Source organism: uncultured Dysosmobacter sp. (assembly GCF_947631635.1).
In the GTDB taxonomy this organism is placed as follows: Bacteria; Bacillota; Clostridia; order Oscillospirales; family Oscillospiraceae; genus Oscillibacter.
The window spans coordinates 1-42647 of record NZ_CANRMB010000031.1 but is presented as its reverse complement, the minus strand read 5'-3'; the positions used below and the strand labels follow the sequence as shown (position 1 = coordinate 42647).

Annotated in this window: 51 protein-coding genes and 1 other RNA gene; 14 read left to right on the top strand and 38 right to left on the bottom strand. The window is 59.9% G+C overall.

Annotation, left to right across the window (positions count from 1 at the left end; all coding sequences use genetic code 11):
* From Q0Z71_RS14000 to Q0Z71_RS13960, 9 genes are all read left to right on the top strand, one after another.
* Positions 1 to 714, top strand: a 714-nt coding sequence (locus Q0Z71_RS14000) for a type IV secretory system conjugative DNA transfer family protein (RefSeq protein ID WP_298024061.1), incomplete at its 5' end; no start/stop codon positions are given.
* Positions 711 to 1844 carry a hypothetical protein gene (locus Q0Z71_RS13995; RefSeq protein ID WP_298024058.1) on the top strand — a complete coding sequence of 378 codons (1134 nt, stop codon included), beginning with the start codon at positions 711 to 713 and terminating at the stop codon, positions 1842 to 1844. The genes Q0Z71_RS14000 and Q0Z71_RS13995, both read left to right, overlap by 4 nt.
* A gap of 69 nt (positions 1845 to 1913) precedes the next feature.
* On the top strand, positions 1914 to 2315 hold the full coding sequence (locus tag Q0Z71_RS13990) for a hypothetical protein (RefSeq protein WP_298024056.1): 402 nt from the start codon (positions 1914 to 1916) through the stop codon (positions 2313 to 2315).
* Between the two features lie 103 nt (positions 2316 to 2418).
* Entirely contained in the window at positions 2419 to 2769 is a 351-nt protein-coding gene (locus Q0Z71_RS13985) for a hypothetical protein (protein ID WP_298024053.1), read from the top strand.
* A 168-nt stretch (positions 2770 to 2937) separates the two neighbouring features.
* A complete protein-coding gene (locus Q0Z71_RS13980) occupies positions 2938 to 3897 on the top strand; it encodes a Cas9 inhibitor AcrIIA9 family protein (protein ID WP_298024051.1) in 960 nt (319 codons plus the stop codon).
* 16 nt (positions 3898 to 3913) lie between these two features.
* Positions 3914 to 5881, top strand: a complete 1968-nt coding sequence (locus tag Q0Z71_RS13975) for a PcfJ domain-containing protein (protein ID WP_298024048.1) — start codon at positions 3914 to 3916, stop codon at positions 5879 to 5881.
* 69 nt (positions 5882 to 5950) lie between these two features.
* A complete protein-coding gene (locus tag Q0Z71_RS13970; protein ID WP_298024045.1) occupies positions 5951 to 7585 on the top strand; it encodes a recombinase family protein in 1635 nt (544 codons plus the stop codon).
* Positions 7582 to 8160 (top strand): hypothetical protein, encoded by a 579-nt coding sequence (locus Q0Z71_RS13965; RefSeq protein ID WP_298024041.1) that lies wholly within the window; start codon positions 7582 to 7584, stop codon positions 8158 to 8160. Before Q0Z71_RS13970 ends, Q0Z71_RS13965 begins: the two co-directional genes overlap by 4 nt.
* A gap of 339 nt (positions 8161 to 8499) precedes the next feature.
* Positions 8500 to 8946 carry a SufBD protein gene (locus Q0Z71_RS13960; protein ID WP_298024038.1) on the top strand — a complete coding sequence of 149 codons (447 nt, stop codon included), beginning with the start codon at positions 8500 to 8502 and terminating at the stop codon, positions 8944 to 8946.
* Positions 8947 to 9191: 245 nt separating this feature from the next.
* On the opposite strand, the gene Q0Z71_RS13955 is transcribed toward Q0Z71_RS13960, so the two are convergent.
* The 27 genes from Q0Z71_RS13955 to Q0Z71_RS13825 form a co-directional block, all read right to left on the bottom strand.
* The gene (locus Q0Z71_RS13955) at positions 9192 to 9530 is read right to left on the bottom strand and encodes a nucleotide pyrophosphohydrolase (protein WP_363316729.1); all 339 of its coding nucleotides are present in this window, start codon (positions 9528 to 9530) and stop codon (positions 9192 to 9194) included.
* A 15-nt stretch (positions 9531 to 9545) separates the two neighbouring features.
* Positions 9546 to 10592: a 16S rRNA (cytosine(1402)-N(4))-methyltransferase RsmH gene (rsmH, locus tag Q0Z71_RS13950; RefSeq protein WP_363316728.1), complete on the bottom strand. Its 1047-nt coding sequence runs from the start codon at positions 10590 to 10592 to the stop codon at positions 9546 to 9548.
* A 112-nt stretch (positions 10593 to 10704) separates the two neighbouring features.
* Positions 10705 to 11427 (bottom strand): CHAP domain-containing protein, encoded by a 723-nt coding sequence (locus tag Q0Z71_RS13945; RefSeq protein ID WP_298024033.1) that lies wholly within the window; start codon positions 11425 to 11427, stop codon positions 10705 to 10707.
* Positions 11414 to 11632 carry a hypothetical protein gene (locus Q0Z71_RS13940; protein WP_298024030.1) on the bottom strand — a complete coding sequence of 73 codons (219 nt, stop codon included), beginning with the start codon at positions 11630 to 11632 and terminating at the stop codon, positions 11414 to 11416. Before Q0Z71_RS13940 ends, Q0Z71_RS13945 begins: the two co-directional genes overlap by 14 nt.
* 9 nt (positions 11633 to 11641) lie before the next feature.
* Positions 11642 to 11923 (bottom strand): hypothetical protein, encoded by a 282-nt coding sequence (locus Q0Z71_RS13935; protein ID WP_298024028.1) that lies wholly within the window; start codon positions 11921 to 11923, stop codon positions 11642 to 11644.
* Between the two features lie 2 nt (positions 11924 to 11925).
* Positions 11926 to 12207, bottom strand: a complete 282-nt coding sequence (locus Q0Z71_RS13930; RefSeq protein WP_298024024.1) for a branched-chain amino acid ABC transporter permease — start codon at positions 12205 to 12207, stop codon at positions 11926 to 11928.
* A gap of 121 nt (positions 12208 to 12328) precedes the next feature.
* Positions 12329 to 13159 (bottom strand): polysaccharide deacetylase family protein, encoded by an 831-nt coding sequence (locus tag Q0Z71_RS13925; RefSeq protein ID WP_298024021.1) that lies wholly within the window; start codon positions 13157 to 13159, stop codon positions 12329 to 12331.
* An 83-nt stretch (positions 13160 to 13242) separates the two neighbouring features.
* Positions 13243 to 13815, bottom strand: a complete 573-nt coding sequence (locus Q0Z71_RS13920; protein WP_298024019.1) for a hypothetical protein — start codon at positions 13813 to 13815, stop codon at positions 13243 to 13245.
* A gap of 3 nt (positions 13816 to 13818) precedes the next feature.
* The gene (locus Q0Z71_RS13915; RefSeq protein ID WP_298024015.1) at positions 13819 to 14877 is read right to left on the bottom strand and encodes a baseplate J/gp47 family protein; all 1059 of its coding nucleotides are present in this window, start codon (positions 14875 to 14877) and stop codon (positions 13819 to 13821) included.
* Positions 14878 to 14890: 13 nt separating this feature from the next.
* On the bottom strand, positions 14891 to 15244 hold the full coding sequence (locus Q0Z71_RS13910; protein WP_298024012.1) for a hypothetical protein: 354 nt from the start codon (positions 15242 to 15244) through the stop codon (positions 14891 to 14893).
* Between the two features lies 1 nt (position 15245).
* Complete coding sequence (locus Q0Z71_RS13905; protein WP_298024009.1) at positions 15246 to 15656, bottom strand: hypothetical protein; 411 nt, start codon at positions 15654 to 15656, stop codon at positions 15246 to 15248.
* A gap of 1 nt (position 15657) precedes the next feature.
* Complete coding sequence (locus Q0Z71_RS13900) at positions 15658 to 16605, bottom strand: hypothetical protein (RefSeq protein WP_298024006.1); 948 nt, start codon at positions 16603 to 16605, stop codon at positions 15658 to 15660.
* Positions 16602 to 17171, bottom strand: a complete 570-nt coding sequence (gene safA, locus Q0Z71_RS13895; protein WP_298024004.1) for a SafA/ExsA family spore coat assembly protein — start codon at positions 17169 to 17171, stop codon at positions 16602 to 16604. Before safA ends, Q0Z71_RS13900 begins: the two co-directional genes overlap by 4 nt.
* Positions 17172 to 17200: 29 nt before the next feature.
* Entirely contained in the window at positions 17201 to 17758 is a 558-nt protein-coding gene (locus Q0Z71_RS13890; RefSeq protein WP_298024001.1) for a hypothetical protein, read from the bottom strand.
* A gap of 5 nt (positions 17759 to 17763) precedes the next feature.
* On the bottom strand, positions 17764 to 18075 hold the full coding sequence (locus Q0Z71_RS13885) for a hypothetical protein (RefSeq protein WP_298023998.1): 312 nt from the start codon (positions 18073 to 18075) through the stop codon (positions 17764 to 17766).
* Positions 18072 to 18461 carry a hypothetical protein gene (locus Q0Z71_RS13880; RefSeq protein ID WP_298023995.1) on the bottom strand — a complete coding sequence of 130 codons (390 nt, stop codon included), beginning with the start codon at positions 18459 to 18461 and terminating at the stop codon, positions 18072 to 18074. Before Q0Z71_RS13880 ends, Q0Z71_RS13885 begins: the two co-directional genes overlap by 4 nt.
* Before the next feature lie 12 nt (positions 18462 to 18473).
* The gene (locus Q0Z71_RS13875) at positions 18474 to 19535 is read right to left on the bottom strand and encodes a phage tail sheath subtilisin-like domain-containing protein (protein WP_298023992.1); all 1062 of its coding nucleotides are present in this window, start codon (positions 19533 to 19535) and stop codon (positions 18474 to 18476) included.
* On the bottom strand, positions 19532 to 20026 hold the full coding sequence (locus Q0Z71_RS13870) for a hypothetical protein (protein ID WP_298023989.1): 495 nt from the start codon (positions 20024 to 20026) through the stop codon (positions 19532 to 19534). The genes Q0Z71_RS13875 and Q0Z71_RS13870 overlap by 4 nt, the downstream gene beginning before the upstream one ends.
* Positions 20023 to 20340 (bottom strand): hypothetical protein, encoded by a 318-nt coding sequence (locus tag Q0Z71_RS13865; RefSeq protein WP_298023986.1) that lies wholly within the window; start codon positions 20338 to 20340, stop codon positions 20023 to 20025. Before Q0Z71_RS13865 ends, Q0Z71_RS13870 begins: the two co-directional genes overlap by 4 nt.
* On the bottom strand, positions 20337 to 20717 hold the full coding sequence (locus Q0Z71_RS13860) for a hypothetical protein (RefSeq protein ID WP_298023983.1): 381 nt from the start codon (positions 20715 to 20717) through the stop codon (positions 20337 to 20339). Before Q0Z71_RS13860 ends, Q0Z71_RS13865 begins: the two co-directional genes overlap by 4 nt.
* A gap of 34 nt (positions 20718 to 20751) precedes the next feature.
* Positions 20752 to 21786: a phage major capsid protein gene (locus Q0Z71_RS13855; RefSeq protein WP_298023980.1), complete on the bottom strand. Its 1035-nt coding sequence runs from the start codon at positions 21784 to 21786 to the stop codon at positions 20752 to 20754.
* Between the two features lie 12 nt (positions 21787 to 21798).
* The gene (locus Q0Z71_RS13850; protein ID WP_298023977.1) at positions 21799 to 22143 is read right to left on the bottom strand and encodes a hypothetical protein; all 345 of its coding nucleotides are present in this window, start codon (positions 22141 to 22143) and stop codon (positions 21799 to 21801) included.
* A gap of 28 nt (positions 22144 to 22171) precedes the next feature.
* Positions 22172 to 23017 carry a hypothetical protein gene (locus tag Q0Z71_RS13845; protein ID WP_298023974.1) on the bottom strand — a complete coding sequence of 282 codons (846 nt, stop codon included), beginning with the start codon at positions 23015 to 23017 and terminating at the stop codon, positions 22172 to 22174.
* 23 nt (positions 23018 to 23040) lie between these two features.
* Positions 23041 to 24213, bottom strand: a complete 1173-nt coding sequence (locus Q0Z71_RS13840; protein ID WP_298023971.1) for a serine/threonine protein phosphatase — start codon at positions 24211 to 24213, stop codon at positions 23041 to 23043.
* A 240-nt stretch (positions 24214 to 24453) separates the two neighbouring features.
* Positions 24454 to 25722, bottom strand: coding sequence for a PBSX family phage terminase large subunit (locus tag Q0Z71_RS13835; protein WP_298023968.1), 1269 nt, complete (start codon positions 25720 to 25722; stop codon positions 24454 to 24456).
* Positions 25691 to 26155 (bottom strand): hypothetical protein, encoded by a 465-nt coding sequence (locus tag Q0Z71_RS13830; RefSeq protein WP_298023964.1) that lies wholly within the window; start codon positions 26153 to 26155, stop codon positions 25691 to 25693. The genes Q0Z71_RS13835 and Q0Z71_RS13830 overlap by 32 nt, the downstream gene beginning before the upstream one ends.
* Positions 26156 to 26380: 225 nt before the next feature.
* Positions 26381 to 26974: a hypothetical protein gene (locus Q0Z71_RS13825; protein WP_298023961.1), complete on the bottom strand. Its 594-nt coding sequence runs from the start codon at positions 26972 to 26974 to the stop codon at positions 26381 to 26383.
* Positions 26975 to 27159: 185 nt separating this feature from the next.
* Here Q0Z71_RS13825 and Q0Z71_RS13820 point away from each other — a divergent pair, with 185 nt between their 5' ends.
* Positions 27160 to 28236 carry a DUF4118 domain-containing protein gene (locus tag Q0Z71_RS13820; RefSeq protein ID WP_298023958.1) on the top strand — a complete coding sequence of 359 codons (1077 nt, stop codon included), beginning with the start codon at positions 27160 to 27162 and terminating at the stop codon, positions 28234 to 28236.
* Entirely contained in the window at positions 28233 to 28940 is a 708-nt protein-coding gene (locus tag Q0Z71_RS13815; RefSeq protein WP_298023955.1) for a response regulator, read from the top strand. The genes Q0Z71_RS13820 and Q0Z71_RS13815 overlap by 4 nt, the downstream gene beginning before the upstream one ends.
* 373 nt (positions 28941 to 29313) lie before the next feature.
* On the opposite strand, the gene Q0Z71_RS13810 is transcribed toward Q0Z71_RS13815, so the two are convergent.
* Positions 29314 to 30045, bottom strand: coding sequence for a ZIP family metal transporter (locus Q0Z71_RS13810; protein ID WP_298023952.1), 732 nt, complete (start codon positions 30043 to 30045; stop codon positions 29314 to 29316).
* 125 nt (positions 30046 to 30170) lie between these two features.
* On the bottom strand, positions 30171 to 31064 hold the full coding sequence (locus Q0Z71_RS13805; RefSeq protein ID WP_298023949.1) for a LysR family transcriptional regulator: 894 nt from the start codon (positions 31062 to 31064) through the stop codon (positions 30171 to 30173).
* Between the two features lie 183 nt (positions 31065 to 31247).
* Between Q0Z71_RS13805 and Q0Z71_RS13800 the strand changes: the two genes are divergently transcribed.
* Together Q0Z71_RS13800 and Q0Z71_RS13795 are read left to right on the top strand one after the other, a co-directional pair.
* The gene (locus tag Q0Z71_RS13800) at positions 31248 to 32522 is read left to right on the top strand and encodes a glycosyl hydrolase family 18 protein (protein WP_298023946.1); all 1275 of its coding nucleotides are present in this window, start codon (positions 31248 to 31250) and stop codon (positions 32520 to 32522) included.
* A 72-nt stretch (positions 32523 to 32594) separates the two neighbouring features.
* A complete protein-coding gene (locus Q0Z71_RS13795; RefSeq protein WP_298023943.1) occupies positions 32595 to 33323 on the top strand; it encodes a hypothetical protein in 729 nt (242 codons plus the stop codon).
* A gap of 38 nt (positions 33324 to 33361) precedes the next feature.
* Here Q0Z71_RS13795 and Q0Z71_RS13790 read toward each other — a convergent pair whose 3' ends face one another.
* From Q0Z71_RS13790 to Q0Z71_RS13770, 5 genes are all read right to left on the bottom strand, one after another.
* Positions 33362 to 33988, bottom strand: coding sequence for a formate/nitrite transporter family protein (locus Q0Z71_RS13790; protein ID WP_298023940.1), 627 nt, complete (start codon positions 33986 to 33988; stop codon positions 33362 to 33364).
* 73 nt (positions 33989 to 34061) lie between these two features.
* A complete protein-coding gene (locus tag Q0Z71_RS13785) occupies positions 34062 to 35195 on the bottom strand; it encodes an AAA family ATPase (RefSeq protein ID WP_298023937.1) in 1134 nt (377 codons plus the stop codon).
* Between the two features lie 5 nt (positions 35196 to 35200).
* Entirely contained in the window at positions 35201 to 35716 is a 516-nt protein-coding gene (locus Q0Z71_RS13780) for a Gx transporter family protein (RefSeq protein WP_298023934.1), read from the bottom strand.
* 12 nt (positions 35717 to 35728) lie between these two features.
* Complete coding sequence (locus Q0Z71_RS13775; protein WP_298023931.1) at positions 35729 to 36130, bottom strand: NusG domain II-containing protein; 402 nt, start codon at positions 36128 to 36130, stop codon at positions 35729 to 35731.
* Positions 36114 to 37214 carry an FAD:protein FMN transferase gene (locus Q0Z71_RS13770; protein ID WP_298023927.1) on the bottom strand — a complete coding sequence of 367 codons (1101 nt, stop codon included), beginning with the start codon at positions 37212 to 37214 and terminating at the stop codon, positions 36114 to 36116. Before Q0Z71_RS13770 ends, Q0Z71_RS13775 begins: the two co-directional genes overlap by 17 nt.
* A 222-nt stretch (positions 37215 to 37436) precedes the next feature.
* Here Q0Z71_RS13770 and Q0Z71_RS13765 point away from each other — a divergent pair, with 222 nt between their 5' ends.
* A complete protein-coding gene (locus Q0Z71_RS13765) occupies positions 37437 to 38183 on the top strand; it encodes a hypothetical protein (RefSeq protein WP_298023924.1) in 747 nt (248 codons plus the stop codon).
* Between the two features lie 85 nt (positions 38184 to 38268).
* Here Q0Z71_RS13765 and Q0Z71_RS13760 read toward each other — a convergent pair whose 3' ends face one another.
* The 4 genes from Q0Z71_RS13760 to ffs all read right to left on the bottom strand — a co-directional run bounded on the left by Q0Z71_RS13760 (position 38269) and on the right by ffs (position 42395).
* Entirely contained in the window at positions 38269 to 40089 is a 1821-nt protein-coding gene (locus Q0Z71_RS13760) for a DUF4127 family protein (RefSeq protein ID WP_298023921.1), read from the bottom strand.
* 58 nt (positions 40090 to 40147) lie between these two features.
* Positions 40148 to 40510, bottom strand: a complete 363-nt coding sequence (locus Q0Z71_RS13755) for a YbaB/EbfC family nucleoid-associated protein (protein WP_298023918.1) — start codon at positions 40508 to 40510, stop codon at positions 40148 to 40150.
* Between the two features lie 14 nt (positions 40511 to 40524).
* Positions 40525 to 42255 carry a DNA polymerase III subunit gamma/tau gene (gene dnaX, locus Q0Z71_RS13750; protein WP_298023915.1) on the bottom strand — a complete coding sequence of 577 codons (1731 nt, stop codon included), beginning with the start codon at positions 42253 to 42255 and terminating at the stop codon, positions 40525 to 40527.
* Between the two features lie 40 nt (positions 42256 to 42295).
* Positions 42296 to 42395, bottom strand: an RNA gene (ffs, locus tag Q0Z71_RS13745) — signal recognition particle sRNA small type.
* Positions 42396 to 42647 lie beyond the last annotated feature (252 nt).

Sequence of the window (42647 nt, the reverse complement as noted above, 5' to 3'; positions counted from 1 at the left end):
GCCCGGAAAATCGGCATGATCCGTCAGAATGAAAAGGCGGACAGGATGGACGCCAGTATCAAAGGTATTTTGGCCCAACATCTGGATGTGGTGGCGTACCCCGGAATGCGGCGGATGTTCCGTATGAAACAGCAGGTGGACATGGGGAGTTTTCTTCGGGAAAAGACGGCTCTATTCATCTCCATTAGCGATTCCGACCGCAGCCAGGACAGCCTGGTGAACCTCTTTTATACCCAGGCCCTTCAATACCTGATGAACGCCGCGGATAAGCAGTCGGACAGCCGCCTGCCCATCCCGGTGCGCTTTATCCTGGACGACTTTTCCACAAATACACTGATCCCGGACTTTGACAAGATCATTTCGGTCATCCGCTCCCGGGAGATCTACGTCAGCCTGGTGGTACAGAGCCTGTCCCAGTTGGAGGGCCTCTACGGCCACGCCAGGGCTCAGACCATCGTCAACAACTGTGACCATTGCCTGTATTTGGGCGGGGCGGATATTGAGACGGCCGAGTACTTTGCCCGAAAACTGAACCGCTTGACTTCCACAGTGCTGGATCTGCCGTTGGACAGCATGTTTCTGTTCACCCGGGGCGAAAAACCCCGTAAGGTCCAAAAGTACGAATTGGATCAGGATAATACTTATCATCGTTTGATGGACTCTCATACAAGGGAGATGGAACCCGCTGACGTGGAAGTTGGGAGACAAATATGAGCTACAACGAAAGAACGCGCCTGACACTGGATGAGCGCCTGGCACTGGCGGCACAGTCAAAGGCCTCCTCGCCCGAGGCCGCCGCCGCGCTGGTGTGGCGGTTTGCCGGGCTTCCTGCAGCGTATGTCTTCTGTGGATCCTCCGATGTAGAAGCCATGACCGAACTGACCGGAGAGTTTTGGGAGGATTCACGCGTGGATATAGACAGCTACCGTGGTTTCTGCCCGTCCTTTGAACTGGCACTGACAGAGGACAGTGATTCCGGACAGGAGCTTTCCCGGGAAGAAAGTCAGTATCACCCCCTGTGGGGCGTCCGGAGCAGCAATGCCCTGCTCCTTCTTGGGGAAATGCTGCTGGATCAGGCCATGGGCAGGCGACCGCAGAAGGATGTCTATCATTGCCTGCGCATGACGCTGGGACAGTACCTGGATATCCTGACAGGGCCGGATTTTCGGCGGAGCGAGTCTGAGGCAGAATGGTTCCGGTTCTGGCGAAATGATTTTATAAAGGGCTGCGGCGAGGATCAGCCGCTGGCGGAAACGCTGGCCATGATTCTGCGGCGCTACATCGCTGCCTGGAAAGACATCGGACGGCTGGATCACATCCTTTGCTGCCTGGCGGGCCTTGCGCTCCATCAGGAGCAGGCGGGGACGAAATATGAACTGGAACCTCTGCCGGAAAGCGAACGGTTAAAGGATGGCGCCAGCCTGTCGCTTAAGGTTGACCGGACAGAAAGCGCACAGTCAGCCTGGCACTGTCTGATGGCTCTCAGGCGGTACGACATCGACCCAAGCTGGGACGAACTGCCCAAGGCGAACCCAGAGTGTGAAGACCCGCAGGAATACTTCCTGGGACTGGCACGCGAATACGCCCCGAACCTGCCGGACCCCGGCAGTGAAATGGAGGTAAAAACACTGCGCAGCCAGATATTCCTCCCCTATTGGGACTACAGCCCCGGTACCCTCCGGGAACTGGCAGAAAATTTGCCCTTTCCGGAGTTTAAGCCGCTCCTGGAGGAATACCTCCCCGGCGACCGCCTTGCTGCAGCGATGGACATGATTAACATGGCAGTGACAGACCTTTACATGTTGTGGGTGGAACCCTATCTTTGGATGGGAAAAACAGTATAAATTTCCCCTGTATCTGCTTATTTCGTGATATAATCATCCATAACAAGAACAATCAAACGAGGTGATGTTATGAAGGATCTGTATTCCAATTATCTTTCAAAGCCCAGGAGCCTGTCCCTGGAAGAAATGGTGCGGATCCACGCGGAAATGGAGTCGGAAATCGGCACCGACCCGGATGCCCTGGATCTCTATGATGAACTCGTGGAGGCCTCTGTCCGGTATTCCTCTTTCCGTGCCAACTGGCGCCTGTGGGACAGGACCGTTAAGGCAGATAAGGATGCCAGCCGGACATCCTGCCACAACATGGTCATTATCAAATTCAACCAGCTCTCCCGTTACCTGAAGATGCGGGGCTGGAATGCCGCGTGGAGGGACACCCTCGGATATGAGGAGGACGACCCAAATTTCCGTAAGCGTATCGGGGATTTCGCCTGCTATGTCGTATTTATAAACAGCGTGAGCGCCAGATAGAATTTGTCGCCAGCAGCCCGTAACGGAACTTATCCGGCTCGGAAATCTCCCCCCGCCCCTGTCGTTTTATGTCTCCAAAAAATTAGTATCAAAAGGAGAAGCTATGAAAAAAGTATTCATTCTAACGCAAGAAGGCCGCGCTTATTCAACGGAAGGCTTGGAAATTGCGGAAAACTGTATCCGGGAAATGTTCGGAGAAAAAGATGAGTTGGAATTTTTTATGGGCGCCGAATTGAATGATCCGGAAAATCTCGCCAGAATCCTGGAAGAAAACGCGGACTGCGGGTATCTGCTCACCTCCATGGAGAACATCGGGTATTTTCATCCCGGAGACCATTTCTGGTACCTGGCAGAGCTGTTCAGGAAGCATTCGAACGAAAACCCCTGGGAAGTTCTTGTACCGATCATCGAGAAAGGCCTGGAACTTCAGGGGCAGGATACCGCAGAGGGATAGAGACTGTCTGCGGTTTTTTGGTGAAACATAAGACGGATACCATTTGAAGGAATCAGGATTGGGACAACGCCGGCCGTGAGAACGGAACCGGCGTTATTTTTGTGCCCTTAACAATACAACCAGTACCCATGCAGTTTTTTTTGAATCCATGTATGAGGAGGTCTCAAAATGGGATTTTTTGCTGATATCGCCGCAGAAGCCTGCCAAGGAATAGCCCGCACGCAGGCACCGGCGCCTGGCCGTCAGGATGCGCCACGCGCACAGGGGACAACGCCCGTTCCGCAAAGCACGGCCCATATACAGAAGCCTGCACCCGTTCCGCAAAACGTAGTCCACGCACAGGAACCCATACCCGCCCCGCAAAGCGTGCCCCACGCACAGGAGCAAGTGTCTGTCGCGCGGGCACCTGTACCCGAACAGCCTGTGCCGGAGGCGATTCCTCTTTCCGCTGAACCCGCACAGGAGCCCCCGACAACATCCGAACCGCCGACCATTGACCTGACCCCGGCGGCCAATAAGGAGGAAGAAACCGAACGCAGGAAGGCCCACGAGGCTGCTGAAGCCAAACGCAAAGCCGAGTTTGAGGACCGGCAGGCGGAGAAGAAGGCCGCCCGGCAGGCACAGCTTGACAGGCTGGCCGCCATGAGCGATGCCGACATTCTGGCTGCGTCAATGGAGCGTGTCAGCGCCGATACGGAAAAGTTGACCCGGCGCAACATGAAAGATGCAGTGGCCGAACATATCCGGGCCAAATGCCGCGAGAATGCCGCTTTTGCCCGCTGTGTAATGCACCCCTCCAAGACGATGATAAACTGCTTTCAATATATCAATCGCAAGGCCCGCGAGTATGCCGAGCAGGAAATGAAGGATAACGGCGTTGCCCGCACCGGCGTCTACGGCCTTGACGTGCCGGACGGGCTCTGCTACCAGTGGGCCGAGGACTATTTCAACGATCCGGATGTTAAGGAGGATCATGAGAATGATGAAAAGTTTGTACCAAAACCCTATGTGCCGTCTGCCCAGAAGACATCCGCGGGCAAGACAGCCAAAAAGAAACCCGAACAAAAGAAACCTGCCGCCCCCAAAACCGGGAGTGCGGTTTTTGAGCAGATGAGCCTGCCGTTATAAGGAAGGATGCGAAGCGATGCTGAATAAAAAAGCAATCAGGAGATTTATAAGTGAGAACCCTGTCCCGGCCATCCCACCGAACCATGGTCTGCTGCAAGCACAGCAGATTGATTATATCGTCCGCACGGCCGTTAAGATCATCGACCATCACCGGATGCTGGTGCTGTACGTCTACAGCCGTGAGCAGACCGCTGACGGAAATGCTGTACCCACCTGGACAGTATTCCAGACAGGGGATGATTACATCACCTTTAGCCGCCGGTCGGATAGTACAACTCATTGGCGGGCATCCGCATTTGAAAGATTAGGTGACAGTTGGAATTTTGTGAACAGGTGCGCGTTCTATTCGGCCAGTGACCGGCAGCGCATGAACCGATATTTTCACGACGACGGTTCAGGTTTTATGCCGCTGCTCAGGGCGCAGAACCGGATCCTGAATCATCGCCGCCAGAAGCGGGAACGGAAAAGGGATAAGATCATCAGAGCCAGGATGAAACACCTCCCACCCCTGCCCCACGGTCTTGCTGACTGGGCGCTCGGGAACGTTATGCCGGCCTATTTTATTTATAACCATGCGAGAGGCGGCAGCGCCACTGGCACCTGCTCCTCCTGCGGCCAGGAAGCAACTCTCTCGGGTGTAAAACACAATGCCAGGGGTATTTGTCCCCATTGTGGACGGGAACTCACCATGAAACCCAAGGGACGCACAGGGCATCTCTGCGACCGCGAGACTTTTCAGGTCATTCAAGGAACGAAAAGCGGCGAGTTGGTCGTGCGGATCGTTAAGGCCCGCCACTCCTACCGGAAAGAGAATCCGGGAACTGTGATATACGAAAACGCCCGGCAGTTCATCCGCCTTGACCGGGATGGCAGTGTGAAATGCGAAAGCTATTATTATTCCTATCCGGAGACAAAGTGGAGGCGCGGGAACAGGCCCGTTCCCTTTTCCTACCATTACAATTTTGAAGCTGACACATGCGGCCACGTCTACAGCGGGAACCTTCCCAGGGCCCTACGCGGTACGCCCTGGCAGTACTGCCCTGTTCAGACCTACTACGGGCATTTCCATGAGCCTATGGAGATGCTCCCGTTTTTGACTGCTTATGTGAAGCATCCGAGACTGGAGCATCTGATAAAAACAGGGTTTTACAGTCTTGCATCAGATATGGTCTACGGGAGAAGTTACGGTCTGAATCTGGATGAATCCAGGAACCGGACCCACCAAATCCTGAGAGTAGGCGCAGAAGATGTGGGCTTTCTGCGGGAAATTGACATAGCCGCAGCCCCATTGAAAATCTTCCAGGGCTACTGCCAGAAAAGCCTGAAAGACCGTCAGCGTCTTCTGATGTGGCAGCAGGAACGGAAAGTCGACCGGGATATCGAACCGGCTCTGGACTATATGACCCCTCATAAGGTCATGCGCTACCTGGACACCCAATACGGGACACTCCAGCACCGTCTGACCCAATACAAGACCCAGCGTTACCGCAAAATACAGGATCTCGTCACAGAGTACAAGGACTATCTGGATATGTGCAGCAAGTTGGGATATGACTTGAACAGCAATTCCGTTTTATTCCCGAAAGACCTGCAGAAAGCTCACGACAGTGCCGCCCACAAAGTCAAAATAAAAGCAGATGCCCAGCTCCGCCGTGATTTCGTCACTGCGATGAAAGCCATTTCCGGGCATCTGGACTTCGAGGCGGATGGTATGAAGATTGTGTTGCCGTCCAGCCCCGACGAAATCATCGCCGAGGGGCAGGCGTTGCATCACTGCGTTGGCACTTACGTCGAGCGTGTGGCAAAACATGAGTGTATTATCCTGTTCCTACGGCAATCCAGCAACATGGATAAACCGTTTTACACCCTTGAGATCAAAAACCGTAAAGCCGTGCAGGTGCGCGGACTGAAAAACTGTCCGGCCACGCCGGAAGTACAGGCTGTTGTTGACCGTTTTGAATCGCAGGTGCTTATGGCCGCATAGCTTGAAAAATAGCAAAAAATCGTGTAAAATAGCAACCAGAGAGACTATCATCAGGGAGGGGGAAATGCCATGGGAGCGGCCAGGAGATTTGTGCAGAATCCCGGGAACAGCGCGATCTGCTACTACCGGTACAGTTCCGGCGCACAGCGTGACGTCAGCATCGACCAGCAGCGCGAGGCGGCACATGATTATGCCAAGGCACACGGATACCACATCGTCAAGGAGTATGAAGACCACGCCATTTCCGGCACAAGCGATGAGCGTCCGGACTTTCAGCGTATGCTCTACGAGGTGGACAAGCTGCGCCCGGCCTACCTGATCCTGTGGAAGACGGACCGCCTTTCCCGCGACAGGATCGACGCCGTCCTTGCCAAAAAAAGGCTCAGGGAATGCGGCGTCAAAATAACCTACGTCGCGGAAGCCATTCCCGAGGATGATGAGGCCACGCAGATCCTGATGGAAAGCATCTATGAGGCCATGGCTGCATCGTTTATCGTCTCGCACCGGAAAAACGTCATGCGGGGCATGACCTACAACGCGGAGAACGCTCTGTATAACGGGCGGAAGGTTTTTGGCTACACAGGAAAGCCGGGCCAGAAATACCAGGTCAACACCGATACGGCCCCCATCGTGCGCCGCATCTTCAAGGACTACGCAGAGGGTGTACCGATGCAGAAGATATGCAATACCCTGAATGATGCGGGGCTGCGTACTGCCCGAGGAAATGAATTCACCGTTAGCACGCTGCACGGCATCCTGAAAAACCGGTCATATATCGGGGAATACAAATTTGGGAGTGTCATGATCCCGGACGGGATACCGCGTCTGGTCAATGACGATATGTTCCTCGCAGTCCAGGAAAAGCTGCGGGCCAACAGCCGCGGCGGCAAAGGCGCAGTCAGGAAAGTCCGCCCGGATACCACAATAGAGGACTACTGGCTGTCCGGAAAGATTTACTGCGGCCTTTGCGGCGAAGCCATGCAGGGCCTCAGCGGGAAAAACAAGATTGGCAACCCGTACCATTATTATTCGTGCAAAAACCACAGAAGGCATCTTTGCCCCTTGAAGAACCAGCGCAAGGAACTCATGGAGATGATCGTCCTGTATGTGATACAGGAACTGTTCCGGCAGCCTGCATACCGTATCCTGATTTCCGGGATGTGCTATGCTTATCACGTAAGCCAGAATGAAGGCAGTGAAGCCTATGAGGATTCGCTGCAGGCCAGGCTGAAGGAGGTCGATGTAAAGCTTGCCAACCTTATCAAGGCGATTGAAAAAGGAATCTTTGGGGATACGATGTCCGAACAGATGAATATCCTGGAAAACCAGAAAATCATGCTGAAAGATGCGCTCCTGGCGGAACAGAACAGGAAGAAGTATGCCCTGAAGCAGGAAGACATCCTCCGGTATCTGGACAGCTTCGTCGGTGACATCAACAACCCTGACACACGGCGACACCTGTTAGACAGTTTTATCGACAAGATTTATGTTTTCCCCGATAAGCTGGTGATTACGTTCCATTATACCGATGACCGGAGGGAACTGCCGTTTGAGGAAATGAAGCGGCTTTTTGAGAACAGCCGCACCATCGAATCCATGCTCGGCGATTATCAGGGCACCCCGACGGAGGCGGCTGCCAAAATGAGGGAAAGCCTGCTTAACGGTCTGGAAGGAAACGAGGATAACTCGGATTTTTTTCAGTGAGGTGTTCGTATACTAAAGAGGCTAGTAAACTTGCAAATACAGCAAGAGACTACTGGGATCAGCCTGAGGAACTGCGTCATATTTGCAGAGTACTTCAGATCGGAGATGACAAAACCGCATATCGGTTTATTGAGAATAATCAAAACAGCATCCAAGTCATGTACCCATTTCTTGTAATGAGTGCCCCACAATTTGCTATTAAAAAATTCAACGAAGGGTTTCCCATAGAACTTGTAAGTGAACATGGATATAATTGGGAAGTCAATTCATGTGCGCTATATAGATTGATTGAAACAGATAAGACTGCTACAGAAAAAATTGTTTCTTCCAATTTGCCAAGTGTCATTGACAGGTTAAACGCTGTATCCTACATAGACTTTTGTAATGATGGTTATTTGGATTTTTTGCAACTAATTGCAGATTATTATACAGATATATATCAGATAATAATCTCGGGGTTAAATCTCGAAAAAATACTATGCAGTTTTGAAAAAAACGATACACCTTTTGAGCAGAAAAAACAAATGGACATCAAACGTCATCGCTTCTTGGAGTTAATAGCCCAATCTAATTAATTTGAATTGCCCTATTCCACAGTTCCTTTGACTTGTGAGTTTGCATCTTTTTTGTCAACAAAAGACAGCTCAGAAAAGCCCTAAGGCGATGAAAAGGCCTTAGGGCCTTTTCATACGCCGGACGTGCTTTTTCTTCGCTCCCAACCGCGATTCGCTTCGCTGGATTCGCGGTCGGAAAGGACGGGGCTGCGTAAGAAAGTATTTTTTCTCCTTGATACAGAAATCGACAAACTTCGACAGGGGTTTGTCGATTTTCTTTTGCCCTGTACTTTCCTCCAGCGATATGCTATACTTGCCATCAGAAAGTGTCAAATCGGAAGTTGTGGGGGGTGGATGGCGATGAACGAAAATATTGCGGCGAAGCTGACGGCGAAAGATGATCAATATGCTTGCGCTCTTGCCGATAAAATCATATCAGAAAGTCAAGAAACAGATGAATGGTACGAATATTTTGATGACTTTGCCTCGTTGCTTGACCATCCAAAATCATTGGTAAGAAATCGAGTGTTGTATATTCTTGCGGCAAATGCTCAGTGGGATGAGGAAAACCGTTTTGACGCGATCATATCTGATTTTCTCACACATATAACGGATGAAAAACCGATTACAGCCAGACAGTGCGTTAAGGCCCTTGCACAGATAGGTTTGGCAAAGCCGCAGTATATTCCAAGGATATTATCATGCTTGCGGGGTGCTGATCTATCAAAGTACAAGGACAGTATGCGCCCGCTGATTGAAAAGGACATGGACGAAACTGAAAAGATATTGACAACTTCCGGTTTATAACGTAGATGGTCAAGCTCGCTGCGGCACAATGACTTTCAGCGAAAAAGCCCTAAGGCGGTGAAATGGCCTTAGGGCTCTTTTATACGCCGGACGGGCTTCTTCCAGGCTCCGACCATGCTCCACCTTGCCGGATTTGCAGGTGAACAGGCGTTCCTCCAAGATTCAGCAGCGTCCCCAAACAAAACCGGCTTGTCAAAACAAGCCGGTTTTATTTGAGACATCCTTTTGCCGTCCGGCAAATGTTCTCATGTCAACTCCGTATATTTGGCCGCGTTTCCCCATGCCTTTTCCACCGGGTATTTGGCCTCATTTCGGGTAACTTTTTCATTTATGATCTCATCCAGGTCAAAGCCGCATATGTCCGCCATCAAAATGCAGTAGCTCAGCACATCCGCCAGCTCCTCCCGGATTCTTCCCTGCTTCTCTCTGCACTCCAAGTCCGTGCCGCTCCATTGGAACACCTCCAGCAGCTCCGCCGCCTCCAGGCTCAGGGAGAGCGCCAGATCCTTGGGCGTATGGAACTGCCGCCAATTTCTGTCATCCCGAAACTTTACCACCCGGCGGATTGTCTCATCCCGCAGCATATCCTCACACTCCCTTCATGCCCGGATAGCCCACCGCATTTTGGTCGAATGGGCTCTGGGGTTCTGAAAACACTCCTCTGCCGATGGCCGGATCACATCCTCCGAGATCTCACGGTAGATCCCCGCCCGGTAAAACTGACGGAACGCCTTTTTCACCATCCGGTCCTCCCCGGAATGGAAGGTCAGCACTGCCGTCCGGCCGCCGCTCTTCAGCACATCCGGCAGCTTTTCCAGGAATGCATACAGCGCCTCAAACTCACTGTTCACATCGATGCGGAGGGCCTGGAACGTCCTCTGACACGATTTTTTGACCGCTTCCCTCCGCTCCGCAGGCGGTAGGAAGGATAGGGCTGTCTCGACGGCCGAGGCCAGCTGTTTCGTGGTCTCGATGGTGCCGCCGCGCTTGAAAACGCCCATCACCGCTCCGGCGATCCGCTCCGCGTAGGGCTCATCGGAATTTTCCACCAGCAGCGCCGCAAGCTCCTCCTGGTCCAATTCCCGCAGCCGCTGGGCGGCGGTGACGCCGGAGGTCGGGTCCAGCCGCAGGTCCAGCGGTCCGTTGTATTTGAAGGTAAAGCCCCGCTCCGGATTGTCGATCTGCATGGAGGATACCCCCAGGTCCGCCAGCACGAAGTCAAACTTCTCGCCGGGAGCCACCTGGTCCACATCGGCAAAGTTGAGCCTCCGGATGGTCAGGATGTCCGCGCCGTAGCCCTGTGCCTCCAGCCTGGCCCGGGTCTTTTCAGACTCCACGGGGTCCACGTCTGTGGCGTAGAGGTGTCCCTGTCCCTGGAGACATTCCAGCATCTTCCGCGTGTGCCCGCCATAGCCCAGCGTGGCGTCATAGCCGGTCTGTCCCGGCTGGATCTGAAGAAACTCCAGGATCTCATCCACCATGATGGGGATATGCATCCCGGCGGGCGTCTTTCCGCTTCGGATGATCTTGTCCACATCAGCCCGGTATTTCTCCGGGTCCAATTCCTTATATTTCTCCTGGTAGCTCCGTGGGTGCGTGCCTTTATACCGAACGCGCCGCTTGTGCTCCTGCTCCATCGGGATCATCTCCTTTTCTGCTGTTGTATCGTATCATAGATCCTGCAAAAAGGGAATCCGCAGCGGGGCAGATATGCGAAAAGGCAGCTCAAAAGAGCTGCCTTTTCGCAATTGGATCTCCTCACGCCTCCACAGCCGGGTCCAGTCCGGCCGCCGCCAGCCGGCGGTCAAAGCCGCCGCCCCGGTAGACGAACACCAGCGTCCGCACCTGCTCATGGGTCAGGCCGATCACATCGCCGTTGCCGTTGGGGTCGGAGCCGTCGCCCTGGATGATCCCCGCAGCCATAAGCTGGTCGATGATCGGCCGGAACTTCTCCGGTACATCCTTTAGTTTCTCATATGTTTTCACTTTGTCGTCCTCCTCATACTCCGGCCGGTATCCTCCCACTGCCTGCCGCGCGGACCGCACCCGCTGCTGGACCTGGCCGCCGTTGGCGTCGTCCCCCAGGCCGGTGTTGCCCTCGATGGTCACCAGGTCTCCATTGGCCCGCACCTCTTTTACCAGTCCCACATGCTCCGGGCCGCCCTTGCTGTGAAAGCGCAGAAACACCAGATCTCCCGGATGATACCTTTCAGCCACGAACAAGCCGTGCGTTTCGGCATAGTTCAGCAGCGTGCCGCAGCTGGCCGTTTTCCCCCCGCCAAAGAACAGCTCCGGTGCGCCCGCTTGCTGGAACAGCCACCAGATAAACGTCACACACCACGGGTATTTCGCGGCTGCCGTGTCATAGACCGCTCTGCCGTAGTAGGCGGTGTTATACTTCACACAGTTGCTTCCGGCTGGGGATTCCCGGACGCCCAGCTCTCCCCCGGCGATCCGCAGGAGCTGTTCACAGCCCGCCATTGTCCGCCGCCTTGTCCACCGCATCCTGCACCTTCTGACTCTGGGTGCCGAAGTAGAATGCGATAATGACCGCGTAAATGGTCATAAAGTCCTGTGATATCTTCTCAGCATATGCCATATAGGCAAACACTCCCGTGAGCACCAGTGTCACGATGGATTTGACGGACACCAGATTGGCTGCCCGCCTGACGATCAGTTCTCTCATAACTCTCCCCTATAAATCATTGAAATTGTTCTCCCAAGCGCTTCGCGCGGCGTCATAGACGATGCCGCCCCTGGTATTTTCCCTGCCGCTTTTCCGAAAGTAAGCCCCCAGCACATATCCCGTGGCCGCCTGGAGCGCCCCGATCAGCGCGGTCAGATATGGCAGTGCGCCGCTGAAATCCCGCAGGATGGCAATGCCGCACAGCCCGAGAACGATGTATGTAGCGCTCCCATCCACCAGCAGGATCCCCAGGGCAATGATCTTGCTCATGGTCCATTTTCTCTGTTCCATGGTCATCCCGCCGTCTCGCTGTGTGCCTTTTGGTTCAAATGCCGGTCCAGCCTGTCCAGCGCGTCGTGGACCGGTCCGTCACAGCCCTGCTCCGCCAGTCCCTGCAGGCACGCCCGAATGCCGTAGCACAGCAGCGTCTGCTCCTCCTGGATATCGCGGATGATCTTCCCCTGTTTCTTATCCCGTTCCAAAAAACGGTACAGCGTCCACAGCGCTCCGCCAATAACAGTCAGGCTGCCCAGGAGCTTTGCCACGCCATGCACTGTCTCAATGGAAATATACAACGATGGATATCCCTCCTCGCTTTTTCATCATGCTTCCAGTTCCCATATCCCCGTCCCTCCGGCTTTCCCGCATGGGAACTCCGCCGCAGGGTCCTGTCCCCGCGGCGGAGCTTTTCATCAGTCAGCGCGTCTGTGCCGGCAGGTCATACAGGGATGCGAAGGTATACCCCATGTCCTCCCACTTTGTCAGCAGCTCGTCCAGAATGTCCGCATTGGTCTTGGATGTGGAGTGCAGCAGGACGATGGCGCCGTCATGGATGCGCGGCAGCAGCTTGGCGTATGCCTGCTCCGCCGTAGGCTGATTGTCCACGTACCAGTCCACATAGGCCAGGCTCCACAAAATCGTCCGGTAGCCCAGCGCCTGCGCCTGTTTCAGATTTTCCTCGCTGTACTTCCCCTGGGGCGGCCTGTAAAACCTCGGCAGCTCCTTCCCCGTTGTCTCCTGGTAAAGCGCCGCCAGGTCATCCAGTTCCTTTTGGAAGGCCGCCTGTTCCGAGATGGCGGACATATCCGGGTGGTTGAAGGTGTGGTTTCCCACAACATGCCCCTCGTCCGCCATGCGGCGGATAATATCCGGCGCCGTCTCGATCATATTGCCCACCACAAAAAAGGCGGCTGGGGCATTGTGTTTCTTCAGCGCATCCAAAATCTTTTCCGTATATCCGTTCTCATACCCACAGTCAAAAGTCAGATAGATCACCTTTTTCGAGGTGTCCCCCAGATAATAGGCGTCATACCGGGCCAGGTCCGATACGCTGGCATTGCCCACAGGCGCTTCTCCCTCCGTCTGGAAGGAAAGGCCCCAGTTGTCCGTGGACGCGGGGACGGCGGCCTCTCCCACCGTTGTCACAGACTTCTCCCTTTGGTCCAACAAATATAGATTCCCCGCGATGAACAGGACCAGCGCCAGTCCCACGATCATCACCACATACCGGCGGCGGATTTGAAACATATGCAGATACCTCCCATTTCAGCAAAATGCATTGCTCTCATTCTGTGCATCTGCGCGCCGATTATGCGGGACAGCCTGTTCACTCAGTCCTCCGGCGGCACCGCCAGCTGAAAGCTCTCCCAGGTGTGCCCCGCCGCCTTGACAGCAGCCCAGGTAAAGCCTGCCTGCTCGCATTCCGCCCAGGTCAGGTAGCGGAAATAAAATTCCACGCCCAGATGACAGGGCAGAATATCCAAAATGATTTTCTGGATCTGCTCAAACTCCGCCGGGACACCGGCCACCTCCGGGAAGATCACCCGCAGCTTCCCGCCGCCCAGCTCCAACGCCTTGGCCCGGATGCCGCAGCCCCGGATCGTCCGGTTGATCTCTCCCGGTGTCAGGCTGTCTCCATTGATCTGAAGCAGTGCCGCGATGGCCGCCCGCCGCTCCTCCGGTGTCACGGCCGCGGGGCGGCGGGCAAACAGTGTCTCCCGGCGGGAGAGTCCCTCGTCCTCTGCCGTCGCCGTCAACGTCTCCCGCTCCGCGTGCTCAATGCGTCCGTTCACCAGATCCAGCACGGTGCCCAGCGCATAGAGCTCCGCGCTGTTGATGGAGTTCGCACGCAGGTCATAGACGCCCAGCGGCGCCAGCAGGTTTCGCAGATACTGTTCATACATCTGTTACGCCTCCATCTCCGTCACCGTCAGCGTCCCCAGCATAGGGAGCACCGTGTCGTCCGCCGCCAGATCCGCCGTTGGTGCGGAAAAGCGGTAATTTATCACATCCTCCACCGCGTAGATCCGGCTGCCCAGCTCCGCCAGCCGCACCGGCTGTCCTAGCAGCCGCCCGCCGAAGAAATTGATGACCGCCTGCTCCGCCGCCGTCTTGACCGTGGGAAAGTCCGCCCCCTCCCGGACAGTCACCGCCACCGATACATCCACCGTTTTGACCGCCGGCGCTTTTACCTGTACGTCCACGGCGATCTCCCGTTTCTCCTGCAATTCCGCCTGCAGCTCTGCCAGCAGCTCCGCCGTCGGCTGTCCGCTCTCTCCGGCTACGTACACGTCCACCGTGCCGATCCCTCTGGCTCTGCCAACCGCTCTCGCCGCCGCCACACCGGCATGTCCCATGGCCGTCTGTTCATACCATGCCGCGTTGGCGCCATTGGGGAGCCTCTGGTAGCTCTCCAAAATGCGCTGCCGCAGAGTCTCGTCGTCCTCCGCGTCGCTGCCGCCGGTAAAGGCCGCCGGGTTTGTCACACCGGTCACCGCGATGGGACACGCTGTCAAAATCGACACCGCTCCCGGCACGGCATTGCCCTTGCTTCCGCCCTCCAGAGCCTCCGCCGCCGCATCGGCTGACAGCGTCCCGGCCCGCAGAACCGCCGCCTCCCTCGTGCGGAACCGCACCTCCTCCGCCGTCATACACACCGTATCCGCCGGGATCGTGATATCTGCGGAAGGCGCCATGTCCACCAAAAAGCGCAGGACTCCCACAGCCTTTGATGCCGGTGCCCGTTCCAGACCCCGCATGGCCGCGTGGCGGTCCAGATAAATGCCCTGCGCCGTCTGCGGGAAGCTCTGGTCCAGCACCCAGTCCGCCTGGATACCCAATGCCTGGATCTGCGCTGCCGCAGCCCACAGGCGCACCGATAGGTCACAACTCTCCTCCGGCACAAACCCTGCCCGCCGGCCAAACGCCTCCATCAACGCCCCATAGATCTCTTCGATACTCTTCACCCGTTCTCCCCCCTCACAATTGGATGTCCAGCGCCGCCGTCAGCCGCTCCCCCTCATAGAACAGCTCCACCAGCAGCGCCGCCGCACCATCGCCTGTCTCCGTCAGTTCCACGGAATCCACCCGCAGTCCAGGCTCCTCCGCCAGCGCCTCCGCCACATATTGCTTCGCGGCGCTCTGCCGCTGAACAGCCGGTACCTGTCCCAGCTGCCACAGCCTGCTGCCAAGGTCCTCCCAAAAGGGGAAGCTTCCCCGCCGGGCCGTCAGCCTGAACAGCATCCGCTGCAAAAGCGCCTCCCTGCCGGTCACCCGCCGCAGACCGCCGGCGCCGTTGGGGATATAATCCCCATCTCTCAGCTGCAATTCCATCTCACGCCTCCAACTCGCCGCAGGTACAGGGCTTATAGGGCACGCCGTTGATCGTTAAGTCCCCCTCAACGGCGATCCGCGTCCCCTCCAGCACCACGGTCCCATCCTTCTTCAAATAGATCGAGTTCTTCCCCGGTCCATACACCATGACCTCTCCCGGCCGCATCCCCTTCGGCATAGGCCGCTGCTTCATTCCGGCCACGCACTGCTCCTCGCCGCCGGGGCCGCCCTTGACCACCAGCACCGCCCCGCCGCTCTCCGGCAGCCATACATAGCCGCCCGGCCCATAGACCGGCAGCGCCCGCACCTCGCCCCGGGTCATAACGCCCACGCTGTCCCCGGCGATCGTTGTCACGCCCAGATCCGCGTCAGCCGTCGGCACAGCGGGCTTCATCTGTTTGGAAAGCCACATCTCATATCCTCTCCTTTAGTGTCAGCGTTACAGCGGCCCCCTTTTCCGCGGAAAACTCGTTTTCAGCCTCCGCCACCCGGAAGGTCCCCGTCAGTCCCATCCGCTCCATATCCAGCTCCACGATATCCCCCGGACATGCCAGAAAACTCCCCGGCAGGCGCAGCACGATGGACTTCTCGTCCTCCCTGGACCGCTGGATCTGATACGCTCCGGTGTACCGCATGGCCGCCCAGGTGCTCTGTCCCGGGGTATACACCACCCGGCGGCACTGTCCGCCCCGCTTGATCATATCTTGATTTTTCACGTCATAGGACACATTTCTGGTCTTGTCGATGACCAGCACCTCCGTCAGCACGCCGTAGTGGTCCTCCCGCAGAGTGCAGGACAGCACCGGGTCCCCATCTCCGATGAGGAGCTTTCTCCCATTGTTCTGTTCCGGCGCCGCCAGCAGCTTCCCGTCCCGGCTGAACCGGGGCGAGAAGCCGCCGTAGGTCCGGCAAAAGCCCTCCAGCGCCTTCCACTGACTGCTCCCCGCCGCCACCGTGTATACGGAGCTTGCCCGCACATCCGCCAGGGCTCCGCAGGAGATGCCATAGGGCGTCACATGGCGCCGCACGATCTCCGCCAGCGTCGCGTCCTGATACGTCAGCGGCCGGGACTCATTATCCAGCAGCCGGGCTGCGTACCCCCGCCCTGTTATGGTGGCCGTCAGGCCGTCCGCCTCCAAGTCCACCGTGTATTCATCCACGATGCCGCGAAGCATCGTCTCGCCGTTCTCAAAAGCCGCGAATCCCGCCGCCAGATGCAGCGCCTCCGCCATGTCCTTCTCGTACAAAACGGTGATGGAGTAACTGTCACATGGCACCGTCCCCGTATGCGTCACCTTCCAGGAAAGGGGCGCGGGCAGGTCAAATACACGGTGGTCGCTGGTAATGATCCGTCCCGTCATGGAATCTTCACCCCATCTCCCGGATAGATCAGATTGGGGTTTTTGATCTGCGGATTGGCTGCGATCAGCGAAGCCAGCGTCACATCATACCGCTTTGCGATGCCCCATAGGGTATCCCCTTTTTTGACGGTATAAACCGCTGAAGCGGTTTCCCCTCGGCTGGTCCCTGCCTGACCGCCCGTCCAGGCCCCAACGCCGCTGTCCTGCTCTGTCAGTCCGCCGCTGTATCCGCTCCAGTCCTCCCAAAAGATGAAGCTGTACCGCACATAGTCCGGCAGCGGCTTCTCCTCCACCTTCAGCTCCACGAAGTAGACCCGCTCCGCCTGCCACACCGGATGGATCAAAAGTCCCGGTCCGCTCTCCTGAAACACCTCCGCCAGCTCCCGAAACTGCCGGTAGGCGCCCTCTCCCGAGAAAACGCCCTCTCCCCGCAGGACCCGGTAGGTACAGCCCAGGTCCTGCAGCACACACCGCCCAAAGGGCACCTTGTGGGCCGCCACCTGCCGCCGGTACTCCACCGCGTAGATCTCCGGGTTATGGGGCCATGTAAAATTCTTATACCGCATGGGTGTCAGCCTCATATCGGTCTCCCCTCTCAGTACAGGACAAAGCCGCCGTCATAGCGCCTGGCGTCCCGTTGAAATGCTCTGGACAGCTCTCCCGGCCCCAGCGCCCGCTCCGGCGCTGCCCACAGGACCTCCGTCACCGTCCGCTCCCGGACCGCGCTCTCCGGCGGCGCGGCCTGCTCCGCCGGGTCCCCGGTGCCAGCCACTCCGGTCTCCCCGGCCCGGGCAGGCCGCTCTCCAAAATTCTCCGCCATCAAGCCGCCGTCCAAGGTCTCCTCCGAAAAATCCCATGGGTCCAAACGGCTTTCTCCAGCCATTCTCCACTCCTGCGGAGTCGCCTGTCCCATATCCGTTCTCTTCCAAACGCGCTGTTCCAAAGCCGCACCGTCCGGCCTCTTTTGCCAGGGCCAAAGACCGTCCCTGTCTCTCGCCCCGCCTTCGGCCGGCCGCCGCTGCCCCTCCGGGAACAGGGGCTCCCGCTCCCCTGTCTCCGGAGGTCCTTCCGTGGGGTCCTGCGTCCGGCCGCCCATCATCAGCAGGGCCAGCGCCAGCCTCTGCCGCGCCAATTCCTCCTGTATATAGTCCATCTCCGTCACACTCCCCCAAGCGCCTCAAACCGCTGCCGGTCAAAGGCCGGATTCACCGTCTCCCGTGATGCCGCGGCAGCGCCGCCCTCTGCCAGACGCCGCAGCAGCGTCTCCATCTGCCGTCCCGTCAGGTCGGCCAGCACCTCCATCTCGCCGCCGTACACCGGCTCCCCCTGGAAGAAGCAGCAGGCCGCCAGCACCCGGGCATTGCAGAGCAGCGTTCGCTCCAATCCGTCCTCCGCCAGCTCCCGGCTCTCCCGCCAAAGCTCCAGCAGGCGGCCCGCCGTCATGGGCCGCAGCTCGTCGATCTCCCTCATGCCCGGGTCTCGATCCGTTTGGAGGCCACCACGGTGATCTTCTCCGCCACCATGGCGTTCAGCTGTCCCTCCTCATGGATGGTGCTCCACTCACATCCGCTGTAAATGATCTTGCGGTCCGGCTTGCAGATGACCAGGAAGAAATCCCGCAGGTCATAAAAGTTGATACCGTCAGACACCGCGTCGTCCGTGGCATACAGCCGGGTCAGTTCCAGCGTGTATTTCTTCTGTCCCTCGATGGTGGCCACCGGCTCGCTCTCGCCAAAGGCCTCCACGCTCTGGGAGGACTTGCTCGCCCTTGCGGTGTAGCTCTGCACCACCGCCACCTTTCTGCCGTCCAGCTCCAGATAGATATCCGCGCTGGTGGGAAATCCCTTCATTTCCATATGCCGTCCTCCTTATACCGTGATATGGACCGTCAGATAGATCTGGTTCAGTCCATGGGCCACCGCGAAGCCAAACTCCACCAGGCACACCGTGGGATCGTCCGGAGACGCGGTGACGCTCACCTCGCCATAGCTGTCGATGATCTCCGCCGCAGTCTTCTTCTCCAATTCCACGATCACCTGGGACCGGATGGCGCCCCGGCTGCGGACCGTATTCTTGGTCCGCGAGAACTTGCTCCGCAGCGCCGCCCGCACCGCCGGAATGATGTCGTCCACGATCAAAATCGTGGTCAGCTCCCGCCAGGTGGCATCCGCCGCCCCATTGGTCTTGGTCCGGGTGGTAATGCCCCGGACCGGAGAGATGACGCCCGCCACGCTCTCCAAAGGCGTGACTCCGCCGCGCACCAGCAGATCGACGTCGTTGTCGCCGTAGTCCGCGGCAAGGCCGCCAAGCCCCCGCACCTCCGCGCCGTTCAGCGGCACCGCCGGATCTCTGTTGGACGCGATGACGCCTGCCACAGCGGCGGCGGCAAACACGCCGGGCAGCGTCTCTCCCGCACTGTCCAGCACGTCAGGCCCCACCAGCACCATCCGCTCGCTGTTCAGCGCCGCGGCACGCTCCACCAACTGCGCCGCCGTGTCTCCGGCGCCGCCCACCACGGCGATGCGCTCCCTGCGCCCGGCGGAGGCGTCCTCCACAGAGGTCCGCAGTGACTGCTGCACCTCCTGCGCCGCGCTGTCGCACACCACGATCTGTACATCCTGCCCTCGCAGCGTCTCAAACGCCGTCTGGTAATCCGCCGGCCCGCCTGTGTCGGCCACGCGCACCGCCACTACCGTGGCCGCGCCGTTGGCAAACAGCAGCCGCAGGATGGTGCTCATACCAGGAGTCGTATCCTCGCCGAATGCCGCCACACCGGCGGTATATCCGGTGATGGTCACCGCCTCCCCCGCAGTCCCCCGGGCCGCCCTGGCCGCCACGCCGATGGTCTTGCCCGCCTGTCCGGCGGAGACCACCGCCGATGCGTCATAGGCCGAGTAAACGCCCGGCCGTTCATGCCTGCTCTCGCTCAATCCGTCATAACTCCTTTCAAAATAAAGTCCAGGAACATCTGTCCGTCCTCCTGTTCCCGGGCCACGAATACCGCCTGGCACCGGAGGCCGCCCCGCCGCAGAAACATCCCGGTCTCCTTCTCCCAGCAGAGGCCCTCCCAGTTCAGCTCCCCCGGACGGATCCCGCTGGGCAGTCCGCCCAGCAGCACCTCCGCCGCCGTCTCGCAGGCGGCCTCGCAGTCCGCCGCCCGTTCCGCCCGGATATCCACAGTGATGATGCCCTCCAGCTGTTTTCCATACACCTCGCGGACCACTCCCGCCTCCGCGTCGTATACCTCGCCCAGATAGTTGCAAAATCCCAGTGCCTTGCCCTCGGCGGCCCCTACGGCTACCGCTGCCGCCGCGCCGCTGTACCGCTTTGCCCGGTCGGCCGGAAACGCCGCCAGAGCCTGCACACCGGCGCTGTTCAGTGCGGACATGACTGCGTCCCGCACCTGCGTCAATTCCCTCATCCTGCCTCCTTCTCCCGTTCCAAAGCGGCCCACCAGTGCGTCAGTGTTTCACCGATGTAATAGGGCCGGCTGCTCCGCACCCGAAACGGCACGCCATTCCACAGCACGGTGTTCCCCTCGGCCACCTCCGCCTGTCCCAGATACAGCCAAAGCCGCTCATCGATCCAGCCGATGCCGGTCACCGCGCCGGGCACCTGCTCCCGCCGTTCCGTCACCGGCTGCAAAAACGCCCGTACAGGCGCATCGCCCTCCGCTGTCCGGATGACAGCCTCCTGCCCATACAGGGCCAATACCTCCCGGATCCAGTCCGTCATCCCCGCACTCCTCTCAAGCAGAGATCCCCGGGCGACACATAGTCCGCCATCAGCCGTTCCGCCGTCCGCCGCAGCTCCGCAGCGGACTCCGCGCGCTCCGAGCCCTTTTTAGCCGAGACAGAGACCTCCCCGGCGGTGAAGGCGGAGACGGCCCCGCCGCCCCGTCCCGCCGCCAGGTCCGCCGCGGCCGTGAAAGCCGCCGCGCAGCAGAAGGCCGCTCCGCAGTCTGCGGCCGTCACGCCGTCACGCAGCCGGGTGGTCCACGCCCGCTCTGCCGCGGCGCACAGCATGGCCAGCAATTCCTGCTCTGCCTCTCCTGCGCCGGATATTGCCCCTGCCAGCTTTAAAATCGTCTCATCCATGTCCTGCCTCTCCATTTCCGTCTCCCCACAATAGGGAATGCTGTCCGGTTCAGTCCAGCTTCAGGACCTTGGATGCCTCGGGAAACAGCTTTGCAAAGCCGGAGATCGAGGTGATCGCCGCGCGCTCTAGCTGCCGGTCGATCAGCTTATCGTACTCCACAGTGATCTCACTGCCGCAGATCTGTTCCAGCGCATAGTTCTTATCCAGGCCGATCAGCGTCTTGGCGGGCATGGCGGATGTGCGCAGCAGATTGGCCCCCAGCGGCGTGGTCAGGGTGCCGGTGCCCTGGAAGTTCAATCCGGTCAGCGGATTCTGGAATTCGCTCAACTTCAGCAGTGCCAGCATCACGTCGCTGCTCACCAGCATGGTATTCATGGTATAGGGGTCAAACTGGCTCCAAAAATCCAGCAGTGCGCCGTAGGACAGCGTCCCGGCGGTGCCGGAGATGGGCTGCGTGCCCACGGTGAATACCTCCGCCCCATTGTTGTTGCCGTCGCCGTTCTGCAAGACCCCGATGGCGTCTTGCAGATGCATCCGGCCGATGTAGGCGCCGATCTGACGCAGCGTCACGGAAAACAGGTCCAGCCGCTGGAACCGGATGGCCTCATAGGAGGCCACCAGCATCCGGCCCCGCTTGTGCAGGCGCACCAGGTTCTCCTGGGTGCGGATGGCGGTCTGTGGGATCGCCGCGCCCTCCTCCACACGCTTCAGGCTCTTCTGCTCCTCCGTGGGTACGGAGGCGATGGAGCGGTAATCCATGCCGTCAAAATTGGTCACTGTGGCGGTCACAGCGGGCAGGATGCTCTCCTCCTCCAGGCCCTGGCGCACCACACGGGACACGAACTCCGGAAACAGCACGGCGGAATCCGTGGTGTGGAAAAACTTCTCCACCATGTCGCTGCCGGCGCCCTTCACCTTGATGTCAAAGCGTTTCAGCTGGCGCTGGAACGCATCCATGCCCTCCAGGGCCGTGCCCCGGTAATGCTCGCTGGGGTCCAGCTCCTCCAGCGTCTGGGAAAAGCTGCGGCCGCTGCGGCCGTACATGCCCTTTTCCAGCTTGATATTTTCAAAATGATAAGCCATCTTCTCTCCTCCTCACAGTACAAACGTCACGGTCATGCCGCTGGTGTCCACATCCGCCACCAGATAACTGCGGCCAGCGGCATCTGCCCGCACGCCGCCGTCGCCGTCAGCCGCCAGCGCGCACCAGCCCACGGTGGGCGCGGTGCCGGAATACCCGGCGGTCACCATGCCGCCCAGGGCCACGGCGCAGGCGCCGCAGTCTCTGCCCACGGACAGCACCTGTCCGCAAAAGCCGTCACCGGCCGCGCAGGCGCCCACCTCGCCGCTTCCGGTGATCTTCACCATCTCCCCCTCGCTTACCTGTGCGCAGGCGAAGGTAGCCGCCCATTGGCCGATCCCCTCATAAGAATTCTTCATTGTCATCCTCCTTTATATCGTTCGTCTCTCAGACGAGGAATACTGTCTCATCGCTCTTCTCCACCGCCGCGGGACAGCGCAGCTGCGGTGCCGCCGGAAACCGCTTGGCCGCCCGGTCCCCATAGGCCCGCTTCAGCTCCAGCAGCTCCGGTTCCTCCAGCCGTTCCGCCGCCCTGGTGAACACCTGACCATCCAGTCCGTCGTCCGCCAGCATGGCAAGGCGCACCACCTCCCGGCGCAGCTCCTTCAGATACCTGGCCCCCAGCTCCGCCTGCTTCCGCAGCGCCAGAAGCTCTCCGCTCTCCTGTCCAAACCGTTTTTTCAAAACGCCCGCCTCCCTTTGGGCTGGCACCGCCACAAAGGACCACTCATAGGCGTCCAGCGGCTCCCGCAGCTCCACGAAGCACAGCCTGCCGTCGTACATCTGCCCCTTTACATGGGCACATCCGCCGTGCTCCGCGCCGCAGATGGAGCACACGCTCCGCCCCATGCTGCACCCCACGCTGACCTCCTTTTTGATGCCGCCCTCGATCTCCTGGATCAGGTCCGCGTTCTTCTCTGTCCGCAGCAGATACGCCCAGCCCTTCAGCCAGCAGTACGCGTCTCCGGCCGCCGTGATCCTGCCGGGCTCCCGTACCACCTCGGTCCGGTAAATGCGGGCCGTCTGGCCTTTGGCGGACCACTGGTGGTCAAAGATCCCGCTCTTTCCCAGAAACAATTCTCCCAGCCGCTCCAGCGCGCCGCCGTCAAACCGCTCCAGATCCCGGTCCACCTCGTTGTCGCACAGCCGCACGCTGAAGGCATACACCTGCTCCGCCGTCAGCGCCGTCTTGGTAAAGCGGTTGATCTGCGCCAGTTCCTCCTGTATATCCATCCTGTCTCCCCCGTTTCCGTGTTTCATTTCTCCGCAGCTCCGCCGGTCTGCGGACCCTCCCGCAGGTCATTCTCGATCCGCAGCCTTCGCGCCTGCTCCCGGTAGAGCTCCGCCTTCGCCTCTTCCACCTCATCCTGCAGATTGATGTCGTCCCATACCACCTCAAACGTGCAGGGATAGCCGTGCATCCGCAGCCACAGCCGGCAGATCCGCTCCACCACCGGTGTCAGCGCCCTGCGGATGGCCGTGATCTCTGTGGTCAGCATGTCGGCCTGCTGGGTGCTCATCCGCTCCGTGGAATTCCAGCTCAGTCCCAGCATGAACGGCGGGATGCCGGTCTTTGCCACGATCTGTTCCAAAATCTGCCGCACCGGCACCTCGCTGTCCAAAATCGGCGCGTCCCCGCCGATAACGTGGATGCCCACATCTCCCACGGCCACAAAATCCCGCACGCTTCCATTCCTGGTGTCCTGCATAGCCCGGGACCACTCCTCAGCCAGCTGCCTGCTGCGCTCCGCTGCGGAGATCCCCTCTCCGCCGGGGCAGGTCACGGCAAACCGCACATTGCCGCACCGCTCCCAGTTCACGCCCACGGTGTGGTAGATCTTCATCAGAATATCCGCCAAAAACGGCAGCGACCGCAGCAGCGACACACCATAGGGACTGTTCACCTCCGGATTCAGCGGTGTGAACAGCAGCAGGTCCTGACAGGGCAGCGGCTCCATCCGGCCCCTCTCGTCAGGGCCGCAGATGGTGAACGCCAGCGGGTTTTCTCCCTCCCGGACCTCGATATCCTCCACCCGGCCGCACAGCAGCGCGGCAATGTCCCAGCCGCCTCGTGCGGGCACGATCTCGCCGATAGCCCTGCCGCAGGTCAGCAGGGAATCCAGATAGCAGTCCAGAAAGGCGTTGACGCCAAACTGTCCCCGCCCGGACGGCACTGTCCGCAAAAACGCCTGAAGCGCGGCCTCCGCCGCCTTGTCCCCGCAGACCGCCGTCACGCCTCCGGTCAGCCGGATCAGCTTATAGATCGCCGCGTCCACCAGCGGCACGCCCTCCCGGATCGCCTGGTACAGCCGGACCTCCCCATTCCGCAGGGGCACATAATCATGCAGCGATCCAAAGGGATGCTGCGCGCCGCTTCGCAGCTGCACCGCCGCGGGCGCCGCCTCCTCTGCTTTTTTGAACCATCTCAACGTCAAAAACTCCTCTCTTTCATCGCCTTCCGCCGGGCCGCTCCACCGCCACCGCCGCAAATCCTCCGCTCTGTCCCGCCGCCAGATCCATGGCAAAATACCGCAGATCGATTTCCCATGGGGCACGCCCCATGGGAGCCCTTCCCTCTCACTCAAATCGCCAGGCAAAGCCCGGCGATTTCAAGGTTTTGCTCTGCAAAACGCTTGACGCGGCCTCCGCCGCGGCTCGCTGGCGCTCGCTCATGGACGCCGCTCCACCGCCACCGCCGCAAATCCTCCGCTCTGTCCCGCCGCCAGATCCATGGCAAAATACCGCAGGTCGTCCATGGCGTGGTCGTTTTCCTTTCGGGGCGCATCTCTGCCGCCCCGCTCGTCCCAGCAGTAGAGCGCCATCTCCCGCAGGCAGTCCCGGCAGTTGCGGCAGATCACGATCCGTTTCTTTTTCAGCAGGTCCGCCGTCACCCGAATGCCGTCCACCACATCGTTGTCCGCCCGCACAACCGTAAACCCCCGCCGCCGCAGCGCCTCGATGAAGCTCGCGGCCGATGGGTCCACGACGACCCGCTGGACCGGCCGCTCTCCCACCAGGCGTTCCAGGTCCTCCGCATACTCCGCGTCCGTCCTCTGCTGTCCGCCCTTTCGGGAGTCATAGTAATATTCCGCCGTCCGATACCACACGCCGTCCTTCTCCCCCCAGAGCCCAAAGGAGGCTGGATTGGCAGTCCCGTAATCCACGGAGACGCGCCACTGTCCAAACGGTCCCTCCGGCACATCCGCCGTATCCCGCTCCTGGTCGAAAAAGTCGTAGATCAGTCCCTGGGCCGCCGTCCACTCCCCCAGCACGAACCGCCGGTAGAATACGCCGGAATAGGCATTCCGGTATCGTGCCCGGATGCGCGGTGAGAGGCCGGGGTTGTCCGCCATGGTAAAGTGCAGATACAGCGCCCGCCGCTCTTTCGCCTTTAGGATCCACTCCCGGTAAAACCAATGCTGGGGCCCCTCCGGGTTGCAGTTGAACCAGAGCAGGCTCCCCGGCACGCTGCACCGGGCCACCGCCTGCTCCACAAAGGACCGGGGCATCAGCGCCGCCTCGTCCAGCAAGATACCCGCCAGGGTGCTCCCCTGGATCAGCGCCGCGCTGGACTCATCCCGACCGCCAAACAGCAAAAAGCGGTTCTCCCGTCCCCCGAAGCTCACGACCAGCAGGTTTTCCGCCCGCTTCTCCCGGACGGACATCCCCATCCGCCGCAGATAGGGCACCAGCTCCGTCAACAGATTTCTCCGCAATGAGACGATGGTCTTTCCGCACAGGCCGAACTGCCTTCCGTGGAACCGCGCCTGGGCCCACAGGAAAAACGACACCCCCATGGAAAAGGTCTTTCCGCTGCGGACCGCGCCGTCGCAGATGACGGCCTCCCATTCGTCTCTCTGCCACCAGGACAGCACCTTCAGCTGCTTGGGGGAAAACCGTACGATCTCAGCCGTTCTCCCATCCCCCTTCCATCTCACCGGCAGCCTCCGCCAGCGCCTGATACAGCTCCTCCGCCCCATGGCCCTCTCCGCTCTCCAGCAGGCCGCACAGCGTCTCCAACGCCCGCACCCGGTCCACCAGCTTGACCTCCACGCCGCCCTTGTCCGTCACCTTGAACTCAGCCACAGCGGACAGGTCCAGCCCCTCCGGGTCCAGCTCTCCGGCGTGGAGGGCCAGCTTCACCGCGTCGTTGGCCTGTCCAAAGGCCAGCTGTGCCAGACGGCGCACCGCGTCGTCCCGCCGCAGCTGTCCCGCCGCGGCCTCCCGCATCCTGTTCAGCTTCTCCTGGGTGCTCTTTCGGCCCAAAAGTCCAAACCCGTCCCTGCGGCCGATCTCAGCCGCCGCCCGTTCCGGGTCCATCGTCCGCAGATAGGCTCTGCAAAATACGCCGTCGTCCGTTTTCTTTTTCACATCGCCCTTCCTTCCATCAGCATCTCTCACCCATGGCCGCCCACGGCAAAAAGTTGCACATTTCCATGCACGCTTTTAAAAAATTTTTGAAAAAAAGCAAAAAAGAACCGCTGCCACCGCAGCGGTCTCCAAACGGTATCCAATGTTTTCTGTGAAGCCCGGCGCTTTCACCAGTTAAATAAGCACAGAAAGCGCCGCGGTCTCCCGCGGCGCTTCCATTCCCGCTCAGGCTCTCGCACCGCTCATCCGCTGCCGCAGATGGGCCGCCGCGCCCTCGGCGTTGCTCACGTTGAACAGGACCAGCCCCATGGCCTGGTCCGCATCCCCGCCGCCCTGCATATCTGTTTTCGGATGGCAGGCCCTCCAGCGGAGCTGACGGTCGATCTCCCCAAACAGGCAGCTCCCCAGCACCAGGCAGTCATGGGCTGTCTTGCCCTTCACAGTCTTAAAATCATCGATCTCAGGCAGCTCCATATAATAGAGAGACCGGTCCTTCGCCATCAGGATCACCCTTTGATCGGTGATCCAATAATGCTGCTGCAGCACGCTCTGCCGCTCCATGATGGGCGAGATCACCAGCAGCGCCGCCACCAGCAGCACCAGACCCACCACCTTCATGCTCCGCTCCGGGTTGTTGCCGGCGTACATCAGCAAAATCGCGGATGTCACCACCGCAGTCCCGATCCACTTTGCCAGAACGAGCCATTTCGCGTCGTTCTCCAAAAGCGGAAAGCGCTCCGTTTTCCCCTGCCAGAAAACCCGCTCTCCATCCCGCAGGAATGTGCGCAGCACCTGTTCCGCAGATTGTCTTTTGTCCATCTTGACCGACTCCTTTTCCATATTCCGGCGTTTCCCCGCCTGCTTTTTATCATACGTGAGAACCCCGTTCAGCCGCTGACAAAGCCTTCCGCCGGTTTGTTAAGCTTCCGCGAAGTTTTTAGCAGCAATTTAACGAATTGTCTGTTATAATAGAAAAAGCTCGGATCTGGAAAGGAGCTTCTGCTTTGCACGCTAAAAAGTCTGTGATCTCCCAGCTGTTCCCCTTTTCCTGGAGAGACCTTCTGATATCCGCCGGCATTCTGTTCTGCGCCGTGGAGCTTTGTATCCTCCTGCGCATGGCCAACAGCAGCGACGGCTTCGCCTCTCCCGTCTTTGTGCTGGCGGTACTGATGATCTCCCGCCTGACCACGGGATATCTCTTTGGCCTGGGCGCGGCCGTTCTGGGCGTGGTGTGCACCAACTTCATCTTCACCTACCCCTATTGGGCCTTCGACCTGACCATCTCCGGCTATCCCCTGACCTTTCTCACCTTTCTGATGGTCTCCATCATCACCTGCACCCTGACCACCCAGGCCAAGCAGCAGGAGCGGTTGCGGGCGGAAAATGAAAAGGAGAAAATGCGGGCCAACCTACTCCGCTCCGTCTCCCACGACATCCGCACGCCCCTGACCTCCATCGTCGGCTCCACCTCCGCCGTGCTGGATAATCCCTCCCTCTCCGAAGCGGAACAGCGGGAGCTTCTGGAGGCTGTCCGCGGAGATGCCCAATGGCTGATCCGCGTTGTGGAAAACCTGCTGTCCATCACCCGCATCGGTGAAGACCAGGCCCATATCACCAAGGAACCTGAGGCCGCGGAGGAGGTCCTCGGAGAGGCCGTTCGGAAGTTTCGCCGCCGTTTCCCGCAGATTCACGTCTCTGTGACGGTCCCAGAGGAACTGCTGCTGGTCCCCATGGACCCCATCCTGATCGAACAGGTCCTGTCCAATCTGCTGGAAAACGCCGCCGTCCACGGCGAGACCACCACTGAAATTCACCTCTCCGTCTATGAGGAAGGCGGCCTCGCCTGCTTTTCCGTGCGGGACAACGGCCAGGGGATCCCCGAAAAGAAACTGCCCACGCTGTTTGACGGTACCCTGAAGCACACGGATTCCAGTATGGGCGACGGCAAACGCAACATGGGGCTGGGCCTCTCGGTCTGCCTTGCTATCGTCCGGGCCCACAGCGGCACCATGGACGCCAAAAATCTGGAGCGCGGCGCGGAAGTTCTCTTTCGCCTGCCCCTGCACAAGGAGGAGCTATGAATATCCGAGAAAAGATTCTGGTGATCGAAGACGAAAAAACCATCTCCCGCTTTATCTCAACGGTCCTGAACAGCAATGGCTACGAGGCCATGCAGGCCCGCTCCGGCAGCGAGGCGCTGTCCATGATCTCCTCCCACTGCCCGGATCTGATCATTTTGGACCTCGGCCTGCCGGACATGGATGGTTTGGAGATCCTGCGCCAACTGCGGACCTGGTCCAGTCTGCCGGTGGTGGTGGTCTCCGCCCGCTCCCACGAAACGGATAAGGTCACCGCCCTGGACCTGGGTGCCGACGACTATCTGACCAAACCCTTCGGCACCGATGAGCTGCTGGCCCGGGTCCGCACCGCCATCCGCCACACCCGCACCGCCAGCGGCAACGATGAGATCGCCCAACAGGGCACCTATACCGTGGGTGACCTGGTGATCGACTACAACAAGCACCAAGCCCTGGTCCGCGGTGAAAATGTAAAACTGACCCTCAGCGAATTCCGCATCGTGGCCCTTTTGGGCAAATACGCGGGCAAGGTCCTGACCTATGATTTCATCATCAAGGAGCTCTGGGGTCCCCGGGCCAGCGGAGACAATCAGATTCTTCGCGTCAATATGGCGAACATCCGGCGCAAAATTGAAAAAAATCCCGCCGAGCCGGAATACCTTTTTACGGAGGTCGGTGTGGGCTACCGCCTTGCCGAGGGCAAGTGAGCGGCCCATTCGGCTCCGCCCGGCGTCTGTCTGTGCTGCATCTCTTGCAGCACACGCCCCCGTGGTTCGGTCTTTTCCGGCCTGTCCGGCGTCACCTGCACACAGTCCCATCTGCTGCCCGGCCAGAGCCCCTGTGGATCATGAAATATTCCCCTCTCTCCAAACCCCCGCCTTGGATTTCCACGGCGGGGCTTTTCTCTTTGCCGGAGAGACCCGCCAGCAAAAAGTTGCGGGCGGAGCGGCTTGACAGCTTATCCGCCCGGCAGTTATGAAGCAGCCGGCAATAGTTACGGGCGGCAGGGCGCGGGATACGGGTCCAAAAATTCGATGCGCCTTGCGGCGCCGCCGGTATCTGGTTCTTCTAAGGCTTGAGCTACCAACAGGTGATGACCATCCCGACGATCATCCCCAGAACCACCGCCAGTGCCGGCAGCCTGCTCTTCCACAGTTCGGATGCCTCCGGCAGCAGCTCTCCAAACACCACATACAGCATCGCCCCTGAGGCAAACCCCAGCGCCGCGGCCAGCGCCGCGTCTCCCAGCGTCCCCAGGCAGAACCCCAGCGCCGCCCCCAGCACCGTGGGCGCGCCGGTAAGGGCTGCCATTGCGGCCGCCCGAAGTCTCCCCATCCCGCCAGCCGACAAAGGCCCCGCCACCGCCATGCCCTCCGGAATGTTGTGTAGTCCAATCACAAGGGCCAGTATCCAGCCGCTGGTCCCAGCGTCTCCAGCGGCAAAGGACGCCCCGATCACCATTCCCTCCGGTACATTGTGCAGGGCGATTGCCGCCGCCATCACCAGACCCGCCAAAAACAGCCCGCTGTATGTCCCGCCCCGTGCCCGCTCCAGCAGGATGTTCAAAAGCGCCGTCATGCCGTGCCCTGCCAGGACCCAGAGCGCCGCGGCGGCAAACCCGCCCGCTCCAATGGCCTCCGCCAGCAGGTCAAAGCACACCACGGACACCATCACTCCCGCCGCGAAGCTCAGCAGCAGGCTCACCGCCCGGCTTGATTCTCTGTGAAACAGACAGGCCAGCCCGCCTCCAGCGCCGGTCCCTCCCATTCCCGCCGCCGCGGTGACCATCAGGACCCTTCCCAACGTCTCCATAGAGCTCCCTCCCAAAAACCGCGAGCAGGAGGCCGGTCTCACCGGTCTCCTGCTCGATTTTCCTCATAATTTCTTCTGTCACTGCGATTCAAAACCCGCAGTATCCTATGCTCTCCGCCGCTTATTCAGAACAATCCCGCCGCGTTTTTCAGGTCCTTCACGTATTCCCGCACATACCGCATAAAATTCCGCGTCACCGGAGAGGCGGTCTTCACCTGGGGCACGCCCATGCCTAAAATCCGCTCCTGTGGCGGGTCTATCGGCAGCGCCACAGCGCGGTGGCTGTAATTTTGCAGCAGAAGCTCCGACAGAATGGACACCCCCAGCCCCTCCGTCACCATATTGATGATGGCGTAGTCACTGCATGCGGAAAACAGCACGTGGGGCCAGCGGGGCAGCTTGTTCAGGATGTAACGCACCTCTCCGTCATAATCCGGCATGGGCATGATGAACTCCTCTTTCAAAAACGCCTCCAGCGGGACCGATGTCTCCGCCGCCAAAGGATGGCTGGGCGGCACCAGTGCCAGCATCCGGTCCCTGCACAGCGGGATCCACTCGAATCCCTTTTTCTCGCCTCCGGCATAGATGCACAGCTCCGCCTGCCGGTTCTCCATGATCTCCTCAATGGCGCCGGAGCCCATCTCTGTGATCTGGATCTCCACCCGGGGATAATCCTTCTGGAAGTTTCGGATGATCCCCGGCAGCCAATAGGTCGCCACGCTGGGATAAGCCGCGATCCGGATGCGTCCCGTATCCGCGCCCTTGATCTTGGCGATGTGCTGTTCCAGCGATTCGCTGGTATTCAGCAGCTGGCGGATGATCGGCAGTAAAAGCTCTCCCTCATGATTGGGCAGGATGCCGGCCGGCGTTCGCACCATCAGCGGGAACCCTACCTCTTCTTCCAGCGACTGCATCATATGGCTGATGCCGGACTGTGTGTAGCCCAGCTCCTCTGCCGCCTTGGAGAGGCTCCCCAGCTCCACGGCCCGCACATAGGCCTCATACTTTCGGATATTCACGGCTTCCTCCCTTCCATTCCGCTTTTTTCCCCGCATATCCCGGATATGCGGCTTTTCTGCTTTTAATTTTATGGTATCCCTCCGCCCGCAAAAAGGCAAGAGGATTTTCCGCTTTTTGCAGGCAGCGCCGCTTCTGATCCGCGTTTTCCCAGCATATATTTCCCCAGTGAGGTGATGTCCAATATGATGATCCATGTGGTCCGATCTGGTGAATCCGTCGGCTCCATCGCGGCGTATTACGGCACCGATCCCGCCCGCCTCGCCGCCGACAATGCCGTTCCCGCCGGCGGAGCCCTGGCCGTGGGACAAACTCTGGTGGTCCGTTTTCCCCGCCAGATCCACGCCGTCCGCACCGGTGAAGCACTGACTTCCATTGCCGCGGCCTACGGCGTCACAGTCCGCCGGCTCTGGCGGAACAACTGGTCTCTGGGCGGGATGGAGCGCCTGACTCCCGGCCAGACGCTGGTGATCTCCTACTTTGATGAAAAGCTGGGAGCTGCCGCCTTCAACGGCTACGCCTACCCGTACATCGACGACGCCCTGCTGGCGTCCCAGCTCCCCTACCTGACCCATATGGCCCCCTTCACCTACGGCATCAACGCCTCCGGCGGGCTTCTGCCTCTGGAGGACAGCGCCATGCTGGCCGCCGCCCGCCAGCGGGGCACCCGGCCAGTGATGCATCTGTCCACACTGACAGAGTCCGGTCAGTTCGATACCCAGCGGGCCGAGCTGGTCCTGACCGATCCCGGCGTGCAGGACCAGTTGGTCTCCGAAGTCCTGCAAACCATCCGGGCCAAGGGCTATGCCGGTCTGGACGTGGACTTTGAATACCTCCCCGGCCAGCTGGCCCAGGCATACGCCGCCTTTCTGGGCCGTCTCCAGCGGCTACTGCGGGCCCAGGGCCTGCTGGTCTGGGCCGCGCTGGCCCCCAAGACCTCCGCCTCCCAGCGGGGCCTGCTGTACGAAGGCCACGACTACGCCGCTGTCAGCGCCGCTGTGGACGCGGTCCTGTTGATGACCTATGAATGGGGCTATACCGCCGGGCCGCCCATGGCGGTGGCGCCGCTGCCCAATGTCCGGGCAGTGCTGGACTACGCCGTCACCGAGATCCCGCCCACTAAAATCTTTCTGGGCGTTCCCAACTATGGCTACGACTGGCCGCTGCCCTTCATCCAGGGCGTCACCCGCGCCCAGTCCATCTCCAACCAGCGGGCCATTGAACTGGCTGTGGAGCATAACATCGCCATCCAGTATGATGAGACCGCCCAGTCCCCCTTCTTCCACTATACCGACGCCGCCGGGACCGTCCACGAGGTCTGGTTTGAGGACGCCCGCAGCATGTCCGCCAAGCTGTCGCTGGTGGCGGAATACGGTTTCCAGGGCGCCGGATTCTGGAACTTGATGCGACCTTTCTCCCAGACCTGGCTGGTGCTGGATTCCCTGTACAACATCGATTGATCTGAAAATTTTTCGTGGGTTTTTCCCCTCTGTGTTGTATAATTCAGTAAAGGACTCACAAGGGGGGCTTCCATGAAAAACAGTATTTACCGCATTTTATCTATTATATTAGCTTTTTTGACGCTTATAGGCGCCTGGTTTCTCTACAAAGGCGATTTCTGGACGCTCCGCACTGAGGCACAGAAGCTGGAGGCCATCTGCGAATACGCCTCCGCTGATGCGTCCGACAGCAGCAGATTGAGAGCGGTTCTCCACCCGGTGCTCCTCCACGACAGGACCATCGGAGACCGCCGGGTCCTCACCTTTACCGACAGTGAGATCAACGGCCTCCTGGGCTATGTCCAGTTCCGCCGGGGTGTTCTGGGCGGCTGGCAGCCTCTGAACGCCTCCTACGGCGGTGGCGCGGTTTTGCGGAGCTTCGCTTTGAAAGACCGGGACACCCGGGTGGTCTTTGCCGCCGACTGTCCGCCGGAGATCGCCCATTACAAGGTCCAGGCCAACCTGGAAAACGACGCCACCCTGATGGCGGAGGGCGATGTGACGGAGCCTGACTTCTTCCACATCCACGAGACGGACCGGAATTATTTCCCGGATATCCACCTCTACGACACCGACGGAAATGAGCTGGACCGCTGGGACTACCTGGCCTCCGACGATTCCGTTCCCTCCCCCGGCATCGGTTCCGCCGAGATCAACCTGGTCTATGTGTTCTGCGCGATCCTGCTGGGGATCGGCTGGCTGATCGTCAAATACTTTTGGGAATACGGTGCCCCACCTAAAAACAGCAAAGAGACTGCCTGACCGGCAGTCTCTTTTTCTATCCTATCCGCTTGTTCCAGTCATGCCTCGGCCCGCTTTTTCAGCTGTCGGCACAGGGGGATGATAACGCCGCCGCAGGTATTCCCCAGCGTCATCACCAGCATGTAGAGAACCGCCTTCCCGCTCCACAGATTGGCGGCGGAAAAATAAAACATATTGGCGACGCAGTGCTCAAAGCCGCACAGAATGAACACGATGACGCCCATGAAGATCCCGATGTACTTTCCCACCTCATGGGGATTGTTCTTAAAGCCATCCACCGCGATAAACATCAATATATTACACAAAACAGATAATATAAAAATTGAAATCAGGTGGTCATCCAGTTTCGCCTGGCAGAGTCCCGCCGCCTTTTCCGTGATCCCGGCGATGCGGGTGGCACGGATGCCGTAGCCCACCAGGCCGGTGCCCACCAGATTTCCCAGCCACACCGACAGCACGAATCCAGTGTATGCCGGGGGCTGTTCAAAGATATAGCCCACCTTGCCGGTAAACAAATTGAACCCAAAGGTGCAGATGGCGAACAGCCCCAAGCAGAAGAACACCGCCCCTGTCACCTTGTTCTCGCAGGACAGAAACACCGTCCCGCCGATGCCGATGCAGACGCCTCCCAAAACCGAATGCAAAAAGGACGCCAATTTTTTCATCTGTCTTTCTCCTCCCCAGTCCGCTGTCGGCCCGGACGGGCCGTGCTCTTGATCGTATGCTTTTTGATCCCGCTCACTTGTCTCCCGGGTCTCCATAGGGCGGCGGGACCGTCCCCTCCTCCATGCCCCGGGCCATCAGCACGTCTGTGGGCGTGATCTTCATCAGGTCCTCTTTTGTCACAGTCTCCATCCCCGCCAGGCGGTTGGCCTGGTTCACCAGGATCTGCTCAAAGATGTTCCGCACGCCCCGGGCATTGCCAAAGGAAATGGAATTGGTATTCTCCTCCCGAATGAAGTCCCGCACCATCTCCGCCGCCTGGCCCTCCAGGGTGTAGCAGCCCTTTTTGCACTGCATCTCGAAGATCCGCATCATCTCGTCGGTGCTGTAATCGTCGAAATGCAAAAAGCGGTTGAAACGGGATTCCAGACCGGGGTTGGAGTGGATGAATTCATCCATCAGCCCGTCATAGCCCGCCACGATGACCACCAGATCATCCCGGTGATCCTCCATGGCCTTCAAAATGGTGTCGATGGCCTCCTGGCCGAAGTCGTTCTCCGCCTTGCCGTTGAGCGCGTAAGCCTCGTCGATGAACAGCACGCCGCCCAGGGCCTTCTCGATGACCTTACGGGTCTTGATGGCCGTCTGTCCCACGTAGCCCGCCACCAGGCCGCTGCGGTCTACCTCCACCAGCTGTCCCTTGCTCAAAATGCCCAGACTGTGGTAGATCCGGGCCATGATCCGGGCGATGGTGGTCTTGCCGGTGCCGGGATTGCCGGAGAATACCATGTGCAGGCTCAGGTCCGTGGTGGGCAGGCCGTTTTTCTCCCGCATCTGATAGACCGTCACCATATTGATGAGGTTCCGCACCTCTTTTTTCACGGCGTCCAGACCGATATAGCCGTCCAGCTCCGCCTGCAAGTCCTCGATCTTCTCCGGTGGGACCGTCTCCTCCTCCGGGGCATTGGTCTCGCCGTTCCCTGTAGAGGCAACCGTCCCGCCGTCCTGTTTTTCCGGCGGTCTCGGACCATCCGGCTGTTTGCTTCCGGCTGTGCTGTCCGGTTTTTCCCGGTCTCCGGATACCTCCGCCGGAGGCGCGCCCCAAAAATCCGTTCCCATGCGGTTCAGGTTGTTTTCCGTCATGGTGCGGATAACCTCCAGCTGCTGGAGGATGATCTGGTCCTTTTTGCTGATATTCCTGGGGTCCATTTTCCTCACCCTTTCATCAGATCTGTGTGTGCCAACGCCCGAAACAGGCAGGCGGCGACCAGTCCGGTCAGCGCCCCGGTGAACAGGGACACGCCCAGCAGGACCGGCAGGTAATACAGCGGCGCCGTGTTCCCCAGCGTCAGGATGGCTGCCGCCACCTGTCCGCAGTTGTGGGCCGCCGCGCCGCCCACGGACACTCCATAAACGGAGAGCCACCGCAGCCGGGACAGGATGATCATCACCAGCATGGCGGTGACGCCGCCCAGAAGAGAAAACAAAAGCGCGTTCATATTCCCGGCAAACACCGCGCCCAAAATGCACCGCGCCAGCAGGATCAGCAGCGCCTGGACCGGCCCCAGGGCATACAGGGCAAACACCGTCACGATATTGGCCAGTCCCAGCTTGATGCCGGGGATGGGAATGGCCAGAGACAGGGGGAAAACGTTCTCCAAATAGGACAGGGCCAGCGCCATGGCGGCCAGCATGGCGCACAGCGTCAGCTGCTTCGTCGTCAGCTTCATATGCCGCCCCCCCTATCCGATCACAACGTCCGGGGCGCTGGCGTCCGCCGGACCGCCGGTCAGCTGGATGATGATCCGCCCCGGCAGGCACACGATGCTCTGTCCGCTCCGGGTGATGGTCCCGGTGTGGACGCAGTCCTGGGTGGGGCAGTCCGCCTCCCGGACGGTGACGCCTCCCGGCTCAAAGTCCACCGTCAGCGTGTATCCGTTCCCGGCATACACCCGCTCCCCGGCAGCGCTGCCCAGTGCAACGCGCTCCACTTCCCTGCCGTCGATGGATACCACCGCCGTCAGCTCCCCGGTCCCGCCGCCCCGGCCCCAGACCGTCACGGCGCAGGCCGCCGCCAACAGGACCACCGCCAGGATCACCAGGGCGTCCCAGCCGTTGGGCCGCAGCTTAGGAGACCGTCTCATAGGCATACCCGCTGGTCTCGTCCGGCGTGAACACATCGGCGATGCCGTCAGTCACCACCACACGGCCATCCTCTGTCACCAGCACCAGGTCAAAGGACATCTGCCGGCTTTCCCGTTCCGTGCGCCAGAACTCCAGCGCCTTTTCCTCGCCCATGACAAACAGCGCCGTGGACAGGGCGTCGCACTCCGTGCCGCTGCCCAGGATATTGCTGTTTGCGTCCCTCTCCCGCTTCTCCACCACTGTGACGGAGGTCAGCCCGCTGTCCGCGGGGCAGCCAGTGGCGGGATCAATGATGTGGTGATACCGCTGGCCGTCCTCCTCAAAATACCGCTGGTAGCTGCCGGAGGTCACGGCAAAGGCGTCGGTCAGGCTCAGAAAGCCCGCATAGCCGTCGGCCGCGTCCGCCCTGGCCGGGTCCTGGATGCCGACGCGCCAAGGCGTGCCGTCGGGCCGGTCGCCCCAGACCAGCACATTGCCGCCCAAGCTGATGGTAGCCCGCGGGACATGGTTTTCCTCCAGGATCCCGGCGATCACATCAGTGACATACCCCTTGGCGATGCCGCCTAGGTCGATCTCCACGCCCTCGTCGTGGGATGCGGTCAAATTCTGCCCCTCAGGCAGCTGGAACTTCTCCCAGCCCACATGCTGCAGCAATCCGTCCAGCTCCGTCCGGGAGGGCACCCGGAAGCTCTCCTCCGTAAAGCCCCAGGCGGAGGACACCGGCGCCAGGGTGCAGTCAAAGGCCCCCTCCGTCATCATGGCGTAAAACCGGGCCATCTCAAGCAGTGACCGGGTATCCTCCGACACCGTCACAGCTTCCCCCGCCGGGGCGGCGTTCAGCCGGGACACGTCGCTCTCCGGGTCTGTCCGGGACAGCAGCCCCTCCAGACGCCGCACCTCGTCCTCCGCCGCATAGACGGCGTGGGTGCTCTTCTCCCCATAGATGCTGAAGGTCATCACCGTGTCCATGGCGATGACCTGAATACTCTCCTGTGCCGTATTCGGGTCAGCAGGCTCCATGCCGCAGGCGGTCAGCCCCGCCAGCATCGCCAGCGCCAGCAGCAGCACTGTTAATCGTCTCATACAGTACCTCACGTTCCTGTTTTTTCACATAATAGAGTAGTATAGCACGTTGCCGTGCACTTCTCAACCCGGAATCCGCCCCATCCATAAAAAAGATCAAAAACTGCCGGAGGTTGCCCTTGCAAACAGGGGCAAAGTCTGCTATACTATCAAGGTATGTCAGCGGCGCATCTTGCCGCCGCCCAGTATTGAAACAGAATTCAACCCTGGAGGTCATTATAAATGCCAAAGAATCCGAACAGCAAGTCCAAGTCGGTCAAGCGGGACGAGCCCATGACCGGCGCCATGAAGTTTTTCTTGGCTGGCTGCGTGGCAGAGCTGTATCTGCTGATCGTCCGCCGCTTCTATGTAAATGGCACTGCCTTACAGCAGATCGCCTGGTACGACAAATATCTCCGCGTCCTCACAGGCGCCGGTCTGGTGGTTCTGGTCGTTGGATTGGTTCTGAGCCTTCTGTGGCGCGCTGACAAAAAGAAGCAAGTCCTCGGCTGGTATGTGCTGGGTGCCGGCGTCTTTCTGGCCGGTTCCTCCGCTCTGATCTTAAAAATGAATGCCCCGGCGGTGAAGCTGTTGACCGTGGTGGTGCCGGTGGTCATGCTGCTGGGCATCCTCTGGAGCCTGTATGACCGGGAATGCGCCCTGGCCCTGACGATCCTGTGCGCCACATTGATCGTTCTCTGGGTCTGCCGCAATGAACTGGACAGCATGTATATCGGCACCTATGTCAAAGTGCTCGCTGTCCTCTACATCGTGGTCGTGGCAGCGGTCGCTCTGCTGGCCAAAACCGGAAAGCTGTCCAAGCTCCTCCCCCCCAGCGCCGACACTTTGCCTGTCTATGCGGCCTGCGGCCTCTCTGTGGTGGCCATGGCCGTGGCGCTGGTCAGCTCCTCCGCCGCGTTCTATGTGATGTGGGGCCTGGCCATTGTGGTCTTTGCCCTGGCCGTTTACTACACGGTGAAGCAGCTCTGATCTTTTGATGTGAAAAGATGGACCGTCCTATGGACGGTCCATCTTTTTTTCTCCCGCTCCCCACCTGCCGGGGATGGAATGCAGTTTATTGATAATAGATCCCCAAAATGTTTTTGTGGGGCTCTGTGGACGCTCCCAAATGGATATCCATGCCGATCTCGAAAGCCCGGTCCCAAGGGAAGCGGTAATTCGTCAGCTCGATGCCGCCCCAGCCCTTTTCAGCGTAAGGCTCTCCGGGCGGCAGGGCCGTGATGAAATTGCTCCTCTCCAGATTCTCGATGACCGCCGCGGTGGCCGCCGCCATGCCGCTCTCCATCCGGGCCAGGATGTCCTCCCGGTCGATGTCCGGTCTCCAGAAGTTATTGGGGTCTCCCCCCATATCATTGCGGATATATATCAACAGATTGTCGCGCACCACGTTCTTATAGCAGAAATCCTTTAAAATGCTGTCCGCCACCGTCCGCAAAAATGCCCGCTCCGTGGTCTCCGTCTCCTGTCCTTTTTGCAAAAAGGCATATCGGGCCACGCCGTGGCTCAGGGCCATGCCGGTGACGATGGCCATGTCCAAAAAGCCCGCGTAGCTGAGAAGCCGCCCCAGTTCCGTTTTCTCCGTCAGCATCTTGTGGAACGCTGTGCCATAGGAGCCGTTGCTGGCGTCAATGAGAATGGCGGGAAGCCCCTCCGCGCCGCTTTGGGACCGAAGCTCCCGCACCAGCTCCTGATGGTACGCCCGCCCCTGCGCCGGGTCTTTCGGCTGGGTCAGCACCAAGACCATCAGCTCCCCCGCTCCAGGGTCATCCACTGCCTCCAAATCGAAAAACGCCAAATGCTCGGCCATGATCTCCGTCAGCGCCTTGTAGTCGTATTCACAGGCGGGCTGGTCCTCGGTGCCGCCATAGTATCGAATCACGACTTTTGCGCCGTCCCATCCGCTCTCCTCCAGATACAGCTTCGTCACCGCCTTGAAGGCCAGGTCGTCCACGCCGGAGAGGATAAAATCCAGTCGGTCCCCGTCACTGCCATACCGGAGGATGCGCTGATTCAGATATCTGATCTCCGGCCCTTGAACGCTGTTCTCCTCTGAGGAATCGTCAATGCCGATCAGCAGGTGGAACCGCTCTCCGCCGTTTTGCAACAGCCACGTTTGGAGCTCATCCGTCAGCGCCAGCTTCCGGCTGCGGGTCGCCAGATAGGTCTCCACCTGCGTCTCTGTCAGCCCAAATTCCGCTGGGGCTATCTCTCCGCCCTGTTCGTGCAGCCGGCTCACGTTTTCCACGTATTCCAATGTTGGCTCGCCGCTTTCGGCCGGCTCTGTGGGCCTTGGCTCCGCGCCATAGGCCCGCAGGGCATTGTACTCCTCGATGCCAAAGCCCGCGTACCCCGTGGTGGCAGCCAGCCGCATCACGCTGTCCAGCAGCCACACACGGTTGTCCGGGTCCTCCGACAAGGCCGTCAGCAGTCCTTCCAGCAACTCCCTGTCCGTCAGGCTTGTCCCATCGGACAGAGTGGCCGTCAGCGTCTCCGCCGTGTGTCTGGAATTCACCAGTCCGCCGGAGAGCAGCTGGTCCATGGACAGGATATAGCGGTCACAGCCCGCCGCCTCCTGTTCCAGCACCCACTCGTACAGCCGCCCCATGTCTCCATATTGCGTCCCGTTCTCGTTGAGGGGCTGTCCGTCCAGCCGTGTGCGGTACCAGTCCGCCTCCGGCATGGCCAGCGTATATCCCAGGGACTCCGCCAGATATACCACCCGCTCCACATTGTCCGGCCGGTCATCCAGCGGCACATAGGCGATGACCGCTCCCTCCGCCGCCGGTTCCTCCGGCAGCGGCTGGGACCGCTGGAGACCGCATCCAGCCAGCAGCAGGCAGACCAGCATCGCCGCAAATATCCGTCTGTATCTCATCGTCTCTCCTTATCAGCAAAACAGCCCGCATGGCACATGCGGGCTGTTTTCTCCTGTTTTACAGGCCAAAGGCGCCCAGATTCAGGCCGCCGGTGACATTGGACATTCCCTTTTCCATGGCGTCGCCCGCCTGCCGCAGCGCCTCGTTGACGGCGGAGACCACCAGGTCCTGGAGCATCTCCACATCCTCCGGGTCCACGGCCTCGGGTTTGATGGTCACGGCCAGCACTTCCTTCTTGCCGTTCACCCGTGCCTCCACGACACCGCCGCCCACGCTGGCGGTGAACTCCTGGGCCTCCACATTCTCCTGCGCGGCTGTCATGGCCTCCTGCATCTCAGCGATCTTCTGCTGCATCTCGGCCTGGCGCGCTGCGCCGGACACCTTTCCGTTGGTAAATCCACGGCGTGCACTGTATCCCATAGTCGTTTCTCCTTTTATTTGATCTCGATATTGTCAAACCGGCTGCCAAATTTCAGCAGGTTCTGTAAATTCTCCTGCGGCGTCGCCTTGGGCGGCTCGCCCACCCGGAACAACAGCCGCACCGGCGTCCCGGCGGCCTGGGCCGCCGCTTCGCTCAGCACGTTTTTGACCCGGTCATTGTCCAGCCGCCCCAGGGTGATATCGTCCGGCGCATAGACCGTCAGCTGATCGCCCTCCAGCGTTCCGGTGCACATATCCAGAAATGCCCGGTACATCGGCGGAAGCTGTCCCTTGCAGCTCTCCGCCAGTGCCCGCCACCAGTTTCCGTTTACCGCCGGGGCCGCCGGAGCTTTCTGCGCGGACCGGTCCACTGGAGCTGCCGAGGCTTCCCTTCGGACCGGTTCCTCCGGGATATCGAACACCCGCTCTCCCGGCTCCTCCATCAGCGGCGGTTCCTTCGGCAGGGGCGGCAGCTCCTCCGCGGATGCCGCCTTGGCGGGCGGCGCCTCCCATGGGGGCGTCTCCGCGGCGCTTTTTTCCTGCGGCGCCGGACCGCGCCCCGCTGCTGCGCTCTGCTCCACAGCGGCCCGTATGACCTGTCCCCGGGCCGCGCCCTCCTCCAGGCGCTGGACTCTGGCCTCCAGCGCGGTCAGGTCCCCGGACAGGGACTCATCGCACAGCCGCAGCAGGCACAGCTCCGCGTCCGTGCGGCGGTTGGAGCTGTAATACAGGTCCGCCGTGGCCTTTTGCAGGGTGGATGCCAGATACAAAAACCGGCTGCCGGACACCTCTCTGCCCAGCCGCTCCAGCGTGGCGGTGTCGTATCCGCCGGACAGCAGGACCGCGCCGCCCTCCGGTGCCGTCCGCCGCAGCAGCAGGTCCCGGGTCAGGGTGGACAGTTCGCCCAGCACCGCGCCCACGTCCTTGCCTCCGGCATATAGCTGGTTCAGCAGCAGCAGCGCCGCTTTGGCGTCCCGCCGCAGTATGCATTCCATCAGCTGCGCCGTCTGGAGGTTCCCGGCCAGACCCAACACATCCAGGACCGCCGTGCTGTCGATGGTCCCGCCGGCCGCCGCGCACTGGTCCAGCAGGCTCAAGCCGTCCCGCAGGGCGCCGTCTGCCAGCCTAGACAGCAGTTCCGCGCCGTCCGGCGTCAGATCAATGTGCTCCTGTCCCGCCACATAGGCCAGGCGTTTTGCGATATCCGCCGGGGTGATCCGTTTGAAGGAAAACCGCTGGCATCGGGAGAGAATGGTGGCAGGTACTTTGTGCAGCTCTGTGGTCGCCAGAATAAACATCAGATGCTCCGGCGGCTCCTCCAGTATTTTCAGCAGGGCGTTGAACGCCGGCGTAGACAGCATGTGGACCTCATCCACAATGTAAACGCGCTTTTTGCCGTTGGCCGGGGAGTAGATGGCCTCGTCCCGCAGAGCACGGACCTGATCCACGCCGTTGTTGGAGGCCGCGTCCAGCTCCTGTACCGCCAGGAAATTGCCGCTCTCCACCCCCAGGCAGGAGGGGCATTGACAACAGGGATCACCGTTCACCGGATGTTCGCAGTTGACCGCCTTGGCCAGGATCTTGGCGCAGGTGGTCTTGCCGGTCCCCCGCGTGCCGGTGAAGAGATAGGCGTGGGACGTCCGGCCCTCAGCGACCTGCTTTTGCAGGGTCTCTGTGATATGGGACTGCCCGATCACATCCGAAAATGTCTTGGGCCGCCATTTGCGGTAAAGGGCCTGATACATGAAACGCCTCCCGGATAGAATAAGTCCTCCGTATGCAGCTGCGGAACCGGAGCCCTCGCGGCACATGGAACATCCCGCTTAATGCTGCTCGGTTCCCCGCCTGACATGATTCGCGGGCATCCATTGCGCGAGACCGGCTCCGCAGCTGCATGCGGAGGACTTTTTATTAGCTTATCTATTTTACTATATTCTTTTTGGATTAGCAACTGAAATTTTTTGATTTTTAGAAAAAATGAGGCTTTACATCCGGCAAAATTATGGTATAATATCATTTGCCGCTGGAAATCCGGCGGCAAATGGGGGCGTAGCTCAGCTGGGAGTGCAAGTTATCCGCTAAGCGGGCCCTAAAAACACCAAAAATTTCATATTCGGGCCTATAGCTCAGTTGGGAG

Excerpts from the sequence above, each read along its gene's own strand:
- Q0Z71_RS13905 (WP_298024009.1), bottom strand. The coding sequence starts at position 15,656 with ATGTGGCTTTCCAAACAGATGAAGCCCGCTGTGCCGACGGCTGACGCG.
- rsmH (WP_363316728.1), bottom strand. The coding sequence starts at position 10,592 with ATGATCCCGATGGAGCAGGAGCACAAGCGGCGCGTTCGGTATAAAGGC.
- Q0Z71_RS13935 (WP_298024028.1), bottom strand. The coding sequence starts at position 11,923 with ATGGAACAGAGAAAATGGACCATGAGCAAGATCATTGCCCTGGGGATC.
- Q0Z71_RS13970 (WP_298024045.1), top strand. The coding sequence starts at position 5,951 with ATGGGAGCGGCCAGGAGATTTGTGCAGAATCCCGGGAACAGCGCGATC.
- Q0Z71_RS13860 (WP_298023983.1), bottom strand. The coding sequence starts at position 20,717 with ATGGAGAGGCAGGACATGGATGAGACGATTTTAAAGCTGGCAGGGGCA.
- Q0Z71_RS13975 (WP_298024048.1), top strand. The coding sequence starts at position 3,914 with ATGCTGAATAAAAAAGCAATCAGGAGATTTATAAGTGAGAACCCTGTC.
- Q0Z71_RS13900 (WP_298024006.1), bottom strand. The coding sequence starts at position 16,605 with ATGACGGGACGGATCATTACCAGCGACCACCGTGTATTTGACCTGCCC.
- Q0Z71_RS13960 (WP_298024038.1), top strand. The coding sequence starts at position 8,500 with ATGAACGAAAATATTGCGGCGAAGCTGACGGCGAAAGATGATCAATAT.
- Q0Z71_RS13885 (WP_298023998.1), bottom strand. The coding sequence starts at position 18,075 with ATGAGGGAGATCGACGAGCTGCGGCCCATGACGGCGGGCCGCCTGCTG.
- Q0Z71_RS13790 (WP_298023940.1), bottom strand. The coding sequence starts at position 33,988 with ATGAAAAAATTGGCGTCCTTTTTGCATTCGGTTTTGGGAGGCGTCTGC.
- Q0Z71_RS13940 (WP_298024030.1), bottom strand. The coding sequence starts at position 11,632 with ATGAGAGAACTGATCGTCAGGCGGGCAGCCAATCTGGTGTCCGTCAAA.
- Q0Z71_RS13850 (WP_298023977.1), bottom strand. The coding sequence starts at position 22,143 with ATGAAGAATTCTTATGAGGGGATCGGCCAATGGGCGGCTACCTTCGCC.
- Q0Z71_RS13890 (WP_298024001.1), bottom strand. The coding sequence starts at position 17,758 with ATGGACTATATACAGGAGGAATTGGCGCGGCAGAGGCTGGCGCTGGCC.
- Q0Z71_RS13785 (WP_298023937.1), bottom strand. The coding sequence starts at position 35,195 with ATGGACCCCAGGAATATCAGCAAAAAGGACCAGATCATCCTCCAGCAG.
- Q0Z71_RS13810 (WP_298023952.1), bottom strand. The coding sequence starts at position 30,045 with ATGGAGACGTTGGGAAGGGTCCTGATGGTCACCGCGGCGGCGGGAATG.
- Q0Z71_RS13780 (WP_298023934.1), bottom strand. The coding sequence starts at position 35,716 with ATGAAGCTGACGACGAAGCAGCTGACGCTGTGCGCCATGCTGGCCGCC.
- Q0Z71_RS13945 (WP_298024033.1), bottom strand. The coding sequence starts at position 11,427 with ATGGCGGGCTGTGAACAGCTCCTGCGGATCGCCGGGGGAGAGCTGGGC.
- Q0Z71_RS13955 (WP_363316729.1), bottom strand. The coding sequence starts at position 9,530 with ATGCTGCGGGATGAGACAATCCGCCGGGTGGTAAAGTTTCGGGATGAC.
- dnaX (WP_298023915.1), bottom strand. The coding sequence starts at position 42,255 with ATGTATCAGGCCCTTTACCGCAAATGGCGGCCCAAGACATTTTCGGAT.
- Q0Z71_RS13770 (WP_298023927.1), bottom strand. The coding sequence starts at position 37,214 with ATGAGACGATTAACAGTGCTGCTGCTGGCGCTGGCGATGCTGGCGGGG.
- Q0Z71_RS13795 (WP_298023943.1), top strand. The coding sequence starts at position 32,595 with ATGAAAAACAGTATTTACCGCATTTTATCTATTATATTAGCTTTTTTG.
- Q0Z71_RS13870 (WP_298023989.1), bottom strand. The coding sequence starts at position 20,026 with ATGAGGGAATTGACGCAGGTGCGGGACGCAGTCATGTCCGCACTGAAC.
- Q0Z71_RS13880 (WP_298023995.1), bottom strand. The coding sequence starts at position 18,461 with ATGGAAATGAAGGGATTTCCCACCAGCGCGGATATCTATCTGGAGCTG.
- Q0Z71_RS13775 (WP_298023931.1), bottom strand. The coding sequence starts at position 36,130 with ATGAGACGGTCTCCTAAGCTGCGGCCCAACGGCTGGGACGCCCTGGTG.
- Q0Z71_RS13910 (WP_298024012.1), bottom strand. The coding sequence starts at position 15,244 with ATGGAATTGCAGCTGAGAGATGGGGATTATATCCCCAACGGCGCCGGC.
- Q0Z71_RS13760 (WP_298023921.1), bottom strand. The coding sequence starts at position 40,089 with ATGAGATACAGACGGATATTTGCGGCGATGCTGGTCTGCCTGCTGCTG.
- safA (WP_298024004.1), bottom strand. The coding sequence starts at position 17,171 with ATGCGGTATAAGAATTTTACATGGCCCCATAACCCGGAGATCTACGCG.
- Q0Z71_RS13855 (WP_298023980.1), bottom strand. The coding sequence starts at position 21,786 with ATGGCTTATCATTTTGAAAATATCAAGCTGGAAAAGGGCATGTACGGC.
- Q0Z71_RS13985 (WP_298024053.1), top strand. The coding sequence starts at position 2,419 with ATGAAAAAAGTATTCATTCTAACGCAAGAAGGCCGCGCTTATTCAACG.
- Q0Z71_RS13990 (WP_298024056.1), top strand. The coding sequence starts at position 1,914 with ATGAAGGATCTGTATTCCAATTATCTTTCAAAGCCCAGGAGCCTGTCC.
- Q0Z71_RS13755 (WP_298023918.1), bottom strand. The coding sequence starts at position 40,510 with ATGGGATACAGTGCACGCCGTGGATTTACCAACGGAAAGGTGTCCGGC.
- Q0Z71_RS13980 (WP_298024051.1), top strand. The coding sequence starts at position 2,938 with ATGGGATTTTTTGCTGATATCGCCGCAGAAGCCTGCCAAGGAATAGCC.
- Q0Z71_RS13765 (WP_298023924.1), top strand. The coding sequence starts at position 37,437 with ATGCCAAAGAATCCGAACAGCAAGTCCAAGTCGGTCAAGCGGGACGAG.
- Q0Z71_RS13800 (WP_298023946.1), top strand. The coding sequence starts at position 31,248 with ATGATGATCCATGTGGTCCGATCTGGTGAATCCGTCGGCTCCATCGCG.
- Q0Z71_RS13920 (WP_298024019.1), bottom strand. The coding sequence starts at position 13,815 with ATGTATGAACAGTATCTGCGAAACCTGCTGGCGCCGCTGGGCGTCTAT.
- Q0Z71_RS13925 (WP_298024021.1), bottom strand. The coding sequence starts at position 13,159 with ATGTTTCAAATCCGCCGCCGGTATGTGGTGATGATCGTGGGACTGGCG.
- Q0Z71_RS13815 (WP_298023955.1), top strand. The coding sequence starts at position 28,233 with ATGAATATCCGAGAAAAGATTCTGGTGATCGAAGACGAAAAAACCATC.
- Q0Z71_RS13865 (WP_298023986.1), bottom strand. The coding sequence starts at position 20,340 with ATGACGGACTGGATCCGGGAGGTATTGGCCCTGTATGGGCAGGAGGCT.
- Q0Z71_RS13825 (WP_298023961.1), bottom strand. The coding sequence starts at position 26,974 with ATGGACAAAAGACAATCTGCGGAACAGGTGCTGCGCACATTCCTGCGG.
- Q0Z71_RS13995 (WP_298024058.1), top strand. The coding sequence starts at position 711 with ATGAGCTACAACGAAAGAACGCGCCTGACACTGGATGAGCGCCTGGCA.
- Q0Z71_RS13845 (WP_298023974.1), bottom strand. The coding sequence starts at position 23,017 with ATGGATATACAGGAGGAACTGGCGCAGATCAACCGCTTTACCAAGACG.